Annotated in this window: 55 protein-coding genes (2 of these 55 cut by a window edge); 38 read left to right on the forward strand and 17 right to left on the reverse strand. The window is 33.7% G+C overall.

The genetic code is table 11. The features are described 5' to 3' along the window. The 5 genes from IEV84_RS06305 to IEV84_RS06325 all read left to right on the forward strand — a co-directional run. Positions 1-684, forward strand: the 3' portion of a protein-coding gene (locus IEV84_RS06305; protein WP_188493444.1) for an isopenicillin N synthase family dioxygenase. Its footprint begins 267 nt before the window's first position; 684 of the gene's 951 nt are visible here — the last part of the coding sequence; its start codon lies beyond the left edge, outside the window; the stop codon is at positions 682-684. A gap of 100 nt (positions 685-784) precedes the next feature. Next, positions 785-1,117, forward strand: coding sequence for a translation initiation factor (locus IEV84_RS06310; protein WP_188493445.1), 333 nt, complete (start codon positions 785-787; stop codon positions 1,115-1,117). A gap of 114 nt (positions 1,118-1,231) precedes the next feature. Next, entirely contained in the window at positions 1,232-2,098 is an 867-nt protein-coding gene (locus tag IEV84_RS06315; protein ID WP_188493446.1) for a nucleoside phosphorylase, read from the forward strand. Positions 2,099-2,190: 92 nt separating this feature from the next. Beyond that, entirely contained in the window at positions 2,191-3,042 is an 852-nt protein-coding gene (locus IEV84_RS06320) for a substrate-binding domain-containing protein (RefSeq protein WP_188493447.1), read from the forward strand. Positions 3,043-3,062: 20 nt separating this feature from the next. Then, complete coding sequence (locus IEV84_RS06325; protein WP_188493448.1) at positions 3,063-3,995, forward strand: transglutaminase-like domain-containing protein; 933 nt, start codon at positions 3,063-3,065, stop codon at positions 3,993-3,995. Between the two features lie 38 nt (positions 3,996-4,033). Here the strand turns inward: IEV84_RS06325 and IEV84_RS06330 are convergent, their stop codons facing one another. Then, positions 4,034-5,209 (reverse strand): proline dehydrogenase family protein, encoded by a 1,176-nt coding sequence (locus IEV84_RS06330; protein WP_188493449.1) that lies wholly within the window; start codon positions 5,207-5,209, stop codon positions 4,034-4,036. 91 nt (positions 5,210-5,300) lie between these two features. Between IEV84_RS06330 and aroB the strand changes: the two genes are divergently transcribed. The 6 genes from aroB (at position 5,301) to IEV84_RS06360 (ending at position 12,213) form a co-directional block, all read left to right on the forward strand. Then, positions 5,301-6,368, forward strand: a complete 1,068-nt coding sequence (gene aroB / locus IEV84_RS06335) for a 3-dehydroquinate synthase (protein ID WP_188493450.1) — start codon at positions 5,301-5,303, stop codon at positions 6,366-6,368. Between the two features lie 293 nt (positions 6,369-6,661). Beyond that, positions 6,662-8,056, forward strand: a complete 1,395-nt coding sequence (locus IEV84_RS06340; protein WP_188493451.1) for a type III PLP-dependent enzyme domain-containing protein — start codon at positions 6,662-6,664, stop codon at positions 8,054-8,056. Between the two features lie 106 nt (positions 8,057-8,162). Then, the gene (locus tag IEV84_RS06345) at positions 8,163-9,134 is read left to right on the forward strand and encodes a deoxyhypusine synthase family protein (protein ID WP_071185726.1); all 972 of its coding nucleotides are present in this window, start codon (positions 8,163-8,165) and stop codon (positions 9,132-9,134) included. A gap of 10 nt (positions 9,135-9,144) precedes the next feature. Beyond that, complete coding sequence (locus IEV84_RS06350) at positions 9,145-9,546, forward strand: DNA primase (RefSeq protein WP_188493452.1); 402 nt, start codon at positions 9,145-9,147, stop codon at positions 9,544-9,546. 69 nt (positions 9,547-9,615) lie between these two features. Then, complete coding sequence (gene recQ / locus IEV84_RS06355) at positions 9,616-11,730, forward strand: DNA helicase RecQ (RefSeq protein WP_188493453.1); 2,115 nt, start codon at positions 9,616-9,618, stop codon at positions 11,728-11,730. Between the two features lie 102 nt (positions 11,731-11,832). Beyond that, the gene (locus tag IEV84_RS06360; RefSeq protein ID WP_229732626.1) at positions 11,833-12,213 is read left to right on the forward strand and encodes a DNA-deoxyinosine glycosylase; all 381 of its coding nucleotides are present in this window, start codon (positions 11,833-11,835) and stop codon (positions 12,211-12,213) included. Positions 12,214-12,309: 96 nt separating this feature from the next. Here IEV84_RS06360 and IEV84_RS06365 read toward each other — a convergent pair whose 3' ends face one another. The 4 genes from IEV84_RS06365 to IEV84_RS06380 all read right to left on the reverse strand — a co-directional run bounded on the left by IEV84_RS06365 (position 12,310) and on the right by IEV84_RS06380 (position 17,233). After that, complete coding sequence (locus IEV84_RS06365; protein ID WP_188493454.1) at positions 12,310-12,825, reverse strand: DinB family protein; 516 nt, start codon at positions 12,823-12,825, stop codon at positions 12,310-12,312. Between the two features lie 8 nt (positions 12,826-12,833). Beyond that, a complete protein-coding gene (locus tag IEV84_RS06370) occupies positions 12,834-15,416 on the reverse strand; it encodes a phosphoenolpyruvate carboxylase (RefSeq protein ID WP_188493455.1) in 2,583 nt (860 codons plus the stop codon). A gap of 106 nt (positions 15,417-15,522) precedes the next feature. Further along, complete coding sequence (locus IEV84_RS06375; RefSeq protein WP_007139244.1) at positions 15,523-16,002, reverse strand: Lrp/AsnC family transcriptional regulator; 480 nt, start codon at positions 16,000-16,002, stop codon at positions 15,523-15,525. A gap of 76 nt (positions 16,003-16,078) precedes the next feature. Further along, the gene (locus IEV84_RS06380; RefSeq protein WP_188493456.1) at positions 16,079-17,233 is read right to left on the reverse strand and encodes a M14 family metallopeptidase; all 1,155 of its coding nucleotides are present in this window, start codon (positions 17,231-17,233) and stop codon (positions 16,079-16,081) included. A gap of 314 nt (positions 17,234-17,547) precedes the next feature. Here IEV84_RS06380 and IEV84_RS06385 point away from each other — a divergent pair, with 314 nt between their 5' ends. Continuing rightward, positions 17,548-18,012: a helix-turn-helix domain-containing protein gene (locus IEV84_RS06385; RefSeq protein WP_188493457.1), complete on the forward strand. Its 465-nt coding sequence runs from the start codon at positions 17,548-17,550 to the stop codon at positions 18,010-18,012. A 63-nt stretch (positions 18,013-18,075) separates the two neighbouring features. Here the strand turns inward: IEV84_RS06385 and IEV84_RS06390 are convergent, their stop codons facing one another. Continuing rightward, entirely contained in the window at positions 18,076-19,077 is a 1,002-nt protein-coding gene (locus IEV84_RS06390) for a hypothetical protein (RefSeq protein WP_188493458.1), read from the reverse strand. Between the two features lie 156 nt (positions 19,078-19,233). On the opposite strand from IEV84_RS06390, the gene IEV84_RS06395 reads away from it, so the two are divergent. Then, entirely contained in the window at positions 19,234-19,899 is a 666-nt protein-coding gene (locus IEV84_RS06395; RefSeq protein ID WP_188493459.1) for a spermidine synthase, read from the forward strand. 154 nt (positions 19,900-20,053) lie between these two features. Here the strand turns inward: IEV84_RS06395 and kdsB are convergent, their stop codons facing one another. The 5 genes from kdsB to IEV84_RS06420 form a co-directional block, all read right to left on the reverse strand. Next, positions 20,054-20,779, reverse strand: coding sequence for a 3-deoxy-manno-octulosonate cytidylyltransferase (gene kdsB / locus IEV84_RS06400; RefSeq protein ID WP_188493460.1), 726 nt, complete (start codon positions 20,777-20,779; stop codon positions 20,054-20,056). A gap of 68 nt (positions 20,780-20,847) precedes the next feature. Continuing rightward, the gene (locus IEV84_RS06405; RefSeq protein ID WP_188493461.1) at positions 20,848-21,774 is read right to left on the reverse strand and encodes a restriction endonuclease; all 927 of its coding nucleotides are present in this window, start codon (positions 21,772-21,774) and stop codon (positions 20,848-20,850) included. Between the two features lie 157 nt (positions 21,775-21,931). Next, complete coding sequence (gene cydB / locus IEV84_RS06410; protein WP_188493462.1) at positions 21,932-23,008, reverse strand: cytochrome d ubiquinol oxidase subunit II; 1,077 nt, start codon at positions 23,006-23,008, stop codon at positions 21,932-21,934. Between the two features lie 3 nt (positions 23,009-23,011). After that, positions 23,012-24,343: a cytochrome ubiquinol oxidase subunit I gene (locus IEV84_RS06415; RefSeq protein ID WP_188493463.1), complete on the reverse strand. Its 1,332-nt coding sequence runs from the start codon at positions 24,341-24,343 to the stop codon at positions 23,012-23,014. 129 nt (positions 24,344-24,472) lie between these two features. Further along, the gene (locus IEV84_RS06420) at positions 24,473-25,066 is read right to left on the reverse strand and encodes an HD domain-containing protein (protein ID WP_188493464.1); all 594 of its coding nucleotides are present in this window, start codon (positions 25,064-25,066) and stop codon (positions 24,473-24,475) included. A gap of 207 nt (positions 25,067-25,273) precedes the next feature. Here IEV84_RS06420 and IEV84_RS06425 point away from each other — a divergent pair, with 207 nt between their 5' ends. The 13 genes from IEV84_RS06425 to IEV84_RS06485 all read left to right on the forward strand — a co-directional run bounded on the left by IEV84_RS06425 (position 25,274) and on the right by IEV84_RS06485 (position 35,426). Further along, positions 25,274-26,692, forward strand: a complete 1,419-nt coding sequence (locus IEV84_RS06425) for an MBL fold metallo-hydrolase (RefSeq protein ID WP_188493465.1) — start codon at positions 25,274-25,276, stop codon at positions 26,690-26,692. 80 nt (positions 26,693-26,772) lie between these two features. Beyond that, positions 26,773-26,991 carry a YgaP family membrane protein gene (locus IEV84_RS06430; protein WP_188493466.1) on the forward strand — a complete coding sequence of 73 codons (219 nt, stop codon included), beginning with the start codon at positions 26,773-26,775 and terminating at the stop codon, positions 26,989-26,991. 108 nt (positions 26,992-27,099) lie between these two features. Then, on the forward strand, positions 27,100-27,936 hold the full coding sequence (locus IEV84_RS06435; protein ID WP_188493467.1) for a methyltransferase domain-containing protein: 837 nt from the start codon (positions 27,100-27,102) through the stop codon (positions 27,934-27,936). Next, complete coding sequence (locus IEV84_RS06440) at positions 27,933-28,139, forward strand: hypothetical protein (RefSeq protein WP_188493468.1); 207 nt, start codon at positions 27,933-27,935, stop codon at positions 28,137-28,139. Before IEV84_RS06435 ends, IEV84_RS06440 begins: the two co-directional genes overlap by 4 nt. Beyond that, positions 28,129-28,434, forward strand: a complete 306-nt coding sequence (gene trxA / locus IEV84_RS06445) for a thioredoxin (RefSeq protein ID WP_066324348.1) — start codon at positions 28,129-28,131, stop codon at positions 28,432-28,434. The genes IEV84_RS06440 and trxA overlap by 11 nt, the downstream gene beginning before the upstream one ends. After that, a complete protein-coding gene (locus IEV84_RS06450; RefSeq protein WP_188493469.1) occupies positions 28,431-28,625 on the forward strand; it encodes a DUF6132 family protein in 195 nt (64 codons plus the stop codon). Before trxA ends, IEV84_RS06450 begins: the two co-directional genes overlap by 4 nt. 58 nt (positions 28,626-28,683) lie before the next feature. Beyond that, on the forward strand, positions 28,684-29,277 hold the full coding sequence (locus IEV84_RS06455) for a TetR/AcrR family transcriptional regulator (RefSeq protein WP_188493470.1): 594 nt from the start codon (positions 28,684-28,686) through the stop codon (positions 29,275-29,277). After that, positions 29,274-30,533, forward strand: a complete 1,260-nt coding sequence (locus IEV84_RS06460) for a TolC family protein (protein WP_188493471.1) — start codon at positions 29,274-29,276, stop codon at positions 30,531-30,533. The genes IEV84_RS06455 and IEV84_RS06460 overlap by 4 nt, the downstream gene beginning before the upstream one ends. A 7-nt stretch (positions 30,534-30,540) precedes the next feature. Continuing rightward, entirely contained in the window at positions 30,541-31,416 is an 876-nt protein-coding gene (locus IEV84_RS06465) for an HlyD family secretion protein (protein ID WP_188493472.1), read from the forward strand. Between the two features lie 59 nt (positions 31,417-31,475). Further along, the gene (locus IEV84_RS06470) at positions 31,476-32,387 is read left to right on the forward strand and encodes an ABC transporter ATP-binding protein (protein WP_188493473.1); all 912 of its coding nucleotides are present in this window, start codon (positions 31,476-31,478) and stop codon (positions 32,385-32,387) included. Positions 32,388-32,391: 4 nt separating this feature from the next. Continuing rightward, a complete protein-coding gene (locus IEV84_RS06475) occupies positions 32,392-33,126 on the forward strand; it encodes an ABC transporter ATP-binding protein (protein WP_188493474.1) in 735 nt (244 codons plus the stop codon). Positions 33,127-33,138: 12 nt separating this feature from the next. After that, on the forward strand, positions 33,139-34,245 hold the full coding sequence (locus IEV84_RS06480; RefSeq protein ID WP_188493475.1) for an ABC transporter permease: 1,107 nt from the start codon (positions 33,139-33,141) through the stop codon (positions 34,243-34,245). Between the two features lie 56 nt (positions 34,246-34,301). Beyond that, on the forward strand, positions 34,302-35,426 hold the full coding sequence (locus IEV84_RS06485) for an ABC transporter permease (protein WP_188493476.1): 1,125 nt from the start codon (positions 34,302-34,304) through the stop codon (positions 35,424-35,426). Here the strand turns inward: IEV84_RS06485 and IEV84_RS06490 are convergent. Further along, on the reverse strand, positions 35,423-38,356 hold the full coding sequence (locus tag IEV84_RS06490) for a PAS domain S-box protein (RefSeq protein ID WP_188493477.1): 2,934 nt from the start codon (positions 38,354-38,356) through the stop codon (positions 35,423-35,425). The two genes, IEV84_RS06485 and IEV84_RS06490, sit on opposite strands and share 4 nt — an antisense overlap. 152 nt (positions 38,357-38,508) lie before the next feature. Here IEV84_RS06490 and IEV84_RS06495 point away from each other — a divergent pair, with 152 nt between their 5' ends. The 4 genes from IEV84_RS06495 to IEV84_RS06510 all read left to right on the forward strand — a co-directional run bounded on the left by IEV84_RS06495 (position 38,509) and on the right by IEV84_RS06510 (position 42,577). Further along, positions 38,509-39,084: a Crp/Fnr family transcriptional regulator gene (locus IEV84_RS06495; RefSeq protein ID WP_188493478.1), complete on the forward strand. Its 576-nt coding sequence runs from the start codon at positions 38,509-38,511 to the stop codon at positions 39,082-39,084. Between the two features lie 69 nt (positions 39,085-39,153). Next, entirely contained in the window at positions 39,154-39,594 is a 441-nt protein-coding gene (locus IEV84_RS06500; protein ID WP_188493479.1) for a carboxymuconolactone decarboxylase family protein, read from the forward strand. A gap of 173 nt (positions 39,595-39,767) precedes the next feature. Then, the gene (locus IEV84_RS06505) at positions 39,768-41,138 is read left to right on the forward strand and encodes a glycoside hydrolase family 28 protein (RefSeq protein WP_188493480.1); all 1,371 of its coding nucleotides are present in this window, start codon (positions 39,768-39,770) and stop codon (positions 41,136-41,138) included. 14 nt (positions 41,139-41,152) lie between these two features. After that, positions 41,153-42,577, forward strand: coding sequence for a family 43 glycosylhydrolase (locus IEV84_RS06510; protein WP_188493481.1), 1,425 nt, complete (start codon positions 41,153-41,155; stop codon positions 42,575-42,577). A 53-nt stretch (positions 42,578-42,630) separates the two neighbouring features. On the opposite strand, the gene yaaA is transcribed toward IEV84_RS06510, so the two are convergent. Beyond that, positions 42,631-43,389 carry a peroxide stress protein YaaA gene (gene yaaA, locus IEV84_RS06515; RefSeq protein ID WP_188493482.1) on the reverse strand — a complete coding sequence of 253 codons (759 nt, stop codon included), beginning with the start codon at positions 43,387-43,389 and terminating at the stop codon, positions 42,631-42,633. 375 nt (positions 43,390-43,764) lie between these two features. Here yaaA and nhaA point away from each other — a divergent pair, with 375 nt between their 5' ends. The 5 genes from nhaA to hemN all read left to right on the forward strand — a co-directional run bounded on the left by nhaA (position 43,765) and on the right by hemN (position 50,640). Then, the gene (gene nhaA, locus IEV84_RS06520; protein ID WP_188493483.1) at positions 43,765-44,922 is read left to right on the forward strand and encodes a Na+/H+ antiporter NhaA; all 1,158 of its coding nucleotides are present in this window, start codon (positions 43,765-43,767) and stop codon (positions 44,920-44,922) included. Continuing rightward, entirely contained in the window at positions 44,922-46,232 is a 1,311-nt protein-coding gene (locus tag IEV84_RS06525; RefSeq protein WP_188493484.1) for a TIGR00341 family protein, read from the forward strand. Before nhaA ends, IEV84_RS06525 begins: the two co-directional genes overlap by 1 nt. A gap of 30 nt (positions 46,233-46,262) precedes the next feature. Further along, positions 46,263-46,871 (forward strand): alpha-ketoglutarate-dependent dioxygenase AlkB family protein, encoded by a 609-nt coding sequence (locus IEV84_RS06530; protein WP_188493485.1) that lies wholly within the window; start codon positions 46,263-46,265, stop codon positions 46,869-46,871. A gap of 185 nt (positions 46,872-47,056) precedes the next feature. Then, complete coding sequence (locus IEV84_RS06535; protein ID WP_188493486.1) at positions 47,057-49,033, forward strand: DUF349 domain-containing protein; 1,977 nt, start codon at positions 47,057-47,059, stop codon at positions 49,031-49,033. Positions 49,034-49,275: 242 nt separating this feature from the next. Beyond that, positions 49,276-50,640: an oxygen-independent coproporphyrinogen III oxidase gene (gene hemN / locus IEV84_RS06540; RefSeq protein WP_188493487.1), complete on the forward strand. Its 1,365-nt coding sequence runs from the start codon at positions 49,276-49,278 to the stop codon at positions 50,638-50,640. Between the two features lie 136 nt (positions 50,641-50,776). On the opposite strand, the gene IEV84_RS06545 is transcribed toward hemN, so the two are convergent. Beyond that, a complete protein-coding gene (locus IEV84_RS06545) occupies positions 50,777-51,253 on the reverse strand; it encodes a hypothetical protein (RefSeq protein ID WP_188493488.1) in 477 nt (158 codons plus the stop codon). 198 nt (positions 51,254-51,451) lie between these two features. Here IEV84_RS06545 and IEV84_RS06550 point away from each other — a divergent pair, with 198 nt between their 5' ends. Beyond that, positions 51,452-52,048, forward strand: a complete 597-nt coding sequence (locus tag IEV84_RS06550) for a hypothetical protein (RefSeq protein WP_188493489.1) — start codon at positions 51,452-51,454, stop codon at positions 52,046-52,048. A gap of 2 nt (positions 52,049-52,050) precedes the next feature. Here IEV84_RS06550 and IEV84_RS06555 read toward each other — a convergent pair whose 3' ends face one another. Then, positions 52,051-53,175: a cysteine desulfurase family protein gene (locus IEV84_RS06555; RefSeq protein WP_188493490.1), complete on the reverse strand. Its 1,125-nt coding sequence runs from the start codon at positions 53,173-53,175 to the stop codon at positions 52,051-52,053. 82 nt (positions 53,176-53,257) lie between these two features. Between IEV84_RS06555 and IEV84_RS06560 the strand changes: the two genes are divergently transcribed. Next, positions 53,258-54,226, forward strand: a complete 969-nt coding sequence (locus IEV84_RS06560; protein WP_188493491.1) for a hypothetical protein — start codon at positions 53,258-53,260, stop codon at positions 54,224-54,226. Positions 54,227-54,267: 41 nt separating this feature from the next. On the opposite strand, the gene cmk is transcribed toward IEV84_RS06560, so the two are convergent. Beyond that, positions 54,268-54,960, reverse strand: a complete 693-nt coding sequence (gene cmk / locus IEV84_RS06565; RefSeq protein WP_188493492.1) for a (d)CMP kinase — start codon at positions 54,958-54,960, stop codon at positions 54,268-54,270. Between the two features lie 147 nt (positions 54,961-55,107). Then, on the reverse strand, positions 55,108-57,360 hold the full coding sequence (locus tag IEV84_RS06570; protein ID WP_188493493.1) for a M1 family metallopeptidase: 2,253 nt from the start codon (positions 57,358-57,360) through the stop codon (positions 55,108-55,110). A gap of 125 nt (positions 57,361-57,485) precedes the next feature. On the opposite strand from IEV84_RS06570, the gene IEV84_RS06575 reads away from it, so the two are divergent. Next, positions 57,486-57,671 carry the 5' end (the start) of an aldose 1-epimerase family protein gene (locus tag IEV84_RS06575; RefSeq protein ID WP_188493494.1) on the forward strand. It continues 669 nt past the right edge of the window, so only the first 186 of its 855 coding nucleotides appear in the window; its start codon is at positions 57,486-57,488; the stop codon falls past the right edge of the window.

The raw sequence follows: 57,671 nt of genomic DNA on the forward strand, positions 1-57,671 counted from the left end.
AAAGGTAGAAAAGAAGGCGATTTAAAAGAGTTTTGGCATTTTGGACAATATGTATCCGCAGATTCAAAATACGCCTCAGAATATCCTGAAAACGTCACCGTAAAAGAATTGCCTCGTTTTAATGAAATTGGGAAGCAAGCGTATCAAATGCTTGAAAAAACAGGAATCTATGTTTTGCGGGCATTAGCTTTGCGTTTAGGACTGGACGAATTTTATTTTGATAACTATGCCAAAGAAGGAAATTCCATCTTGCGTCCGATACACTACCCTCCCATCACATCTGAACCGGAAAATGCGATTCGTGCAGCCGCTCACGGAGACATCAACCTGATAACACTTTTAATGGGTGCTCAGGGCAAAGGACTTCAGGTTCAAAATCACAACGGCGAATGGATTGATGCCATTGCCGAACCGGATGAATTGGTAATTAATGTTGGTGATATGTTATCGCGCCACACCAATAACCGATTAAAATCAACCATTCATCAGGTGGTTAATCCACCAAGAGAATTGTGGGGAACTTCACGTTATTCGATTCCCTTTTTCATGCATCCGGTGAGTGATATGCCGCTAAATTGTTTAGAAAATTGTATCGATAGCGAAAACCCAAAACAATTTGAAGATATTACAGCAGGAGATTTTCTATATGAACGATTAGTGGATTTAGGATTGATTAAAAAATAACCCAAAATAAATTCCAAAATTAAAATTCCAAATTCCAATCATTCGTTTTTGGAATTTGGAATTTAAAAAAATTGATTTTTATTTTTTAGCATAAAAATTTATGGACTTACAAGACCAATTAAAAAACTTATTTCCAGACCACGTTCCCAGCAACGAACCGGAAGAAACCGAAGAAACAGCCCACGAATTATTCGTTCAAAAAGAACCTATGATTTGTAAATTCGAAAAAAGAAAAGGAAAAGTAACTACTATCATCGAAGGTTACGAAGGTAATGATGAGGATTTTAAAATTCTCGCCAAAGAAATCAAAACAAAATTAAGTGTGGGCGGAAGTTTCAAAGACGGAGCCATTATTATCCAAGGAGATTATCGTGACAAAATCATGAAAATTTTACAGGAAAAAGGCTTTAAGACCAAGCGTGTTGGAGGTTAAGAAAATTCAATCCCGATAGCTATCGGGAAAATTCCAAATTCCAATTTTAGCTTTGGAATTTGGAATTTCAAAAAATTGGAATTTATTTTTTACAAATCTTACCTACTTAAAAGAATGATAGCAGCATCAGAATTAATTCTCAATCCCGACGGAAGTATTTATCACCTGAATTTAAAACCCGAACATATAGCCCGGGACATCATTTTTGTGGGAGACCAGGATCGGGTTGAAAAAGTAACGGCTTATTTTGATTCCATCGAATGTACCATTCAAAAAAGAGAATTCAAAACCCAAACCGGAACTTACAAAGGCAAAAGAATTACCGTGATTTCTACCGGAATTGGTCCTGATAATATTGATATTGTTTTGAATGAACTGGATGCTTTGGTAAATATCGATTTCGAAACCAGAAAAATCAAAGAAAAACTCACTTCTTTAAATATTATTCGAATAGGAACTTCCGGTTCGCTTCAAGCCAATATTCCGGTTGACAGTTTTGTTATGAGTCAGTATGCTATTGGTTTAGATAATATGCTTCGCTCCTATTGCATTGATTCCGTCTCAAATCCTAAAATAGAAACTGCTTTTATCGAGCAAACCAATTGGGATTTGCAAAAAGGAAAACCTTATGTGGTTCGCTCTGGTGAAACTTTAGAAAAACAATTCAATTCAACAGCAATTCATAAAGGATTTACCGCTACAGCCGGAGGTTTTTATGGTCCTCAAGGGAGAATTTTACGTTTGAATATTCAGGATACTGATTTGAATCGAAAAATGGATCAGTTTGAATATAAAGGCCTCCAAATAACTAATCTCGAAATGGAAACGGCTGCTATTTATGGACTTTCAGCACTTTTAGGTCATCAAGCCATTTCGCTAAACGCTATTATTGCCAATCGTGCCAATGGAACATTTAGTAAAAATCCTTATCAAACGATTGATAATTTAATTCGTTATACTTTGCAGAAATTGTGTTTATAATTAACATCAAGAAGGAACACAGATTTAAGAAATTAGAAAAATTTAAGTAATTTCATAGATTTCTTAAATCTGTGTCAAAAAACAAATAAATTATGAAAACAATACAAATAGCAGGAGTACCGGAGCACTTTAATTTACCTTGGTATTTAAGCCTTGAAAATAAAGAGTTTGAAACACAGAATATCGATTTGCAATGGACTGATGTTCCGGAAGGAACCGGCAAAATGTGCCAGATGCTGCGTGATGATAAAACCGATATCGCTGTTATTCTATCTGAAGGTATTGTAAAAGATATTGTTGCCGGAAATCCATCAAAAATTGTTCAGGTTTATGTAGAATCTCCTTTAATATGGGGAATTCACGTAGCGTCAAAATCCAATTATAAATCTTTAGCTGATATTGAAAACACTAAGGCTGCTATTTCCCGTTTGGGTTCAGGTTCACAATTAATGGCTTATGTAAATGCGAATAATCAGGGTTGGAAAACTGACAATCTTCAATTTGAAATTGTAAATACCATCGATGGTGCTGTTGAAGCTTTAACCAATGGTTCAGCCGATTATTTTATGTGGGAACGCTTTATGACTAAACCACTTGTTGACAATGGTACTTTTAGAAAAATTGCTGACTGCCCCACTCCCTGGCCTTGTTTTGTAATTGCTGTACGGGATGAAATCATAGAAAAAGAACCGGAAATCATTTCAGAAATCTTAAAAATCATCAATACAAAGACCGCTTCATTTAAAACAATTCCTAATATTGACACTGTTTTAGCCCAAAGATACCATCAAAAAACAGAAGATATACAAGAATGGCTGTCATTAACCGAGTGGTCACAACAACAATTAAGTAAGGAAATGTTAAACAATATTCAAAATCAGTTATTGGAACTTAAAATTATTGATAAAATAGGTACTTTTGATGAAATAGTTAAAACAGTATAGTTTTTCCTTTTTTGCCCGGCATGATAGACTTTAAAAATCTTACTCTTCAAAACATAAAGCAAAAACTTCAGCTCAAGAAACCCTGGGATGAAGTTATTATTTTTGTTTTGAATATTTTGATTAGTATTCCGGCTTTTATAATTGCGCATCAAAACTTAATTGAACTAAACTGGATACTAAACTTAGACCGCATTATATTGTTTCTTTTTATTTTAATAGCTACTCAGTTGATTTTAAGACTGCTTAGAACTATTATTATTATTTGTATCATTCTTTATCTTATGGTACTTTTTTACGGAACGGTATCAGGAAATTATGGTTTTCAAAGTGTTTACGAAGATTATGATTCCATGATATATACTATGTCCGACAATCCCAATCCACAGGATATTATTATTTCAAAACTGTTGCCTTTTCCAAATAAATCTAAAATTCTTAGTGCTATTGAATACCAAAATCCAAAGGTTCGAAATTTTGCTGTTATGGCAATTAATAAAAATTTCAAAAACCTAAAAGGCTATACTGATTATCGCACCCTTATCCAATGTTTTGCTGTATTCAAAGAAATCAACAGCCGCTGGAATTATGTCAGCGATCCTAAAGACGGGGATTATATTGCCACAGCCAGTGAATCTCTGAATTATTTATCCGGCGATTGCGACGATCATTCTGTTTTAATGGCTGCCTGTGTGCGGGCTATTGGCGGAACTCCAAGATTAATCCACACCAAAGGACATATTTATCCCGAAATTCTTATTGGAAGCATGAAAGATTTGGAAACAGCCAATTATTTAATAAAAAACATTTTGTTTCCAAAGGAAAGTTACGGTAAACAACTCCACTATCACATTGACGAGCGCAACCAAATCTGGCTCAATCTCGATTATACAGCTAAATACCCGGGAGGGCCATTTATGTCTGAAGAAATTCTGGGAGCTCTTACTTTAAATTAGAAACGAATTGGAGGATGTATTTCTTCCGGAACTCAATATCAACGATGTGATTTCTTTCTGCGTTGTCGTTCTTCTATAATCATTTCCAGTTCGCGACTGGTTTGTCCTGTAACCGCCGTATTCTCCTGAGCACGCCGAATTAAATAAGGAACCACTTCTTTTACCGGTCCAAAAGGAACGTATTTTGCAACATTATAGCCATTAGCAGCTAAATTGAAACTCATCGTATCACTCATGCCGTACAACTGTCCAAACCAAATTTTGGGATTATTATTAGTAATCTTTTTTTGTTGCATTAATTCCATTAAATAATAAGCACTCGTTTCGTTATGCGTTCCCGCAAAAAGCAAAAAAGTATCTAAATTATCGGTAATATATTGTAATGCGGCATCGTAATTTTTATCCGTTTCCTGCTTACTGGCGCAAATAGGCGATGGATAACCATTTTCTTCAGCTCGCTCATTTTCCTTTTCCATATAAGCACCGCGAACTAATTTGATTCCAATAAAAAAACCTTCCGATTGGGCTTTTTGATGGATTTCTTTCAAATAATTCATTCGGTCCCGGCGGTACATTTGCAAAGTATTACAAACAATTATTTTTTCTTTATTGTATTTCTGCATCATTTCAAAAATCAAATTATCAGCAGCAGTTTGCATCCAGCTCTCTTCGGCATCTATCATTACCGTTACATTTTTTTGATGTGCTATTTGGCAAACTTTATCAAAACGAGCCACAATATCAGCCCATTCTTTTTGTTCCTCAGCATTTATAGCTTGCTGTTTTTCTATTTTTTCATACAAATCAATACGTCCAAAACTGGATGGTTTGAAAACGGCGAAAGGAATTGCTTGACGTTCTTTAGCAAATTCAATGATTTTGAGTGTTTTTTGAAGTGCATTTTCAAATTCAGTTTCAACAGCTTTTCCTTCAACAGCATAATCCAAAACAGTAGAAACTCCTTTGGCAAAAATAGTATCAACTACTTTAAGACAATCTTCTTCGTTGATTCCCCCACAAAACTGATCAAAGATGGTTTTCCGAATTAAATTTTCTACCGGAAGATGCAATTTCAAAGCCAGATTGATAAATCCGGTTCCAATTTTCACCAATGGTTTAAAATTCATCATTTTAAAAAGCAAATAAGATGTATTTAAATCGGTGTTACTTTTTAAAGCAAAAGCAATTTCTGTGTCATCGAATATTTTTTTCATTTTTTTCGCTATTTAAAACAAATATAGCCAGAGTTATGAATATTAATTACTAGAAATTACCTTATTTTGCATTTCAAATTAATAAATACAGATGCAAACAATTCAAGCCAATAGCTACCCAATCTATTTTAACGAAAAAGGATACGAAGCTTTAAATCTTCATCTAAGCCAAAATAAATATTCTAATATATTCATTCTTGTAGATAGTAACACCAATGAGTTTTGTTTACCTAAATTATTGCCTTATATCGAAACCGATTTGAATGTTGAAATTGTAGAATTTGAAGCCGGCGAAGAAAACAAAAACATCGAAACCTGCGTTGAAATTTGGAAAGTACTTACTGAGCTTGGAGGCGACAGAAAAAGTCTTGTAATCAATCTTGGCGGTGGTGTAGTTACTGATCTTGGTGGTTTTGTAGCTTCAACTTTCAAAAGAGGTGTTGATTTTATCCATATCCCAACTACGTTGCTTTCTATGGTAGATGCTTCTGTAGGCGGAAAAAACGGTGTGGATTTAGGAAATTTAAAAAACCAAATTGGTGTTATCAATGTGCCAAATATGGTTCTTATTGACACAAAATATTTAGAAACAGTTCCTCAAAACGAAATGCGTTCCGGTCTTGCCGAAATGTTGAAACATGGTCTAATCTACGATAAAAAATACTGGGAAGAATTTCTGGATATTTCAACTATTGATTTTGATGCTCTTGACCAATTGATTTACAGATCAGTGGAGATCAAGAACGAAATTGTGAAACAGGATCCTACGGAGAAAAACATTAGAAAAGCGCTGAATTTCGGACATACTCTTGGGCATGCCATTGAAGGTTATTTTCTTGAAAGCGAAACTAAAACTACTTTACTTCACGGTGAGGCCATTGCTGTGGGAATGATTCTTGAAAGCTATATTTCTTTAAAGAAAGGATTAATTTCACAGGAAGAATACATCCAAATTAAAGCGGTATTAAAATCTATTTATGAAGATATTCTTTTTGAAGAAGCAGATATAGAACCTATTTTAGAACTATTAATTCATGACAAAAAGAATGAATACGGAAGCATCCAATTTGCATTAATTGAAGGCATCGGAAAGATTAAAATCAATCAAGCTGTTGAGAATGAATTAATTCTTGAAGCCTTTGAAGACTACAAATCTTAACTATTTTTTTTATAAAAAAGGATTGCATCACTTATATTTTATTTTTTACATTTGCCGCAATGAAAAAAGATCAAAAACAAAGAAATTACAACTCAAATCAGAGCGTTAACAATAGTTCTTTATTAGGAATATTGAAACGTTTTAATTTAGTGATTAGTCCATTTAGTTTTGACCTTTTTCAATACTTAAAAGTTGAGAACGAAAAGTTGCAAATTATATATGCAAACATTAGAGTTTGAATTACAGTTTAATTTCTATCATTAATCTGTAAAACAACAAAACTCTAAAAAGCAATGAATACAAAATATTCTGATCTAATCAATCAAACCTATTATTTCCCTCAGGAAGAATTCAAACTCAACAAAGACAACCTTTTATTTCACAATATCGATTTGATGAAATTGGTTGAAAAATATGGTACTCCGTTAAAATTTACTTATTTACCTCAAATTTCAAACAACATCAGCAAAGCCAAAAGCTGGTTTCGTAAAGCGATGGAAAAAAATAAGTATGAGGGAAAATACTATTACTGTTATTGTACAAAAAGTTCTCATTTTGAGTTTGTTATGAACGAAGCTTTCAAAAACAATATTCATGTTGAAACTTCTTCTGCATTTGACATTAATATTGTTGAGAATCTTTTAGAAAACGGTAAAATCAACAAAAGCACTTATATTCTTTGTAATGGTTTCAAAAGAGACCAATACATTACCAATATTGCCCGATTAATTAATAACGGACACAAAAACACCATTCCAATTATTGATAACTACGAAGAATTAGACTTACTTCAGTCAGAAATCAAAGGGAAATTCAAAATTGGAATCCGTATTGCCGCTGAGGAAGAACCTAAATTCGAATTCTATACGTCAAGACTGGGAATTGGTTACAAAAACATTGTTTCTTTTTACAAAAAACAAATCCAGGAAAACGATAAATTAGAGTTGAAAATGCTTCACTTCTTTATCAATACCGGGATCAACGATACCGCTTATTACTGGAACGAATTGGTAAAATGTATCAAAGTATATATTGCTCTTAAAAAAGAATGTCCTACTTTGGACGGTTTGAATATCGGAGGAGGATTCCCTATAAAAAACTCTTTGGCTTTTGAATACGATTACCAATATATGATTGACGAAATCATAAATCAAATCAAAATTGCCTGTGATGAAGCTGAAGTGGATGTTCCTCATATTTTTACCGAATTTGGATCTTTTACGGTAGGTGAAAGCGGAGGAGCGATTTATCAGGTTCTTTATCAAAAGCAACAAAACGACAGGGAAAAATGGAATATGATTGACTCATCTTTCATCACTACATTACCTGATACCTGGGCAATAAACAAGCGTTTTATCATGTTAGCCGTAAACCGCTGGAACGACACCTACGAAAGAGTTCTTTTAGGAGGTTTAACTTGTGATAGTGATGACTATTACAACTCTGAGCAAAACATGAACGCCATTTATTTACCAAAATACAACAAAGAAAAACCACTTTATATTGGATTTTTTAATACAGGTGCCTATCAGGAAACCATTGGTGGATACGGCGGATTACACCACTGTTTAATACCACAACCTAAGCATATTCTGATTGACAGAGATGAAAATGGTATTTTAGCTACAGAAGTATTTTCGGAGCAGCAAACCTCTGAAGACGTATTGAAAATATTAGGCTACAAATAAAAAATAATTAACAAAACACACAATTAGTAAATTTATAATTTCATTATATTTGAGCCAATTTAGATTCAGATACACCTAAATTTACAAAATATTTAAACCCCTTAAAATGAGTAAAGGACCAATCAGTCAGTTTATTGAAAAGCATTATTTACATTTCAATTCTGCTTCTTTAGTTGATGCCGCAAAAGCTTACGAACAACAATTAGCCAATGGCGCTAAAATGATGGTAAGTATGGCCGGAGCAATGAGTACCGCAGAAATTGGAAAAATCTTCGCCGAAATTATACGCCAGGACAAAGTTCAGATTATTTCTTGCACAGGAGCAAATCTTGAAGAAGACATCATGAACCTAGTGGCTCATTCTCACTACGAAAGAGTTCCTAACTACCGTGATTTAACACCTGAAGACGAATGGGCTTTATTAGAAAGAGGACTAAACCGTGTAACTGATACTTGTATTCCTGAACACGAAGCTTTCCGTAGATTACAAAAACATATCTACAAAATCTGGAAGGATGCAGATGATAAAGGCGAGCGTTATTTTCCACATGAATTCATGTATAAAATGTTACTTTCTGGTGTTCTTGAAGAATATTACGAAATTGACTTAAAAGATAGCTGGATGTATGCTGCAGCTGAGAAAAATTTACCTATTATTGTTCCTGGATGGGAAGACAGTACTATGGGGAATATTTTTGCTTCTTACGTTATTAAAGGAGAATTGAAAGCATCTACTATGAAATCAGGTATTGAATACATGACTTTCTTAGCGGATTGGTATCCAAAAAATAGTGAAAATGGTATTGGATTTTTCCAAATTGGTGGTGGTATCGCAGGAGACTTCCCTATTTGTGTAGTTCCAATGTTGTACCAGGATATGGAAATGCACAACATTCCGTTCTGGAGTTATTTCTGCCAAATATCTGATTCTACAACCAGTTATGGTTCGTATTCAGGAGCAGTTCCAAACGAGAAAATTACCTGGGGTAAGTTAGATATTACCACTCCTAAGTTTATTATTGAATCAGATGCTACCATTGTAGCACCATTAATTTTTGCTTATTTATTAGATTTATAATACCATTTTTATGAGAAGAATTATTGTTGAGTACGCTAAACTGACAAACGAAATTTTGAACTTATTAGTTGAGAAATTTCCTGATGGATATGACGACGAAGATATTATTCGTTTCAAAAATGCTAAAAACGAATTGATAGAAGCTGTTGAAGTTCGCACTGAAGATACTATCTATTTAGTAAAAGTAAGTACTAAACTTGCAGACAGAATCGAAAATTTTGACGAAGATGATGATATCGACGATGATATCGAACCAATTGCGCCAATGAAAGGTTTGGATTTGGATGACGACATGAGTGATGACGATGACGAAGATGACAATGTTGATAAACCTGAATTAGACGACGATGATGAAGATGGTGACGACAAAGACATTGCCGATGATGACGATGACGAAGACGATGAAGATTAATTCTTAAAAACATAAAAAAGGAACTCAGAAAAAGAGTTCCTTTTTTTAATTTAAACCAATACCTCAAAAATGATTCCTTCTCAAATATTGCACAATACACTTAAAGAAAATTTTGGTTTTGAAAAATTCAGAAGTAATCAGGAAGAAATTATTAATACCATATTAAAAGGCAATGATACTTTAGCCATTATGCCTACAGGTGGCGGAAAATCTATTTGTTTTCAATTACCTGCCCTGTTGCTGCCGGGAATTACTATAGTGATTTCTCCGTTAATCGCCTTAATGAAAGATCAGGTAGATAGTTTAAAAGCTAACGGAATTACAGCCTGTTTTATCAATAGTACTCAAACAGAAATCGAACAGCAACAACATATTGAAAACTTAAAAAACAATAAAACAAAACTGGTTTACATAGCTCCGGAAAGTTTATCTTACTTAGACAATGCTTTTAGCATACTCAATATAAGTTTAATTGCTATTGATGAAGCCCATTGTATTTCGTCATGGGGGCATGACTTTAGACCTGCTTACACCAATTTAGGTTATCTCAAAAACCGCTTCCCTTCTACTCCAGTTTTAGCTTTAACTGCCACTGCCGATAAAGCTACACGTCAGGATATTAGCAATCAGTTAAACTTAAGAAATCCGTCTGTTTTCATTTCTTCTTTTGATCGAAAAAACCTGAGTTTAGAAGTTCGTCCCGCTTTAGACAGAGTGAAACAAATCATTGATTTTATCGAATCAAAACCTAACGATTCCGGTATTATTTATTGCCTGAGCCGAAAAACCACCGAAGAACTTGCTGAAAAACTTCACAAAGCCGGAATCGCGGCTAAAGCTTATCATGCTGGTTTAGATGCCGAACTTCGTTCTAAAACTCAGGATGAATTTATAAATGACGAATGCCAAGTGGTTTGTGCGACAATTGCATTCGGAATGGGAATTGATAAATCCAATGTTCGCTGGGTAATTCATTACAATTTACCCAAAAACATCGAAGGCTATTATCAGGAAATTGGTCGTGCCGGCCGTGACGGATTGACTTCTGAAACAATTTTGTTCGAAAGTTATGGCGATTTGATTCAGTTGCAAAAATTTGCTTCTCAGGGACAAAATGCCGAAATACAATTGTCGAAACTCGAACGAATGAAACAATATGCCGATGCGCTAAGTTGCCGCAGAAAAATATTGCTTTCTTACTTTGGCGAAATTGTAACCGAGAATTGTGGCAATTGCGATATTTGCAAAAATCCTCCCGCCTTTTTTGACGGCACCATAATTGCACAAAAAGCACTTTCGGCAATTATCCGCCTGAAAGAATCTGAACCGTTGCCTGTAATTGTTGATTTTTTACGTGGTTCTAAAAATGCTTATATCTATGAAAAAGAATATCAAAATTTAAAAACCTATGGTGTAGGTATCGAAACTTCCTGGCAAGACTGGAATCAATACCTTATTCAATTAATCAATTTGGGGTATTGCGAAATTGCTTTTCACCAACAAAACAAAATCAAACTTACGCCTCTGGCGAAAAAAGTTTTATTTGAAGGCGAAAAAGTCCAACTTAATACTATTCAAAAAGCGAATACCGATAAAACAGTCAGTAAAGAAATTAAAGAAAAAGTAGTTAGTAATTCACTTTTTGAAAGTTTACGAAAATTGCGTTATGAAATTGCAAAACAGGAGGAAGTTCCAGCTTATGTCATTTTTAGTGATGCCGCTTTACGCCAAATGGAAATCAATCGACCTATGAGCGAAGAAGAGCTGATTGCAATTGATGGTGTTGGAAAAGTCAAATTAGAAAAATACGGCGATGCTTTTATCAAAGCTATTATTGCTTTTCAAAAAGACAAAAAAGTCAAGACAAAAAAAGAATCCAGCACTTATAAAGAAACTTTAGCTTTGTATCAGGAAGGCTTAACCGCTGATGAAATTGCTGAAAAAAGAAAATTAGGACTTAGTACGATACTATCTCATTTTGCCAAATTATATTTAGACGGAGCTTCAATTGATTTATATCAATTTGTTTCAAATAAAGAAGTTACACAAATTAAAGAAGCCAAAATTAAATTAAAGAAACCAACAGCTTTGAAACCGTATTTTGATTATTTTGGAGAAAAAATGGCTTACGAAAAAATCAGACTGGCTTTAGCGATTATCGAAAAAGAAGAAAATAATAATTAATATTGTTTGTCAAATCGAGCGTAGTCGAGATTCTTTATTAACATAAAACAGGTTTCGACTGCGCTCAACCAGACTATCAAAAATGTTCTAACTTTAAAATCTATGATTTATTCTTTTCCTCCTTTTGTCAACGCCAAAACCGAAATCCTAATTCTGGGTACCATGCCTGGAATTGCTTCATTGGAAAAACAGGAATATTATGCGCATCCACGCAATCATTTCTGGAAAATCATTTATACTTTATTTGATGAATTACCGGTTGCTACTGTTTTCGAAGAAAAAATAAAAGTATTACAAGAAAATAAAATTGGAATTTGGGATGTTCTTGAAAATTGCGAACGAAAAGGAAGTTTAGACATTCATATTAAAAATCATAAACCTAATGATTTTGAAAGCTTATTGAAACAATTTCCAAATATTAAAAAATTCTATTCAACGGAAAAGAAAGCCATCGTTATTTCATTAAAAATTTCGGACAAATAAAAGGCATTACTTATTATGTAATGCCTTCTACCAGTCCTGCTAATACAATGTCTTTTGAAAACAAGCTGAAAATCTGGTCAGCTGCTTTCTGGTAATTTATAAATATCTTTCCTGAAAAACCTTTTGATGGTGTTTTTGGTGTCCAATGATAATAAAACCAATGGCTCGTACTGAAATTTCATTATTTGAAGCTATACCAATTCTTTTTAATTGTTCTTCTGAAAAACTCTTAAAAAGCGCCAAAGTACTTTGACGAACAATTGACAATTCAGTCAACAAGCTTTGTAAATGTCTGTCATTAGCATTGGTATTCGCTACATAATCATTTTCATCAAATCCCGGTAATGGCGTTTTATCATTTCTTGAAATTCGCAAAGCGCGATAAGCAAAAACACGTTCCGTATCAATGATATGCTGAATAATTTCTTTGATTGTCCATTTGCCTTCGGCATAGCGATAATCAAATTTATCCATTGGAATATCCTGAACAAAACGAATAAAATCATGAAGACTTATTTCTAAGTCTTCATATAAATCTCCGTCTTCTGCTGCTTTTATATAAGTAGCATTAAATAAGGAATATTCGTTATCCGGGATTTCAGTTGCTTTCATAAAAACAATTAAGCTGAATTTCTACTTGCATTAGTGTTACCAAACAAAGAACGCATTACGATTTTCTCATATACTTTGATTAGCTTTTCATCCGGATTAGCTTCTTTGTTCAATTCGTTAATTCGTAACAAAGCATATTGTTGAATAGTCAATAATGGCAACACAATACGCTCTCTAACCTGAATGGAAGCCATTCCGTCAGGATAGTTTTCCATCAATTCTTTATGACCTGCGATTTTCAATAATAAGCGTTTTGTTTCTAAAAACTCATCGTAGATATTTTGCCAGAATTCTCCAAATTCAGGATCGTTTTTCATATAAGCTGTTAATGGGAAAAACGACTTAGCCAATGACATCATACTGTTTTCTAATAATGTTTTGAAAAACAACGAACTATCATACAGTCCCTGAACTTTTTCCCACTGATTGGTATCCTCAAAATGTTTCAAAGCAGCTCCAACTCCGTAAAAACCAGGAACGTTTTGTTTTAATTGGCTCCATGATCCAACAAATGGAATTGCTCTTAAATCTTTAAAATCTAATTTTTCAGATTTACTTCTTTTAGAAGGACGACTTCCAATATTCGTTTTTGCATAATATTTCAACGTACTCATTTTTTCTAAGTACGGAATAAATTTATCATGATTTTTAAAGCTCAAATATTTTTCATATCCTAATTCTGACAATTGTGTCATCACTTCTTTATCCTCATCAGATAATTTATTTAAGTCTTTATTAAACACCTGGTTAGTAACACCCGCACTTAATAAGTTTTCTAAATTATAACGACAGGAATCTAAAGTTCCAAAATTAGAACTGATAGTTTGTCCCTGAACTGTAACCTGAATTTCTTTGTTTTCAATATTTGGACCTAAAGAAGCATAGAATTTATGTGTTTTTCCTCCTCCACGAGCCGGTGGTCCACCACGTCCATCAAAGAAAATAACTTTAATTCCATATTTTCTGGACATGGCCGTAAGCTGTTCTTTAGCCTGATAAATACTCCAGTTGGCCATTAAATAACCACCATCTTTTGTACCATCAGAGAATCCAAGCATGATAGTTTGTTTCATTCCTCTGCTTGCAACATGCGCAGCATAAACCGGATTGGTATATAATTGCTCCATCACATTATGTGCATTTTGCAAATCATCAACTGATTCAAATAAAGGCACAATATCCACTGAAGGGAATTCCCAGTTGTTTAATCTGAACAAAGCAAATGCTTCTAAAACATTTACTGCATTTTCATTATTACTGATGATATAACGGTTAGCTCCTAACTCGCCATTACAATCCTGAATTTGTCGGATGGCACGAATAGACTCCAGAGTCGATTTGGTCATTTCATTTTTAAAGTCCTCCGGATTCAAATCGCCTTTTGCATTGGCAAGAACATCAATTTTTTCTGTCTCCGATAATTCGTAGTAATTTTTAGGAAAAACGTCTTTACCTTCGGCTAAATAAAAATCAAATACATCTTTAAATACAGCATCGTGAATCTTACTGTTTTGACGAATATCTAAAGTTGCAAAATGGAATCCAAACAGGTTTATTTTGATAAGCAACGCCTCTAATTCATCCAAATACAGTGATTGATGTTGCTCAACAATAATTGTTTTAATCTTAATTAACTGCGCTTTAAATTCCTCTAAGGTAATATAGATTTCACCTCTGGAATAAAAAACTGAACGGTACAGTTTATTTTCAAGTTCAGCAACTAAAACATCAACACCTGGGAACGTTAACTTTCTTTTTAAGTCTCTCATTTCAAAATAATAACATTTTAAAATAGAAGTTCTTAAACGATCAGCCACTTTCAGGGTAATATCTGTAGTTACGAACGGGTTACCATCTCGGTCACCTCCCGGCCAGAATCCAAGTTGGATAATAGGATTTTTAATTCCTTCTGGAGAAATATTAGTTTCCAAATAATGCATCATATCACCGGCGGTGTTATAAAATACATTTTCTAAGTACCAAATCAAACTTACTGCTTCGTCAAAAGGATTTGGTTTTTCATTTTTGATAAACGGAGTTTTTCCTAACTGAGCTAAAAGCTGTTTGATTTGAAGCAGGTTGTTATCACGAATTGCCTGAGTCAAATCGTTTATAATTCCTAATACAGCACCAGGATAAAACTGTGTAGGATGCGCTGTTAAAACAGGTCTTACATTAAAATTTTCCAGAAATTCAACTAATTCTTCATTTTTCCCTCTGGCATCGGCTTTTTCTTTAATATCTCTTAAAGAACCACGTCCCTCCATATTATTTACAATAGGAAATGCAGCGTCTTCTATAGCATCAAACAATACAATTTGACGTTCAATGTACTGGATAAAACGAAACATTAAATCGATTTTATCAGCTTCTACGTCAGTATGTAAATATTTTTTAGAGAAAAACTCAAATATTTCCTTTGGTGTTTCCATTTTTCTAAAACCTGTTTCACAAACTTCTGTGAACAAAGGCAGTAAAGCACCTGTATTGTCTATAGAATCAAAAGGTAAAGTAATGAAAACGCTGTTGTAAATATTATATTTAGAAAGAACATTTTGTTTAAAACGTTCAATTTTAGGGAGCGTGTACATAAATTATTGTTGAATTATTTAGTTAATTTTATCGTTGTTTTTGAAAAAAAATAACCCCAAGAATCAACTTGAGGTATTATTTTAAAATAACATTCAAGTTCTTAGATTACATATTTTTGAAGATAGTGTGCATCAAACGCTTCTTGTCGTTGATACTTTCTTCAAGAGAAATCATAGTCTCAGTTCTGTAAACACCATCAATATCGTCAATCATAAAGATCACATCCTTAGCATGTTTAGTGTCTTTAGCTCTGATTTTACAGAAAATATTAAATTTTCCTGTAGTCACAGAAGCAACAGTTACGAATGGAATTTCATTAATGCGTTGTAAAACAAACTTAGTTTGAGAAGTGTTATTTAAAAACACACCTACGTAAGCAATAAATGAATAACCCAACTTGTCATAATCAAGAACCAATGAGGATCCCATTATAATACCTGCGTCTTCCATCTTTTTAACTCTAACGTGGACTGTTCCTGCAGAAATCAATAATTTTTTAGCGATATCTGTAAACGGAACTCTCGTATTGTCTATCAACATGTCTAATATCTGATGATCTACTTCATCTAAACGGAACTTACTCATATTTCTTTAATTATATTATTAATTATCATTTTAAAGCATAAAAATATACATTAAATTGATAAACTCGCACAAAAAATTACTTTTTTATCAATCCATTAACAAAATTAAGTTTTTTATCCAAACAAAAATTTGCTTTTTGATCTAATTTAGGAACATTTTCACCACCATCTTCATAAAGAGCCTCCTGAGCATCATACACTTCATGACCAAAAAATCCATCTAAATCATCAATCTTAGCTACATAAGTGTTAAATTGAATTTTCCCATCAATCAACTCTTCCTTATACTGTGCAGCAAAATTCGTTATTTTTTCAATACCGTCATAATTTATTTTAACCTTTTTGTATATAAAATCATAAAAAACGACTTTATTTTGAGGAATATTCAAATAATCCTCTGTTCTATTAATTTCTATAACGTTTTCGTTAAGCATTGTGAAACTTGAAACTAAAGCCATAAAAATATATTTTCGGGTAATTTCTCTCTGATAATCGCCCGGAAAATGACCTGCTTCAAATAGAATTGTTGGCACTCCTAAATACTGAAAAGTATCTCCTATGCAATTGATATTAAACGAATCATCGAATCTACCGATTTGCCCCGGAATAAATTGCTGTAAAACAGCATTCATTCCGGCGATTAAATTAATTGCTTTTTGTCTTGAATCATTGATTTCTCTTTCTTCATTATAAGAAGGCGCTAAAAACGATACTGTTGCTGGTTTTCCGGTATCAGACACGCCAAAAATAGTACGCTGATCATGAAGATTATAACAAAAATCAGGTTTGAACTCCTCAAAAACAGCTCTTAAAATCCTGCTTTCCGGCTGAGTTAAATCCTGAGAATCTCTATTCAAATCAATTTCATTCGCATTAGCACGAGTATATAAAGTAGCTCCGTCAGGATTCAACATTGGCAAACAACAAAAAGTAAAACTTTCCAGAAAACGTTTCGCCAAATCAGAACCACTATGCAACAGATTTAAAAAATCAAACAAGGCCTTTGTAGTTGTACTTTCGTTTCCGTGCATTTGAGACCAAAGATAAATTTTAGTCTTTCCGGTACCAATAACATATTTATAAATTGGCCTTCCCTGAACTGATTCGCCAACAATGGAAAGTTGATTATCAGTATTCATTCTTTTTAATATCGGTTCAATTGACTCTAAAGTCAAATACCTGCCTTCAATCGTTTTTTCCTTACTGTCAAGAAACAACTGCTCTAAATTCATAATCTAAAAATATTTGATTTACAAAAGTAAACATCTTTATTTTTACATTTGTAAACAACAAAGATGACAGTATTTTTAATATTGTAAACAATCACTAATACTCTTTCAATTCTGATTTACTTTCGAAAGTTAACAAATGTCATCTATATTTAATTAAATATTTAACAGCTTTGTTTTTCAGTGTTTTAAATATTGTAATATAAAGTTTTATTTCACACAAATAACGCTAAAAAGTATTGTTTACAGCTGTAAATTTGCTGTTTTAGTTACTTTTATTTACATTTGTAATACTTTGTTTTAAATTATAATTTACAATGGTAAACACTGATGATTTTATTAAAAGACTTGAAATGATACTGGATTATTACGGCATCAATGCTTCAGCATTTGCCGATAAAATTGGCGTGCAACGTTCCAGTTTGTCTCACCTGCTTTCAGGGAGAAACAAACCCAGTTTGGATTTTATCCTCAAAATTATGGACGTTTATCCAGATGTTGATTTGTATTGGATTTTAAATGGAAAAGGCACTTTTCCTAAAAATAACGCAATAACAACTGATTCAGAACCAAAAATTGCCACCGCTCCTATTCTAGCTCCGACGAACCCAAATCCAGTAATCCCTGAAGACTTATTTTCGGTCAATATTACAGAAGAAAAAAAAGCAACTTCTATGCAGCATTCTCCGGGTGAAATAATAAATAACAACCATGAAAAAGATATTGAAAAAATAGTATTTTTCTATAAAGACGGAACTTTTAAAACCTTCAAGCCAAATTAAAAAAATAGCCCTAAATGCTTTTTAATTACATTTAGAGCTATTAAAAACAAGTAAAACCTACTCTTACTTTCTTATAACAAATATTGAGGTAACTCCTGCTTCTGTTCTTACAGTCAATGGAGTAGCATCTCCTGAAATTGTAGCTCTGGCAAAACTCAAAACCTTTCCTCCTCCATTCAACCGTTCCGCAACATAAGCTATGTCTGTAGCGTAGTCATAAGCTACATCTACAGGGTTTCCTAATTGTGAATTAGGCCCATAAATACGTATTTGATTACTCGTACTAATAGTTCCCATATTAGCTGTTGAGGCAAAAACACTCATAAAATTTTTGATAAAAATCAATCCTCCATCAGAGTCAGAAGCAGCAGCCCCAACATCCGTAAGTACCATTACATTATCTTTAGCCGAATAACTAATTCCATGTGTTCTTACGAGTCCCTCAATGGTAACGCGTTTAGTAGCGGTAATTGCTCCCGATGCGTTACTCATAATATTCTTAAACTGTACAATATCACCCGTTAGATCAACTACTGCGTACAAATCATTTCCTTCCATGTGTATTCCCCACAATTTGAAATTAACGGTATAAGAATTTAAAAGCATAAAACCAGTGGCAGTTTTTTTGTAAACCAATAATTTATTTACCAATCCATTTGAAGCCGATTCGTCCTGAGCAACAATAATTTTATCTCCAGAAACTGCTGTTTCTCTTGCATTGGTAAAATCTAAATTAGAACCATTCAAAGACAGACTTAAGGATACCGAACCCGATGCTGCTGCAGCTTTAACACCTGAATAAGCTTCCAGCCTGTTATTAGTACGTGAAGCTACAATAAGAGTATCCGTCTTAGGATTATACGAAACACCTTCTGCATCTAAAGAAGAAATAGTAAACGATTTTACCATTGCATTTGGCTCTAATAAATTAACATAAGTTACTTTTCCTGAAGTATTACTTGATGTTACTAATGTCAATTCGGGATTACTTACAGGAGCATCATCATTATCACAGGAAACAAATGCCATTGCTACAACAGCACAAGAGAAGAATAGATTTTTCATAACTATAATTTTAAAGTTTATTCCATTTACGAAAAAAACAATTTCCCGGTTTTAAAAAAATCTATTTTTTTTATAAAAAAAATCCGTTCTCTTTTTTAATAATAAAAGCTATAATTTAAAAATATAAAAAGCTATTTTTGAGAAAAAACCTATTTCATGCTCAAACGATTACTCAGCTATTTCTACCCTATAAAAATTCACACCCAAAAATCGACTTTAAGTCAGTCTCTGGAAATAACCTGGGCCAACGGTAATTTAGTTATGGATTCGGAAAACACGAATTATTCGTATGGGAGTTTACAGCGGATTTTAAAATTGGGCTTGAAAAATATTGGCTTTGCCAAAATAAAAAAAATGGAATCCATCTTGGTGCTTGGCGTTGCCGGAGGAAGCGTTATCAAAACGCTGGTTGATGAAATCCAATTTAAGGGAAATATTACAGGAGTTGAAATTGATGCCGAAATTATCAAAATGGCTAATCAGTATTTCAAACTGGATGAAATGAAACAGCTTCAAATTGTAATAGACGACGCTTTTGAATTTGTTTTGAAAACCAAAGAAAAATACAATCTCATCATTATTGATGTTTTTCAGGATACCAAAATGCCAAATTTTCTTTTTGAATCTTTCTTTATCAATCGCGTTTGTTTTTTGCTGAAAAGCAAAGGATTTATTCTTTTTAACACCATGCTTTTAAATAATGCGGAGAATCTTCGCAATCAAAAGTTGATTGACGAATTTAAATCCGAAAATTTTTCAATTAAAACCATTCCCAGAGTTGAAAAACACAACGAACTGATTGTCATTGAAAAATTGACTTAAAAAATTAGCCACGAATTCACTAATTTAATTTTTTTCAATTCTTTTTTAATTTCACAAATTCTACTTTTAGCTATTAGTGAAATAGCAATCTGACTTTTGTTAAATTCAGATTTAATGTAAAAAATCGTGAATTCGTGGCTAAAAAATTTGAGTATTAAACAATCTTTCTTGCTTTTTCCAAGTCTTCTTTCGTGTCAATACCAATTCCGGCATGAGTGGTTTCGACCATTTTAATTTGTTTTCCAAATTCCAAATAACGTAATTGTTCCAGTTTTTCAGAAGCTTCTAAAGATTTCATTGGCAAATGATAAAAATCCAATAAAGCCTGTTTTCTAAAAGCATAAACTCCGATGTGTTTCATATAACGAACACCTACATTTTGCTCTCTTGGATACGGAATTACCGAACGTGAAAAATACAACGCAAAATTATTTTGGTTCACCACCACTTTCACATTATTCGGATTGTTTATTTCTTCCTCTTCTTTGATTTCATACATCAACGAAGCCAAATCAACTTTTTTATCCACGTCATTTTTAAAAACTTCAATAACCTCTTTCAAAGGTTCGGCATTGATGAAAGGTTCGTCTCCTTGTACATTGATGACAATATCAACATCAAGACTTTCCACCGCTTCAGCAATTCGGTCACTCCCCGATTCATGTTCTTTGATACTCATAATGGCTTTTCCGCCATGAGCTGTAATTTCATCAAAAATTAAGTTCGAATCCGTTACCACAAAAACATCGTCAAATAAATTAGTATTTACTGCGGCTTGATAGGTTCTTAAAATGACTGTTTTTCCTCCCAAATCCTGCATTAATTTAGCGTGAAATCTGGTTGAGGCGTAACGTGCGGGAATGACTGCTATTATTTTCATTTGATATTTATTTTGCCAAAGGCAGAAAGTGGCAAAGATATATTTTTTAAGTAATTAACAATATGATTCTATTCGTCTTTCATCGAATCCCAAAAATCAGCATCAAGTTTTTTAATTTCGATTGTTTGCTCTATTTGCATTCCGAGACCATAATCGTATATATATTCTGCTAATTCCTTTCCATCAATTAAAACTATTGTGGTTGAACCATTCAAGCTATTAACGTAATCAATTGCTCCTTTCGAATAATATGATGTGGTAATGAAAACTCCTTTGTTAGATTGAGCAACAGCTAAAGCTCCAACAAACTTTTGGATTTCTTCTCTTCCAATACAATTTTCTACTTTATATCTTTTGGCTTGAATGTGTATTCTTCCAAACCCAAGTACATCTTCTTTTATAATACCATCAATTCCTCCATCATTTGACAATTTTGTAACCAAACCCGAATTTTCAATTTCTCCACCATAACCCATTTTTTGAAGAAGCATCACTACTAATTTCTCAAATGAAACCGGTGTTTTCAATAAAATAGTATCAATAATATCGGAATACACAGAATCTCGAATATTTGCGAAAGAAGAATATAAAATTTCTTGAGGTGTAAGTTCTGAAGTTGTTTCTACAACGCTAACTAAATTACCAATATTTTTTTTCTTTTGTTTATTAGGCTCTCTTATTTCTAATTGCTTTTCTATATAAGAATTTATTTTACTAGGTGTACTAAGTAAATTTATTCCTATTTGATTTATTTTATATATTCCTCTTTTAGGCTTATCCAAAAGACCTCCCATATTTAAATAACTCAAAGCCCAAGATATACGATCATAAAAAATATAACCATTTCCAGACGGATATATTTCATTAATTTCTTGTTCAGAAAGATTAAAATATTTAGACAATGGCTCAACAAAATCTCGAAGTCTCATTGTTTCGTTTTTCAATAATAATTGCATTGCAGGAATCCTAATTTCATCATGCTTCGGTATAGCCATTTATTTATTTCAAGATTTATAGATTAGTTTCTGAATATTTTCAGAATTATTTTTCAAATATATGATTTTTTACTAAAAATCTTATACAATATCACTCGAAGTCATACTCCCCAAAAAAACATTTTTTCATTAAACAAATACTGTAAGACTAGCAAAATCAATGTTCCCCATAACCTACATCGTCCATTTTACCATTAAACACTTTGTATTGAATGATAAAATAACCAATAACCAAAGCCAAAGCAATAGCGAACCAATACACCCCTACTGACAAAGCATAATCTTCATTAGCAACATTATAAATTGTTAAAGATGGATTTATTTTGTTTATTGAAGGCAAGACTTCCGGGAAAATGGAAGCAGTTGTCGAAGTAAATCCGCCCACGAGGAAAAGACTCGAAAACAGAAATCCTGTTCCGTCTTTTTTAAACGTTCTGACTTTAAATAATCCAAACAAACCTATGAAACAGATTAAAGGAAAAATAAAAAGTAACGGATTATCCAGAAAATTATGAAAAGGTTCTTTCTCGATAATATGCCAAACAGAAAGGGAAACAATTACGAGTGCCAACAGCACAAAATTTAATTTATAAACCACCTCCTTTAATTGGGCATTTAAAGATGAATTTGTTTTAAAAATAATCCAATTGGCGCCATGAATCATCAAAGCCACCACACTCACCACACCCAGAAAAAGTGTAAACCAGTCAATAATTCCGAGTTCGGTGGCTTCCGGACTGAATGTAGGATTCCATAATGGAAGGAAGAAAAAATGCGGTTCCTGAGTAGCAACTCCATTAGTTACCATACCGAGATTAACCCCACGAACGACATTCCCTAAAGCCATCCCGAAAAACAAAGCCAATAACAAACTGGCTATTCCAAAGGCTTTATCCCAAACTGCTTCCCACATGTGATTGTGAATTTGTCCGCGCAATTCTAAGCCAACAGCCCTAAAAATCAACAACCACAAAATCATCATCAACGGCAGATAAAATCCACTAAACGAAGCCGCATACAAGGTTGGAAAAGCATAAAACAAAATACCTCCTGCGGCAATCAGCCATACTTCATTGGCATCCCAAAAGGGTCCAATCGCATTCGTAATTGCTTTTTTATCTTTTTCAGTTTTAGCAAAAAACAAGTGAATGATTCCCGCTCCAAAATCGTAACCATCCAGCACCAAATAAGTAGCCAAAATGCCTATTAACACAACATACCAAAAGAATTCCATAGTTTATTTTTTTACTGGTTCCGGACCATGATAAATAATTTTTCCAACTAAAATCGCAAACAACATTCCTAACAACGCATACAAACCAACAAATCCCATTAGCGTAAATAAGGTATTTCCTGAAGAAACTGTTGGTGAAGCCCCATCGGCAGTGCGCAATAAATCATACACTAACCAAGGTTGTCGTCCTAATTCTGCGGTGTACCAACCTGTAATATTAGCGATATATGGAAATGGCATTAAGAACATAAAAGCACACAAAAGCCATTTGGTTTGAAATAATTTATTTCGAGTCAATTGAAAAGCTGCCAATAACATCACACCTATAAAAAGCGTTCCTAAGCCCACCATAATGTGATAGGCATAATACAAACCGGAAATATTGGTAGGATGCTTGTCTATCGCAAACTGATCCAATCCTTTCACTTCGGTATCCCAATTTCCATAAGTTAGAAAACTCAACACATTAGGCACAGCAATCTTATTATCCAGTTTTTTGTCTTTTACATCGGGTTGTCCTATCAATACAATTTCGGCTCCTTTTTTCTCAGTATGAAAAATTCCTTCCATCGCTGCAAATGTTACCGGCTGGTGTTTCACCACGTTTTTAGCCAATAAATCGCCTGTAGGCATGGCAACAATAATACTCGAAATCAATCCGAAAACCACTCCGGTTTTCAAAAACAATTTTCCGTAAGACACATTTTTGTTCAATAAAATATAAAAAGCGCCTATTCCTGCTACTACAAAAGAACTGGTAACCATAGACGCCATTTGATTGTGTAAATATGAAGGCCACAACCACTCATTAGTAAACAAAGCCGAGAAATTAGTCAATACAAATTTCCCGTTAGCCAACATCTCATACCCCACAGGATGCTGCATCCAGGAATGAGTAGCAATAATTAGAAATCCGCTCGCCCATGAGCCCAGACAAATCAGCAATCCGGTTACAAAATGCCATCGGTGACCGAGGATTTTTTCACCAAATAAAAACATTCCTAAAAAAGAAGATTCTAAAAAGAAAGAGAACATCCCTTCCATAGCCAGAGTTTGCCCAATAATCCCGCCTGTCAATTCAGAAAATTTAGCCCAATTGGTTCCAAACTGAAATTCCATTGGGATTCCCGTAACCACACCCATAGCAAAATTGAGTGCAAAAATACGCATCCAGAAATGCGTTGCCTTGTTATAATGTGGGTCATTGGTTTTTAAAAATTTCCATTTGAAATAAACAATGATTAACGAAAGTCCCATTGTTAGTTGCGGAAATAAATAGTGAAAAGTAATGGTGAACGCAAATTGCATTCGGTCATAAAAGAGCATTTCTTCCATAAGTGGTAGTTTGTTTATGAAGTCCCACAAAATTACCCATTATAACCCGAATTGACATCCTTTTAAAAGAAATTATCCCCGGATATTTATTAAACTTTTCAACAATTCTAAAATTTTACATCAGAACTATTATTCGTCTTTTAAAATTCCTTTCGCTACACTTTCGTTAATCAATCCTTCCGCATAATTCCACAAGCTTTTTGAACCTTCTTTTATAACACTCTTTTTTTCGTAAACTTTTTTATACCCCACTCCAAACTCTTTCCAGGTTCCTCCATTGTTTGAAGTATTTTGTAACAAAGGTTCTAATCTGTCCATGGCTTTGGCAAACTTGGCTTCGTTAGTTTCACCTGCCTCAAATTCTTCCCAAACAGCAATCAATTCCTCAGCTTGTTCCTTTGGCAATAAGCCAAAAATACGATTCGCTGCCAATCGTTCTTCATCAGTATTCGAATGATTTTTTTGTGAATCGTAAATAAAAGTATCTCCGGCGTCAATCTCAACTATATCGTGTATCAAAACCATTTTTAACACTTTCAAAACATCAATGGGTTCATCAGAATGTTGGGCTAATACAATCGCCATTAAAGCCAAATGCCAGCTGTGTTCAGCATCGTTTTCATTGCGGTCACTGTTAAATAACTTCGTTTTTCGCTGAATGTATTTTACTTTATCAATTTCTTTTATAAAAGCAATTTGATTCAATAAGTCTGCTGAATTCATATTATAGATGGTTTTAGTAAAACTGTAAAATTACAAAATGCTTTTTCCTTAATCAAATTACACTTTTCGTCTTTGATTTAGTATTCTAATCCCTATTTCTTTTTAAAATATTCCTTTCTAAAAAAAGCTATTTTCTGTAACTTTAGTCACTATATCCCGCTCAGGCAAACTTTATCTTTGCTATATCAAATTAAAAAAATCATTTTTATGAAAATCGAACAAATATATACCGGATGTCTGGCTCAGGGAGCTTATTATATTACTTCTAATGGTGAAGCAGCAATTATTGACCCACTACGTGAAGTACAACCTTACTTAGAGCGTTTAGAGCGTGACAATGTAAAACTAAAATACATTTTTGAAACTCATTTCCATGCTGATTTCGTTTCGGGACATGTGGATTTGAGTAAAGCAACAGCTGCTCCAATTGTTTACGGACCAACTGCCCAGCCTGAATTTGACGCTATAATTGCTACTGATGGTCAGGAATTTGCAATAGGAACTATTAAAATAAAAGTTTTGCACACACCGGGACATACGATGGAAAGTACTACTTATTTATTAGTTGACGAAAATGGAAATCAACATGCCATTTTCTCCGGAGACACTTTGTTTATTGGTGATGTTGGTCGTCCTGATTTGGCTCAAAAAGCCGCTCACATGACTCAGGAACAATTAGCAGCTACATTATACCATTCGTTAAGAGACAAAATCATGACTCTGCCGGATGATGTAATTGTATATCCTGCGCATGGTGCCGGAAGTGCCTGTGGTAAAAATATGAGTAAAGAAACCGTTTCAACTATTGGTAACCAAAAAGTAACTAATTATGCTTTGAGAGCTAACATGACCGAAGCTGAATTTATCAAAGAAGTAACCGACGGATTATTGCCTCCACCTGCTTATTTTGGAATGAATGTAGCAATGAACAAACAAGGCTACGAAAGTTTTGAATCGGTTTTAAACCACGGAATGAAAGCTATTCCTGCAAAAGATTTTGAAGCTGTTGCCGAAGATTCAGGAGCATTAATTTTAGACACCCGTAAAAACTCGGAGTTTGCCAAAGGTTTTATTCCGCAATCTATCAATATTGGGATTGAAGGCGATTTTGCTCCATGGGTTGGTGCTTTAATTGCCGACGTAAAACAGCCTATTATTTTAGTTACCGAAATCGATCAGGAAGAAGAAACAGTAACCCGCCTGAGTCGTGTAGGTTTTGACAACATCATTGGTCATCTTGAAGGCGGTTTTAAAGCCTGGCAGGAAGCAGGATTTGAAATTGACAGTATCAACAGAATTTCTGCAGAACAATTTTCACGTGAAGTAAAAATTGGCGAAAGCAAAATTATCGATGTCCGTAAAGAAAGTGAATATGCCGCTGAACATGTTGAAGAAGCTTTTTCAAAACCTTTGGCTTATATCAACGATTGGATAAAAGACATTAATCCTCAGGAAAATTTTTACCTTCATTGTGCCGGCGGATACCGAAGCATGATTGCTGCATCCATTTTGCAGGCCAGAGGTTTTAGAAATTTTACTGAAATTGAGGGTGGTTTTAATGCCATTGCAAAAACCTCAATTCCTAAAACTGATTTTGTGTGCCAAAGCAAAACATTAAACAATTAATTTATTGATTTTTAGCCAATTAATCCTTAAATTTATAGTATGATTTGCATGTGTTTTTAACCTTTTAAATTCTAGAAATCATGAAACATAATATAGGAAAAACCGACAAAACAATCCGTGTAATTATTGCTGTAGCTATAATGACATTGTATTTTACAGGCAATGTTGCCGGAAATTTAGGAATTGCATTAATGGCCTTTGCTGTAATTTTATTAATTACTGTAGGAATCAATTTTTGCCCGTTCTACACACCCTGGGGAATTGATACTTACAAAAAGAACAAAGAAAAATTAAGCTAATTCAATGCTTGAATCAAAAAGATAAACTAAGACAGGTTTTGAGCTACAAAAAATAGTTTTTATAGCTCTGTATAATTATGTCTTTGAATATCATAAAAAAAAATATTTATGAATACCGAACAATGCTGTACCACATTTTGCGACAATCCCTTAGATCAAAAGTACTGGGATGCACAATACAAAGCCCGGGCAACAGGATGGGATTTGGGCGCAATTGCCCCTCCTATTAAAAACTTTATCGACTCATTATCGAATAAAAAATCCCGCATTTTAATTCCGGGATGCGGCAATACTTATGAAGCAGAATATCTTTTAGAAAAAGGATTTACCAATATTACAGTGATTGATATTGCACCAACATTAGTGTCTTTACTACAACAAAAATTTACAGACAATCAAAATATAAAAATTGTTTTAGGCGATTTTTTTGAACACAAAGGAGAATATGATATCATTATTGAACAAACTTTTTTCTGCGCATTACCTCCTTTTTTACGTCAAAAATACGTTTGGAAAATGCACCAGCTTATAGCTGACAAAGGAATTCTTGCCGGCTTATTATTCAATCGGACTTTTGAAGTGAGTCCTCCTTTTGGCGGAAGCCAAACCGAATACGAACTGCTTTTTAAAAAGGCTTTTGATTTTATAAAATTGGAAATGGCTAAAAACTCGGCTGAACCAAGAAAGGATTCAGAGTTGTATTTCGAGTTTAGAAAGAATAATTCAGTTAAGGTTCAGCTTTATACCTTTGAAGGTATTACTTGCAGCGGCTGCATGGAAACCGTATCTGCAAAGTTTCAGGCTATTGATGGCGTTTTAAATGCAAGCATGAGTACTGATTTTTCTGAAGTGTTAATTGTTAGTAAAGAAGAAATTCCGTTACAGGAACTACAAAAAGTAGTTTCTTATGATAAAAAATATAAAATAGTAGCAATACAATCATGAAACAACTCCTTTTTGCAAACTGGCATATCATGCGATGGATTCGCTTACTATTCGGATTATTTTCCCTGCAGCAAGCCTTTCAATATGGTGAAATACTTTTCGGTCTAATGGCTGCATTTTTCCTGTTTCAGGCTATTTTTAATACAGGATGTAGTTTAAACGGATGTACAATACCTAAAAAAACAAATAAAGATGAACAGTAATTTTGACCAATTAATACAATCTGAAAAACCTATTTTAGTTGACTTCTTTGCTACCTGGTGCGGACCATGCAAAATGTTAAGTCCCATTTTAAAAGAAGTAAAAGACCAATTAGGAGAACAAATTTCGATAATAAAAATTGATGTGGACAAAAATCAACAAATTGCCGCACAGTATCAGGTACGCGGTGTTCCTACGATGATTTTATTCCAAAACGGAAAACAATTATGGAGACAATCAGGCGTAGTAGATAAAAACACCATTGTAAATATTATTTTGGAAAAAAGAATGAAATGAACAAAAAAGCTTTAATAATAACACTCACCGGAATAATCCTTGGTGCCATCGGCGGTTATTTGTATTACAAATATGTGGGATGCATCACAGGCACTTGCGTAATCACTTCCAGACCTTTAAACGCAACACTTTACGGTGCTTTAATAGGAGGATTATTAGTCAACTCTCTAATAAAAAAAGAAAAAAAGTAATTCAATTGCTTTTTTTTATACCTTTATTAACCAAAAGGTTAAACCAAACAGTTAAACAATGTCCACCGAAGAAAAAATATTCAATGCAGCCCGGATTGTCTTCCAAAAAAAAGGATTCGCCGGAGCACGTATGCAGGAAATAGCAGATGAGGCAGGAATCAATAAAGCCATGCTGCATTATTGTTTTAAAAACAAACAGCAACTCTTCGAAGCCGTTTTCATGAAAGCTTTCAGTCAGCTGGCACCTCAAATCAATACTATTTTTAATTCGGAAAAATCGGTTTTTGAAAAAATAACTCAGTTTACCCATGATTATATTTCGTTTGTAATTGAAAATCCTTTTTTGCCCCAATTTGTCATTCAGGAAATGAACAACAATCCTGAGTTTGTCATGTCCTTTCTTAATCATGCAAACAGACCCAATCCTACTTTACTTATTGCACAAATTGAAAAAGAAATCCAAACAGGAATTATAAAACCAATCCAACCCAAACAACTCCTATTGGATATTTTTTCGATGACCGTTTTCCCTTTTGCCGCTCAAATTATGGTAAAAGGAATACTTCATTTATCTGATACCGAATTCAAACAAATGATGGAAGAACGAAAAACGATTATAGCACAGGAAATCATTAATTCGATAAAAAAATGAGACCAATCAACTTCATATTATTGCTATTCTTAGTCCCTTTTTTAGCATTGGCACAGCAAAAAATATCCTTAGAGGATTGCTATGATTTAGCCAATAAAAACTACCCTTTGGCCAAACAAAATCAATTCTTATCCCAAAAAAAAGATTTGGAATTACAAACACTTTCAAAAGATTATCTTCCTAAAATCGATTTGAATGCACAAGCTACCTATCAATCGGATGTTACGCAAGTGCCTGTAAAAATTCCAAATTCGACTATAAATCCATTGAATAAAGACCAATACCGAGCAACGCTGGACATCAATCAAATTATCTACAATGGCGGCTTGCAAGAAGTCAACAATACAATTAAAGAAACACAAACAAAAGTACAGCAACAACAACTTAGTGTTAATTTGTACCAACTTAAAAGCAGAATTAACCAACTCTATTTTTCGATATTTCTTTTACAGGAACGTACTGCTATTTTATTCGCCAAACGCGAACAATTACAATCTAAAATTGCCGAAGTAAAAACGGGAGTTAAATTTGGAGCATTACTACCTGCATCCGAAAAAGTTTTAGAAGCCGAAGAGTTAAAAATCCAACAACAACTTAGCGAAATCAAATTTGACAAAAAAAGAGCATTAGAAAATCTTTCAATACTTACCGCTTCACCATTGGACGAAAACACTACTCTACTTAAACCCACGCTAAACTTAGATATAAATTCTAAAAACAACAGACCGGAATTGCAATTATTTGATTTACAAAACGAGCAAATTGAAATTTCTAAAACAGCAATCAGTAAAAATAATTTACCCAAATTAAAAGCTTTTGGTCAGGCGGGCTACGGAAATCCGGGATTAAACATGCTCGACAATTCCTTTCAGACTTTTTATATGGTAGGCTTGAAAGCCAATTGGAATGTATTTGATTGGAATAAATCAAAAACAGATAAAGAAATACTTTCTGTTTCTGAAAATATTATTGCTGCCGAAAAAGAAACTTTTTTACTAAACAACAACATACAATTGCAGGAAATGAACAATGAAATTCAAAAACTCGAAGAAATTATCAGTTCTGATTTAGAAATCATTGCGTTGAGAGAAACCGTTTTAAAATCATCGGACGCCCAACTTAAAAATGGAGTCATCACCGCATCAGACTATATTGTGGAATTCACCAATTTGTATGAGGCCAAAACCAATTATAAGTTACATGAAATCCAATTGCTTTTAGCAAAAGCCAATTATAACATCACAAAAGGAAACTAAAACTATCATGAAAAGAGCAATTATACTACTGATTTTTAGCAGCTTGATTTCTTGTAATAAAGAAAATGAAAAAGCCGATGGTTACGGCAATTTTGAAGCTACCGAAGTCACAATTTCGGCTGAAGCCAATGGGAAAATACTATCGTTTGCTGTCGAAGAAGGTATTATTTTAGAACCCAACACCCAGGTGGGATTGATTGACACAACCCAGTTATACCTGAACAAACAGCAATTAATAGCTACTAAAAACACCATTTTTTCGAAATCAAAAAATGTGTTGTCACAAAACAGCGTGCTACAGGAACAGCTCAAAACTACTTTGATTGAGCAAAAAAGAATCAAAAACATGTTTGCCGAAAATGCCGCAACCCTGCGACAAATAGACGAAATCAATGGAAAAGTCAATGTACTGAAAGAACAGATAAAAAGTGTAGGAACCCAGAATGCTCCTATTACCAATGAAGCCCGATCGATTGATGCTCAAATTGAAAAAATCAATGACCAAATTCAGAAATCCAACATTATCAATCCGATAAAAGGAACGGTCTTAGCCAAATATGCTGAACCAAATGAGGTAACTGTTTTTGGAAAACCATTGTATAAAATTGCCGATATTTCTGAAATGACATTGCGCGTTTATGTAAGCGAAACCCAATTGCCACAACTAAAAATAGCCCAAAAAGTCAATGTGAAAATAGATGCTGAAAAAGAAATGAAAAGCTATCAAGGAACGATTTCATGGATTTCTCCTTCGGCAGAATTCACTCCAAAAGTAATTCAAACCAAAGAAGAACGCGTGAATCTGGTGTATGCTGTAAAAATAAAAGTAAAAAACGATGGCAGCCTGAAAATAGGAATGCCGGCCGAAATGTGGATTCATTAGGTTGATTGTTTGCTGTTGATAGTTTATAGTTTCCATTGTTATTGAAATTGCCATTAATTATGAGTATCCGGGTCCAAAATATTTCTAAATCCTACAAAAATACTGTAGCTGTTTCTAATATTTCTTTTGATGTAAAAGAAGGAGAATTATTTGGACTCATTGGCCCTGATGGAGCCGGAAAAACGACTCTTTTTAGAATTCTGACCACTGTTTTACTGGCTAACGAAGGAACGGCAAACGTTGCCGGCTTTGATGTAATAAAAGATTATAAGGCAATTCGAAATCATATTGGCTATATGCCCGGAAAATTTTCTTTGTATCAGGATTTGACTGTGGCAGAAAACCTCGATTTTTTTGCTACTATTTTCGGAACAACACTCGAAGAAAACTACGAATTAATTCAGGAGATTTACATCCAGATTGAACCTTTTAAAGACCGAAAAGCAGGCGCCCTTTCGGGTGGAATGAAACAAAAATTAGCACTTTGCTGCGCCTTAATTCATAAACCTAAAGTTTTATTTCTGGACGAACCCACCACGGGCGTTGACCCGGTTTCAAGAAAAGAATTTTGGGAAATGTTGAAACGCTTACAGCAAAAAGGAATCAGCATTTTGGTTTCGACACCATACATGGACGAAGCCGCCTTATGCGACCGGATCGCACTGATTCAAAAAGGTCGTATTTTAAAAATTGATTCTCCGGAGAATATTATTTCGAAATACAACAAAACCATTTATAATATTCGAACAAAAAACACACATCAATTAATTCAGGATTTAAAAAAGTATCCCAGTCAATACAGCATTTATGCTTTTGGAGAATTCATTCATTATATCGACCAAAACAAGGATTTCGATGCAAATAAATTGGAAAATTATCTAAAAGAACGCGGTCATACTGAAATAAGCATTAGCATTTCTAAAACATCTATCGAAGATGTTTTCATGGATTTAACTACCTTAAACCAATAACATTGTGAGTCAGGAAAAAATCATAGCGGTAAAAAACCTCAGCAAGAAATTTGGCAATTTCATAGCTGTTAATGACATTTCTTTTGACGTTTACAAGGGAGAAATTTTCGGTTTCCTTGGAGCCAATGGTGCCGGAAAAACAACCGCTATGAAAATGCTCATTGGGATTTCCAAACCAACTTCGGGCGAAGCCGTAGTGGCTGATTTTGATGTGAATTTCCAAGCCGAAATGGTCAAGAAAAACATTGGCTACATGAGTCAGAAATTTTCCATGTATGATGATTTAACCATCAAAGAAAACATTACTTTTTTTGGCGGAATCTACGGTTTAAGCCGAAATCAGATTAAAGAAAAAACAGCCCAATTAATTAGTGATTTAGGACTTGAAAATGAATTAAACAAACTCGTTGGCGATTTGCCCTTAGGCTGGAAACAAAAACTTTCTTTTTCGGTTGCCTTGTTGCACGAACCCAAGATTGTTTTTCTGGATGAACCCACTGGCGGAGTTGATCCTATCACGAGAAGACAATTCTGGGAAATGATTTATGCCGAAGCCCACAAAGGAACTACCATTTTTGTCACCACACATTATATGGATGAAGCCGAATACTGTGACCGTGTTTCCATTATGGTCGAAGGAAAAATTGAAGCTTTGGAATCTCCCAAAAATTTAAAACAGCAATACAAGGTAACTTCCATGAACGAAGTATTTTTAAAATTAGCCCGAAATGTTGAATAAAAACAAAATAGTATGAAACGCTTTCTTGGCTTTATAAAAAAAGAATTTTACCACATCTTTAGAGACAAACGCTCGATGTTTATTCTCTTTGGGATGCCTATTGCCCAGATTATGTTGTTTGGTTTTGCCATTACTAATGAAATCAACAATGTAAACATTGCCATTTTGGATAAATCCAAAGACAGCGAAACTCAAAAAATCATCAATAAAATCAGTGCTTCGAAGTATTTTCATATTGAAGAAACCATCAACAGCGAATCGCAAATACAATCCATATTCGAAAAAGGGAAAGTCAAAGCAGTCGTTATTTTCGAGAATCATTTCAGCAAAAACCTGCAAACTTCAAAACAAGGAAAAGTACAAATCATCACTGATGCCACCGACCCGAATATTGCCAATACAATCACCAATTACACCAATGCCATATTGCTAAATTACATTCAGGAAGTCAATAAAACGAATATTCCAACCTATTCTATTGACACCCAAACTCAATTGTATTACAATCCTGAATTAAAAGGGGTTTTTACCTTTGTTCCCGGAGTAATGACGGTAATTTTGATGTTAGTTTCAGCGATGATGACTTCCATATCCATTACCAGAGAAAAAGAACTGGGAACGATGGAAGTATTACTTGTTTCACCACTAAATCCATTACAGGTTATCTTAGGAAAAGTATTCCCCTATGTTTTTCTTTCAATAATCAATGCCACTGTGATTGTCATTTTAGGCGTATTTGTCTTTGGAATGCCCATTCAGGGAAGTTTGTTTTTATTGGCCGCCGAAAGTATCCTTTTCATCATAACAGCACTTTCATTGGGAATCCTAATTTCGAATATTGCCCAGACACAACAAACCGCAATGATGATGTCCTTAATGGGATTAATGCTTCCTGTAATTATCTTATCCGGATTTATTTTTCCTATTTCGAGTATGCCGCTCCCTTTGCAAATTATCAGCAATATTATCCCGGCCAAATGGTTTATCATCATCATCAAAGCCATCATGCTCAAAGGAGCCACTATTGATATTATTTGGAAAGAAACCCTGATTCTTATAGGAATGACTTTGTTTTTCATTCTGCTAAGTATCAAAAAATATAAAATCAGACTGGAATAAACAAAGAAGAAAGAGAAAAGATTATAGAAAATAGATTGACTTTAAAACCTACGATTTTGAAAACCATATTATTCATCATACAAAAAGAGTTCCGCCAAATCTTTAGAAATAAAGCGATGTTGCCTATTCTCTTTGTATTGCCTTTTGTCCAATTACTGATTTTATCCAATGCGGCCAGTTTTGAAGTAAAAAACATTCGCTTTTCTTATATTGACCAGGACCATTCCAAAGCTTCAAGAGAATTAATCAGTAAGTTTCAAGCCTCTGATTATTTCAACATTGTTGAAAATTTTGCTTCTAAAAAAGAAGCCAACCTTCAAATGCAAAAAGGGAAAGTCGATGTTATTCTCGAAATCCCAAATCATTTTGAACGCAATCTTTTAACCGATAAAAAAACAAATTTATCCGTAAGTATTAACGCCATTGACGGTGCTGCTGCCGGAATTGAAAATGTGTACATCAGCCAAATCATCAATAGTTTCAATCAAAAAATAAGAAGCCAGCTTTATCAATACAACGATGCTTCTTACATTCAGCCACAAAGCATTATCAGTATTCCTTCTTTTTGGTACAACAACACCTTAAATTACAAAACACTGATGGTTCCCGGAATTTTAGTTTTACTGGTTACTATGATTTCCTTGTTTTTATCGGCTATGAATATTGTCAGGGAAAAAGAAATTGGAACATTGGAACAAATTAATGTAACACCTATCCGAAAACACCAATTCATCATTGGTAAATTATTTCCGTTCTGGGTATTGGGATTGGTAATTCTGACCGTTGGATTGCTTATTGCCAAACTGGTTTTTAATATTCCTATCCTAGGGAATATTGGTCTTATTTACCTTTTTACTTCTATTTATTTATTGGTAGTTCTGGGCATTGGCTTATTAGTTTCAAATTATACTGAAACTCAACAACAAGCTATGTTTATCGCCTGGTTTTTCATGGTGATTTTTATTTTGATGAGCGGATTATTCACTCCTATAGAAAGTATGCCCGACTGGGCACAACAAATCACTTTGTTTAATCCTATTCGTTATTTTGTGGAAATCATCCGGATGGTGATGCTAAAAGGAGCTACTTTTTCTGATATTACTAAACCTTTTTCTATTATTGTTTTTTATGCTATTATTATCAATAGCTTAGCGGTTTGGAGCTATAAAAAAAACAATTAATCCATTAACCATTTGTTGAGTACAATTTCTAAATCGGATGGGATAATGGGTTTGGTAATATAATCATTCATCCCTGATTTTAAGCATTCTTCTTTTTCCTCGATAAATATTCCGGCTGTCAGAGCAACAATGGGTGTAAAGGTGTTTTCTTCTATTTTTCTAATTTCATAAGTAGCTTCGAAGCCATTTTTATTTGGCATTTGGATATCCATCAAAATAATATCAGGCTGCTGGATTTTGTATTGTTCAATAGCCTGTTCTCCGTCAAAAGCCTCTAGAATAGAACAATCAGGAATAATTTTCTGAATCAGTGTTTTAGCCAAAAACATATTAATTTTATTATCTTCAACAATTAACACTTTTTTGCTTCCTGGAATAGGCTTTACTTGCATCATATTTTTTGATTTTGCTTGGAGTTGATTTTTAGAATTCGATTTTCTTAAAACAATACAAAAATAGAAATTACTTCCTTCTCCGGGTATACTTTCTAATTCCAATTTTGAATCCATCAACTCTAACAGTTGATTCGAAATTGCTAATCCCAGTCCGGTTCCCCCAAACTGGCGACTTGTTGAATTGTCTTCCTGTACAAAAGAGTGAAAAATTTTGTCACGGTTTTTTGGATTAATACCTATCCCCGTATCTTTTACCGAAAAACGAAGATGAACAAAATCGGTTTCTACGGGCAATACTACTTCAATATCCAATTGGATTTTGCCTTTTTGAGTAAACTTTATCGCATTGCCCAGTAAATTGACCATTATCTGTTTTAGTCGCAAAATATCAACAAAAACAAACTCAGGAACATTCGAATCGATATTCAAAATCAAATCAATTTGTTTTTGTGTGGCCTGATATTTAAACAATGCAATCACCTGATTAGCCAATGCCAACAAATTGATTTCCTCAATTTTAAGTTCTAATTTCCCTGCCTCAATTTTAGAAAAATCCAAAATATCGTTCACAATATCCATTAAAGTTGTAGCCGATTCATTGGTTGTTAACATGTATTTTTGTTGCTTTTCATCTAATTTTGTTTCCATTAACAACGAAGTAAAACCTATAATTCCATTGAGCGGTGTACGAATTTCATGACTCATATTAGCTAAGAAATCCGTTTTATATTTATTTGCGGCCTCGGCTTGTTCTTTGGCATTTTTAATTTCAAAATCCATCAGTTTTTGCTCGGTAATATCTATAAAACTAATTACTGCTTCTTCAATATTTCCTTTTTCATCCAAAATTGGAAATCCGTTAACTAATACCCAAACAACATTGTTATTATCCGAATGTAAAATGCCCAGAGTAACATTTTTAATAGGTTTTTTAGATTTTATAATCTGACTTATGGGGAAATCCTGAGTTACCATAAGCGAATTATCCTCGTTTATAAATCTTAATTCAAAATTACTAACATCACTCTGCAATAAATTATCAATTCCTCTTCCTAATAATTCAGATGCTTTTTGATTACACATAATTATTGAAGAATCAGGTGCATGAACCACAATCCCTGCACCTAAATTATCCAATAAACCACTATATCTTTCCTGACTTTTCAGCAACGCTTCATCTGCCAATTTAGCATCGGTAATATCTCTGGAGATAACTATAAAATGTTGCTCTTTTCCTTCATCCTCTCTCATGGGAGCTAATGATAGTTCAAACCAAAAAACGCCGCCATTTAACACCAGCGAATATTGTTTCCCTCTGGAAAAACCTTTTTCATGAGCTTCTTTTAAAGCCGAAAAACAAACCGAGGCAGCATCCTCAGGTAAAACATCTTTTACATTTTTTCCAATAAATAATGTGGGAGGCATTAACAGCATTTCATTATTAGGAGAATGGTAATTGAAAATTTTTCCTTCCAGATTGATTTCAAACATCATATCCGGAATTGCTTCAATTATTGCTTCCATCTTTTTGCTGGTCGTAATAAATCTGTTTTCCGCTTGTTTGCGCTCAGTTATATCAGTAATAGTCCCGATAAATCCTATAATTTGATTATCAGCATCCGTCTCGGGAGTGGCCTGACCTATTACCCAAACAATTGTTCCGTCAGGCTTAATAAACCGGTATTCCAACAATGATTTTTCTCTGTCCTTAACTACTTTTTTCCATTCAACATACAATTTGACCTGATCATCCGGATGAATAGCTAAATACCAGCCGCTCCCCATGGATTGCTCAAAACTTATTCCTACAATTTGCGACCAACGCTGGTTGACATAAGTAGTAGCTCCCGTTAAGTCGGTTCTGTAAATCCCCACCGGAGATACTTCGGTAAGAGTATGAAATCTTTTTTCGCTTTGAGCAACTGCTTCTTCAGCACGTTTTCGCATTTTTTCTTTTTCAAAAAACTCTAAAGCAAAAGTGACATCGGAAGCTGCGTTGTCTAACAATTGAATTTCTTCATCGTCAAAAAAATTTTTCTCTGCTGCATAGATTACAAAAACACCTATAACAGTTTCAAACATTTTAATAGGTATAGCCATAACTGACAAAAAGCCCTTTTTTAATGCTTCATTTCGCCAGGGTTGCATAACAGGATCATCTTCAATTGCATTGCACACCTGATATTTTGCTGTTCGCATGGCTATTCCCGCAGGTCCGTTACCTCCTTTTTGCACCGGACTAAGTGAAATACTTTTAATGATTGACAAATAATCCTGATGGTCACCTCCCACACTCACAGGAAGCACCTCTTTAGTTTCTGGATTAATTAAACCAATCCAGGCCATTTTAAACTTTCCAACTTCGATAGCAACATCACAAACTTCCTGAAACAACTGCTTTCTATCCTGGATACGAACAATTAACTGATTGATTCTACTAACAAAAAGATACAAGCGTTTAGCTTTATTCATCTTTTGTTCCTGATTTTTTATCTTAATTAATAATTCGTCATGAGTAGTTTTTTTTTCTTTCATACAATCAAGTATAAGTCAAGGTATTTACTGATAAATATACTCATTTGGAATTAAAAAAAGTCGCGGACATTAACAAAAAATATAGCGCTAAAACTATTTTTTATACGTAAATTTGGGAATCTACTGTTGTAAAAACACTTTTTTTAAAACTAATGTTCGAAATTTTTAGACTTCACCTGCAAAAGTTTATTCAAATCAACGAAGATGAATTTACTGCCATCACTCCTTTTTTTAAAATTATTCAGGTGCGAAAAAAAGAAAATTTATTGATTGAAGGTGCTATTTGCAAATCGCATTATTTTGTGCTTGAAGGTTGTTTGAGGAAATTTTTCATCAACGATAAGGGTGTTGAACAAACCACCGAATTCGCCATCGAAAACTGGTGGATTACTGATAATATTGCTTACGAACGTGGATTGCCAACAACTTTTTACATTCAGGCAGTAGAAAACGCTAAAATATTGGTCATTAACCGTGATGAACAAGAGAAATTATTAGAGCAATTTCCTAAAATGGAACGCTATTTTAGATTTATTTACCAAAGGGCTTATGCTGCTTCGCAAATGAGAATAAAATATTTATATGATTTTACTAAAGAAGAATTCTACGAACAGCTTTGTAAAAGCCAACCCGAATTTGTTCAGCGCATTCCACAATACCTCGTTGCTTCTTTTCTGGGATTCTCTCCGGAATATTTAAGCGAAATCAGGAAAAAAAAGCGTTCTTAAACCAGTTTAAGTTTTTACTGTTTTCTATTGCAGAAATTTGTTCTATTAAAAATTATAAAAATTAAAAATATGAACACAAGAGTAAACATCAACGAAACAGAACCTCAGGCTTTTAAAGCCATGTATGCTTTAGAAAACTATTTAGCATCTACCCAATTATCTAAAAATCAGAAAGAATTAATTAAAATTAGAGCTTCACAAATTAATGGCTGCGCTTTTTGTATCGATATGCACACCAAAGACGCTCTAAAATACGGCGAAACAACGCAACGCATTTTTCTGTTAAATGCCTGGCACGAAACCCAATTGTTTACAGAAGAAGAAAAAGTAATTTTGGCTATTACCGAAGAAATCACTTTGATTACTAACAAAGGATTATCTGATGTGACTTATGCAAAAGCAGAACAGTTTTTTAACAGAAATCAAATTGCCCAAATTATTATGGCAGTTGTTACCATCAATGCCTGGAACAGAATTGCTGTAAGTACGCAATTGGAACCGGCTCAGTAAAAAGTTAATTACTATAAAAAAAACAGCTCGATTAAAGAAATTTAATCGAGCTGTCTGCTTTTAAATCAGGACACTTGTGCAAGTAGCATTATATATATTTGCTTATTCTGTGAATACAGTTGGAATACTTTTGCTATTTCATCGCTTTTTATAATTAACCAAATAACCAATAAATGAAAAATTTAATTCTGTGTGCCTCTTTAATTCTTTCACTTTCTGTTCATGCTTTTAAAATTGACCCTCCGAAAGTCGCTCAAAAAGAAACTAAAGTCAAAGCACCTTTTGGAACCACTAAAATTAAAACACCCGATTTTAGCCAATGTGCCACATTCCTAATCACCGATTTTGGTGCCGTAAAAGGAGATCAGGACAAAACCAGCCAGGCCATTGCCAAAGCTATTGATGCGGCAAACAAAGCCAGTGGAGGAACGGTTATTATTCCCGAAGGTGAATGGCTTACCGGAAAAATTCATTTTAAGAGTAATGTCAATTTGCATTTAAACAAAGGCGCTTTATTACTTTTCTCTGATAATCCGAAAGATTATTTACCTGCGGTACATTCTACTTGGGAAGGGCTGGAATGCTATAATTATTCGCCATTAATTTATGCGTATCAATGTAAAAACATTGCCATTACCGGAGAAGGCGGAATCAAAGCTAAGATGGATTTTTGGAAAAAATGGGCCGGTCGTCCTAAAGGTCACATGGAAAGTTTGAAAAGATTATATAATCTTTCAGGTCAGAATGTTCCTGTTGAACAACGTATAATGGTGAATGATACGGCAAATCTTCGTCCACAGTTTATTCAGTTTAACCGAAGCGAAAATATTTTATTAGATGGGATTTCAATCACAAATAGTCCGTTTTGGACCGTTCACACCTATCTTTCTAAGGATATTATTATTCGAAATCTAAACATCTACGCACATGGTCACAACAACGACGGCTTTGACCCTGAAATGAGTCAGAATATTTTAGTCGAAAACGTCACTTTTGATCAGGGAGATGACGCTATTGCTGCAAAATCAGGCAGAAATCCGGAAGGATGGCGTTCTAAAACTCCAACGAAAAACTTAATTATTCGCAACTGTACCATAAAAAACGGACATCAATTATTAGCCGTAGGAAGTGAATTATCGGGCGGAATTGAAAATGTTTTTATCGATAACTGCGAAGTTTTAGACGGAGCAAAAATGTTTAATCTGGTGTTCATTAAAACCAACGAACGTATGGGCGGTTATGTTAAAAACATTCATGTTCAAAACATTAAAGGAAGTAAAATGGATTTTGGAGTACTGGGCATCGAAACGGATGTTTTGTACCAATGGAAGAATTTAGTCCCAACAATTGAACGTCGCCTGACTCCTATTTCAAATGTTTACCTAACTAATGTAAGTGCTAAAAACGTACAGTTCATTTCCAGAATTAAAGGAGAAAAAGAATTACCAATCAAAAATATTTACCTTAAAAATGTTACTGCAGAGAGTATTCAGGGAAGCGAAAAGCATATTAATGAGAATTTGATAAATTTTAAAATAAAGTAATCCAAACGTATTCCATGTTTCAAAAAAACTATAAAAACACCATTCTAAGAGTAGCTTTTTTTATCATTTCTTCTTTGGCTACGGCTCAAAAAAGTAATGTTGATGCCATTTATTCCGGAATTCCCTGGTTTGACCAGAATAAAAATACAGTAAGTGCCCGTGGAGCTAACATTGTAAAAGAGAACGGTAAATATTATTTATTTGGTGAATACAAGAGTGATTCTATCATTGATTTTACAGGTTTCAGTTGTTACTCTTCTGATGATTTATACAACTGGAAATTTGAAAACATAGTCCTTCCAGTTCAGGAATCAGGAAAAATAGGACCGGGTCGCATTGGCGAAAGACCTAAAGTAATGAAATGTCCTAAAACCGGCGAATACATCATGTATATGCACACCGATGATTTAAAATACAAAGATCAATGTGTGGGCTATGCCACCTCAAAAACAATCAATGGTATATATACTTTCCAAGGTCCCATTTTGTTTAATGGTCAACCAATTAAAAAATGGGACATGGGGACTTTTCAGGATACTGACGGCAGTGGTTACATTATTACTCATTCCGGTAATCTGTACAAACTAAGTGATGATTATAAAAGCGTAACCGAACAAATTGTAAAAGACATGACCGGACAATGTGAAGCTCCGGTTATCTTTAAACATGATAACACCTATTTTTGGTTAGGTTCCAGTTTAACTTCCTGGGAACGCAATGATAATTATTATTTTACAGCCACTTCATTAAAAGGACCATGGAAATCACAAGGATTTTTTGCTCCAAAAGATTCGCTTACCTGGAATTCACAAACCACATTTGTACTTCCTGTCACAGGTTCAAAAGAAACTACTTATTTGTTTATGGGTGATCGTTGGGCTTTTCCACATCAAAAATCAGCTGCAACTTATGTCTGGCAGCCTTTAACGGTTAAAAACGATTCTATTTATTTACCCGATTACAAGGAAAATTGGCAAATTAACCTGAAAACCGGAGAATGGTCCACTCTAAAATTAAAAGGACAGATTATACCAAATTCAGATACAAAAAAAATAAAGTATTCTTCTAATTGGAAAACACAAGCATCAGTAAAAGATGCTTTTTCTGATAGTAGTTCTAATGTAAAAGGAGCTTCTTTTTCGGTAAATTTTAAAGGTTCACAAATTGGTTTATATGGAGTAGCCCGACCAAACGGCGGTTATGCCCGGGTTGAAATTCAAAATGCTAATGGAAAAACAATTCAATCAAATCTTATCGAAATGTATTGTAAATACCCGGAATCATCCTTAAAATACCTAAGTCCAATTTTGAAAAAAGGCAATTACAAACTAATTGTAACCGTATTAGGAAAACATGGCAACTGGTATAAAAAAGACGGAACAGAATTTGGAAGCACCGGAAATTTTGTTTCGCTTGACAAAATAGTTGTTAAAAATTAGATTATAATTACAAAAAACATCCCCAAATCTGTTGAAAGTTTTGGGGATGTTTTTTATCGTGTAAAAACCAGATGATTTCCTTTGGATAAATTGGAATCAAATTGATAGCCTTCATAATTAAAGCCTTTTAAATCCTCAATGGTTTCCGCTTGTGTATCGATAATGTATCGCACCATCATTCCTCTTGCTTTCTTGGCAAAAAAACTAATCATTTTTAATTTTCCATCTTTATAATCCTTAAAGTCAGGAGTAATTACAGGCACTTTTAAAGCTTTGGTATCAATTGCCGAAAAATATTCGTTGCTGGCTAAATTGATAAACAATTCGTCTTTTTTTAATTCTTTATTTAATGCGTTAGTCAAAGTTGTTTTCCAAAATTCGTAAAGATTCTTTTTGTCATCAATAGGCAATTTGGTTCCCATTTCCAATCGGTAAGCCTGCATTAAATCCAAAGGTTTTAAAATCCCATACAAACCCGATAAAATTCTTAATTTATCCTGCAGCAATTCGAGTTTTTCAACAGGAATGGAATATGCATCTAAACCGGTATAAACATCTCCATCAAAAGTATAAACGGCAGGTCGGGCATTTTCGGGAGTAAAAGGTGTTTTCCACTCTTTATTGCGCTGCCAGTTTAAATCAGCCAGTTTATCTGAAATAGACATCAATTCTGATAAATCTTTAGGCGATTGTTGTTTCAATACTTTATGAACCTGTCTGGATTCTTTTAAAAATGAAGGCTGCGTAAACTGGGCTGTGGGTAATTCTTTTTCAAAATTTAGCGATTTAGCGGGTGATATTACTATTTTCATCTATATGCAATTTGCTGGAGTTATTTTATTCTATTCAAAAATACTAATTGAAAACAAATTAATGAACCTGAATTAAAATTGTTTTAAGAAAAGCAGGCATTAGCAACGAAAAAAAATCATAACAAACTTATTATAAACAAATTAAAATCCCCATGATTATTACACACAATTTTACACAAAAAATATTAACACAAGATTGATGAAAAGCAGATATATTATTTACTGTTTTCTATTTTAAAAAAGTAAAAGAAATGTGATTTCTATAACAAGTCTTTACTTTTAATTTTGTTATTTTTGCTTATTCCTACATTTTTACTAATTATACTAGTAAAAAAAGTCTCTTTTTTACCTAAATGACAATTAATCTAAATACGAATGAGAATATCAATTAAACGCCTTTACAAAACAGAACTTTTTAAAGATTTTTTTGAAAATGAAAAATCCAGCGGACTTATTTTAATAGGTTGTACTCTGATTTCATTATTACTAGCCAACTCTTTTTTATCAGACCAATATTTACATATCTGGCACATGAAAATAGGAACTGAAAGTCTTGAATATTGGATTAACGATGGTTTAATGACTATTTTCTTTTTATTAATTGGATTAGAACTGGAACGCGAAATTTACATTGGCGAATTATCTAATATTAAAGAAGCTTTATTACCTATTTTTGCTGCCTTAGGTGGTATGCTGATTCCCGCCGGAATTTATCTGATTTTTAATTACGGAACAGCTACACAATCAGGCGCAGGAATCCCAATGGCAACTGACATTGCTTTTGCTTTGGGTGTTCTTTCATTATTAGGCAATCGGGTGCCTTTATCGCTGAAAATCTTTTTAACGGCACTGGCTGTTATTGACGATTTAGGAGCAATTTTAGTAATCGCATTCTTTTATACCAGTACTATTTTTTGGACTAATTTAGCTGTTGCTTTAGGTATTTTATTGTTTTTATTTATCTTAAATCGCCTGAAAGTTCATAACCTAATTCCTTATCTTATAGGAGGAATTGTTATGTGGTATTTTATGCTACATTCAGGAATCCATGCCACTATTACCGGCGTATTATTAGCATTTGTAATTCCTTTTGGAGATGGAACGAAAAATACCATTTCGTATAGATTACAGCATTTTTTACACAAACCGGTTGGTTTTATAATCCTTCCTTTATTTGCTTTGGCTAATACTGCTATTGTTCTGAGTTCTGATATTGTAGATGCTCTAAATTTAGATTACAGTAAAGGAATTATATTAGGTTTAGCAATTGGAAAACCAATAGGAATTACTTTGTTTAGCTTTTTGGCTGTTGCAATTGGTTTTTGTAAATTGCCTGAAGATTTGAATTGGAAAACCATTATTAGTGTAGGTTTTCTGGGCGGAATAGGTTTTACCATGTCCATTTTTGTGACTTTACTGGCATTTACAGACCATCACATTATTAACAACGCTAAATTTATCATTCTGATTTCGTCATTAATTGCAGGTTTGGTTGGCTTTACATTACTAAAACTGAATTTAAAGAAAAAATAATGAGTCACTTAATAAACAAAATTATAGCCTACATTAATCTAAATAAGGGAGAAGAAGATAAATCCAAAGTTTTAGATAATGTCAAAGCAAATATATCATTCAGAGGTTCAAATCTATGGATTTTAGCCTGTGCTATCGTAGTAGCCTCTGTAGGTTTGAATGTCAATTCTACGGCTGTAATTATTGGTGCAATGCTTATTTCTCCTTTAATGGGACCTATTGTTGGAGCAGGATTTGGACTTGGAATATATGATTTTGGATTATTAAAAAGATCTCTAAAAAACCTCTTAATAGCTACTATTGTAAGTTTATTAGTTTCTGCTATTTATTTTTATATCAGTCCGTTTAAAGAGACCCAACCCGAACTTTTATCCAGAACATCTCCTAATATTTATGATATTCTTATTGCTTTCTTTGGTGGTTTAGTTGGCGCAATTGCCATCACCAGAGTAGAAAAAGGAAATCCTATCCCCGGAGTTGCTATTGCTACGGCTTTAATGCCTCCTTTATGTACAGCAGGCTACGGACTGGCAACTGCAAATTATAAATTCTTTTTGGGAGCATTGTACCTCTACTCGATTAACTGTATATTCATCTGTATTTCTACATTTTTCATTGTCAAATTTTTAGATTATCCTATAAAAAAACAATTGGATGAGAAAAATCAAAAAAAAGTAAAATATTCTATTACTTTCCTGCTAATCATTTTTATTATTCCCAGTATTTATTTTGCCTATCAGTTATTTGAAGAAAAAAAATACAAACAACAAATTACTCTTTTTACCGAAAATGAATTTACCAACAAAGGTATCACTATAGTTTACCAAAAAACAAAATTCAATAAAAATCCTAAAACTCTGGAATTAGGTTTTCTTTCTAAACGTTTTACGGCCGAAGAAATCAGGGAACTCAATAACAATTTGAAAAATTACGAATTATACAATACCAAACTCATCATAAAACAAGACACGACTGATTTAAAGAATGATATTTTAAATGAAATTAATTCTAATAAGTCAGCTTTAAGTCAAAAAGATATTACTATCCTAAATTTGAGGAAACAAATTGAGGCTAACCGATACGAAAACAAAGCATTATTAGCCGAAATAAAGATTTTATTTCCTACTATCGAAAATGTATCTGTTTCCAATCATCGTTTTAATGAAAATACCGATAGTCTAAAAGTTATTCCGGTACTTATTTATGAAAGTAAAAAAGAGATTTCGACATCTGACAAAACAAAATTAATACTCTGGCTGCAAAAACGATTATCTAAAAAACAATTCGAAATTTACCGCCAAAACGAATAAAACGCTTGGTATTTAAAAACTTTAATAATCATGGATCTGTTTCATCCTGAATTTAACCCAAATATTAATCTATTGCCCAAAGACGGGACTGTATTGTACTATGGGAAAATCATGAATAATACTCAAGCAGATTACTTTTTTAATCGATTATTAGAAAATATCGAATGGAAAAATGACGAAGCGATTATTTTTGGGCAACTCATTACTACCAAACGAAAAGTAGCCTGGTATGGCGATACTAATTTTAAATACAGCTATTCTAAAATCACTAAAGAAGCGCTCTTTTGGACTTCGGAACTGAAAGAATTAAAAGCTTTGGTAGAAGAAAAAACCGGCGAAACTTATAATTCCTGTTTACTTAATCTCTACCATGATGGCAGCGAAGGTATGGCCTGGCACAGCGATGGCGAAAAAGATTTGAAGAAAAACGGAGCGATTGCTTCATTGAGCTTTGGTGCTCAGAGAAAATTTGCTTTCAAGCACAAAACCACCAAAGAAAATGTTTCACTAATCTTAGAACACGGAAGTCTTTTGGTCATGAAAAACCAAACGCAAACCCACTGGCTGCACCACCTTCCTCCTACTACAAAAATCAACAAACCCAGAATTAACCTGACTTTTAGAACCATCGTTTCATAATAAATTGTAATTTTTAAGAAGAGCTAAACCTTATTCAAATAAAAACCTACAAAAAACACTTAAAAACAATCCCTTGTTTAAGGAAAACAACTAATAAACAACGCTTTTATTTTGTTTTTCAACAGACCTTTAGTATCTTTCCAATCGATTTAACCAATTTAAACAACCCTTAAACATTTAAAAAAATGTTAGAAGAAATGAATGATAACCTGCCTCAATCACCGAATGAAGCAGACGGAGGAAACTTAGCCACTGATGTTCAATCGAATAATCAGGCTACAACTGATCCTGAAATGGATACTAATTCAGCCATAAAAGAGGCGGATGAAATAACGGAAATTTGTGAGAAGCAACAAGCTTTAAACGAAATTGAGGCTTCAAATGCCGAAGAGCATGAAGATGAAACCTTAAAAGCACGCCATGAAATTCCAATGCTTGATTACGATACTTTATCGATGGAAGCATTAGTGAATGAATTGCAAAAACTCGTTTCGAATGAAAAAGTCATGTCGATACGTGATCATGTTGAAGAAATTAAAAAAGCTTTTTTCTCAAAATACAATCATTTTATTGAAGAGAAAAAAGAAGAATTCCATGCCGAAAATCCGGATTCAACGGAGGAATTTCAATATCATTTTCCATTAAAATCTAAATTTGACCAACTTTATAATTTATATAAGGATAATAAAAACACCCATTTTAAAAGTTTACAAAACAATCTAAAAACCAATTTAGAAACCCGTTTAGCTATTGTTGAAGAACTAAAAGAGCTGATTAATCCCAACGAAAACATCAAGGATACCCTAAAACATTTTAACGAATTAAGAGAACGTTGGAAAAATGCCGGAGCAATCCCAAAAGACAAATACAACCACGTTTGGAACAATTACCACTTTCATGTTGAAAATTTTTATGATTATTTACACTTAGATCGCGAAGCCCGGGATTTAGATTTCAAACACAATTTGGAACAAAAACAAAAAATTATTGCGCGTGTAGAAGAATTACTTCATGAACAGGACATTAATAAAGCTTTTAGAGAATTGCAGGATTTACACCGAATTTGGAAAGAAGAAATTGGTCCTGTATCCAGAGAACATCGTGATATAATTTGGAATCAATTTAGTGATTTGACTAAAAAAATGCACGATAAACGTGAAATTTTATTTGAAAAAATAAGAGGAACCGAACAGGAAAATCTGGAGAAAAAGAAAGCTATTATAGCCCAAATTGAAGAATTGGCTACCATAAAAGTAAATGCACATCCGCAATGGCTGGTACAGATAGAAAAGGTGGAAGCACTGAGAGAAAGTTTTTTCTCTACCGGAAAAGTACCCGCAGATGTAAATGAAGCCACCTGGGCGGCTTTTAAAACTGCTGTTAAAAATTTTAATACTTTTAAAAATTCATTTTACAAAGACATTAAAAAGGAACAAAACGAGAATCTTACTAAAAAAAATGCTCTTGTTGCCAAAGCAAATGAGTTAAAAGACAACGACGATTTTGCAGCCACTACTCCAATCATGAAACAAATTCAGGAAGATTGGAAAAAAATAGGTCATGTTCCAAGAAAATATTCTGACAAAGTCTGGGCTGAGTTTAAAGAAGCCTGTAACCACTATTTTGACAGATTAAAAGAACAAAAAAGTGAAGAAAACGCCGGAGAAATGGAAGCTTTTGATAAAAAGAAAGCTTATCTGGAAACCTTAAAAGAATTCCAACTTATTGGCGAACACAAAACCGATTTAGATGCCATAAAACAGCATATTGAAAATTGGAAATCTTTTGGGAAAGTACCTTTTACAAGAAGACACATCGAAGGAAAATTCAATAAAATACTGGATGCACTTTTTGACAAATTAAGTTTGAGCAAAAAGGATTCAGACATGATGCGTTTTGCAAACAAATTAGAAAATCTTTCCGAAGGTGGTGATAACCGAAAACTGGAAAACGAAAAGATTTTTATCATCCGTAAAATTGAAGAAGTACAGAACGAAATTTTCCAATTGGAAAATAACATTCAGTTTTTCACCAATACCAAGAACGCTAAAAAAGAAAACTCAATTGTTTTAGAAGTCCGCAAAAACATTGCTATCCACAAAGAAAGCCTGGATATCTGGAAAGAAAAACTAAAACAACTTAGAAACCTGAATCAGGAATAGATTTATATTTCAGAAGGCAGATTTTAGATTTTAGACTTATAACAAGAAAGCGATTTTCAGTTTGAAAATCGCTTTTTTTATTCATGCTATTTACAAAAACAACTGCCTTCTACATAATGAACACTACCTTCAAACTTCTCCCGATGGCAATCGGGGCTCCTAACTTAATTTCATAACCATGATAATTGTCATTTTAATTCGTTCCAAATCAAACTACTTTTGGTCTATTAAAAAGATGTATCATGAAAAATTCTTTGATTCAAAAATACAATGTACCAGGTCCCCGATACACTAGTTATCCTACGGTTCCTTACTGGAATGAAGTCGATTTCACCTATCAGGATTGGGTTTCATCTTTAAAAAAAGCATTCATAGAAAGCAATACTACAGAAGGAATTAGTTTATACATCCATCTTCCTTTTTGCGAAAGCCTCTGTACTTTTTGCGGTTGTAACAAACGAATTACGAAAAATCATAATGTAGAATCACCTTACATTCAAGCTGTTTTAAAAGAGTGGAATTTGTATTGCGAACTGCTTGATGAAAAACCGATTATCAAAGAAATCCATTTAGGAGGCGGAACGCCTACCTTTTTTTCGACTGAAAATCTCGAAGATTTAATCAACGGAATTTTTACTAAAGCCGTTAGAGCCAAAAATTACGAATTTAGTTTTGAAGGTCACCCTAACAACACTACTCATGCACACTTAAAAAAACTCTATGATTTAGGTTTTAGAAGAGTGAGCTTTGGCGTTCAGGATTATTCTGAAAAAGTACAAAAAGCCATTCATCGCGAGCAGCCTTTCCATAATGTAGCCAAAGTAACTTTTTGGGCAAGAGAAATTGGTTATACTTCTATTGGTCACGACATCATTTTTGGATTACCTTTCCAAAGAATAGAAGATGTAGTGGACACCATTGAAAAAACGAAATCTCTCCAACCTGACCGACTCGCATTTTACAGCTATGCTCATGTGCCTTGGATAAAAGGAAACGGACAGCGTGGATTTAAAGACGAAGATATTCCTAAAGATGAGGAAAAAAGAATTTTATACCAGATAGGCAAAGAATTATTGCAAAAAAATGGCTATCACGAAATTGGTATGGATCATTTTGCACTGGAAACCGATAGTTTGTATCAATCATTCCAAAACGGTCAATTACACCGTAATTTCATGGGGTACAGCTCTTCAAAAACCCAACTAATGATTGGGCTGGGCGTTTCATCAATTAGTGACAGTTGGTATAGTTTTGCCCAAAACGAAAAAAATCTGGAAGATTATTATAAAGTTTTAGCAAAAAATAAACTCCCTATTTTCAGAGGGCATTTACTAACAGAAGAAGATCTTATCATTAGAAAACACATTCTGAATTTAATGTGCCAATTTGAAACCAGTTGGGATAAAAAGGACACTTATTTCAAAGAAATTCCGGAAGTTTTAGAACAATTAAAAGAAATGGAAAAAGACAAAATTTTGATTATCAAAGAAAATGGCATCCAGGTAACAGATAAAGGCAAAGCCTATGTTAGAAACATCTGTATGGCTTTTGATTTACATTTAAAACGAAAAGCCCCTGAGACCGCCTTGTTTTCGATGACGATATAATCTAAAACTTAAAATTTTCTTTCGTCAAGATAACAATACCTCTAAAACTACACTGCCACACAAAAAGAAATTTTACAAAGTCAATCTTTTAGTGTGGCAGTTTTATTAAAATGTACAATAAGAAACTATTTGTATCTTATTTATCGACACAGTCAACAGTTAAAAATTTGTATTTCACACGGTCAAAATCTATCGGTGCTCCCTTAGCAAAATAGGAACGTCCCAAATAGGTTTCTATTTTTCCATTTCCTAAAATCAGCGTGTCGCCTCTCTTTAGTATTGCCAGCGGATTTTTGAATGTGGCGTTTTCATTTTTCCCCTGTATAAAGCTATAATCGGCAAATAAAGTATCTCCGCGGAATTCCCCTTCAATATCCCCTGTTTTTTCGGACATTGCATACATTTTCATTACCATACTTCCGCTTATTTTACCATCTTTTAAAGTGTTTATTTTTAAATCAATGGTGTCTTTATCATACAATGCCTGGTAGCAGTTTACACTAATTGGTTTTTCAGCCTTAGTGGCTTCTTTAGTATCGTTTGCTTTTTCATTTTTACAGCTTTGGAAACCAATGGAAACCAACAACAAACAACTTAAACCCAGATTTTTCATAGCATTACTATTTTAGTTATATAATTATAAGAATTGTAGTTACTAATTTACACATAAATTAGACATTCTAACGATTGCTTTAGATTTTCTATCAAAAAAAAACACAGCAAATCTAAGATTTAGCTTCAATTTACTAAACTATTATTTCGTATTTTTAATGCTATGATTCCTTTTAAAACAATCAATCATCTTCTATTTATGGAACTTTTAGAACAAATCGCAAAAAAGGGATTAATAATTGCCCGGGCAAATGGTCTTTTTGACCTGCCGGAAAATTATCACATTCCTAATGAAGATAACATACTAAAAGAATTCCTGAAAAATCAGTTATTCAATCTTTGCAAATTCTACACATTAGAACACTTTTTTAGTCAGGAGAATTTATTTATTCGGGCCTTTGTTTATACCTATGGCAAAGGATTTGAATATACTATTGCCCATATAATTGGTAAACCATTAGAGAGAATCACATATAATTTTGACGATTGTATGACTGCTAACGGACTCAAAACGCTACCCAATGCTATCAGAAAAAATGCCGATGACAAAATTTATATTATCCGTGAAATGTTTACCGAAATGTTTGAAGCTTCACGGGAAAAAGAACGCCAACTTACTGCAGCCGGAATCTCATTTGAAGATTGTATGTTTCAAATTTTAAACACCGCTTTTTTTATCGGACAAAGAGTCGCTACTTCTGTAAAATTGGATTCCCAAACAACCATCACACTAAATTTTGACACCGAAGATTCTTTGTACGATTATGGAAACTACGACAAAAAATATTCTATATAAATTTATACTGTTTTCAAAGCTTCAATCAAACCGTCAATATCTTCTTTTGTATTATAATGACTGAGTGAAATTCGCAAACTGGGTTTTCTGATTAAATTGTCCGAAAGAATTTCAGCCAGTACATGAGACGGTCTGATACTCCCGCTCTGACAGGCACTACCGCGAGAAACGGCGATCCCCCGTATATCCAGATGGAACAAAATCATTGCTGTTTTTTCCTCTGAAAAAGGCAATAGTACATTTACAATATTGTAAAACCCATTGCTGTCTCCATTAATTGCAAAACCCGAAAAGTTTTTCTCCAGTTGTTCAATCAGATAGTTCTTAATTGAACTAATCTGTTCTTTTTCTTGTTCTAAATTGGCATAAGAAATCTCCAAAGCCTTTGCCATACCGGCAATTTGATGAACTGCTTCGGTTCCTGCACGCAAGCCTTTTTCTTGTTCACCTCCATAAAATAAGGGTTGCAAAGCCGAATTTTTTCTAACAAATGCAAACCCAACCCCTTTAGGTCCATGAAATTTATGTGCACTAGCCAGGATAAAATCAACTGTTGTTGCCTGCAAATCGATTTTCATTTTTCCCATCGATTGTACGGTATCAGAATGAAAAAGGGCGTTGTACTGCCTGCATATCAATCCCACCCGTTCCAGATCTAAAATGGTTCCTATCTCGTTATTAACGTGCATTAAACTCACTAATGTTTTTACTTCCTGCGAAAGTAAATCTGACAAATGAGTCAAATCGATTCCTCCATTTGGTAACAGATTTACATAATCTACCTGAATCGAAAATTCTTTTTTCAAAGCTTCAATGGTAAGCAAAACAGCATGATGTTCAATTTTACTGCTAATAATTCGTTTTACTTTCAAATCCTGAACAGCCGAACGCAAAATCCAGTTATTCGCTTCTGTTCCTCCGGAAGTAAAAATAATTTCCTGAGCACTTACATTGAGTTGTTTAGCAATGGACTTTCGGGAAAGTTCGAGTATGTTTTTAGCATTACGACCAAAACTGTGAGTAGAAGAAGGGTTTCCATAATCCTCCGTCATCACTTTAGTTATTTCCTGAATAACTTCTGGTCGTATTGCGGTGGTAGATGCGTTATCGAGGTATATTTTTTTCATTGCTGCAAAGTTATAAAATATCAATTATCAAAAGCCTCATAAAATTTGTCATTTTTTGCCTATTTTTGTCAAAATTTTTAAAATGAAAAAAGTCCTAAGCCTATTGGTTTTATTAGTATTAACAAATTCCTGTGATGACGGAAACTTAACACAAGAAGATATCAGCTTTGAAGATGTAAATACTCAGAGTTGCAGTGCAAATAACATTATCTATAAAATAAAAGAAAAAGAAGCCTTATTGCTAGAAATTCCAAAGACTACTTTTACCAGTGAACCTACTCCCGTAGGAGAACCTATTGAACTAAATATCAACACTTCATCTAACAGAGTCGTGTATCGCTTTTATAACGGAACGGTAGCTGCTAATAATATTTGTGAAACTATTGCACCAGCAACACCTGTTATTACTGACCAATGGACTGCTACCAGCGGTACAATCCAAATTGTAACTACTGCCGTCAAAACAACTAACGAAACAACTAATGCTACCCGAATTTCAGGTTACAATCATAACATTGTATTGAAAAACGTAACTTTTGCTAAAGCCAATGGAACTCAGGTTTACGAAACTTTCCCTTTTGGTGACTACACCACTTCGGCAACTAACTTAGCGTTTAACTTTGATCAAACCTTAGAAAAATGCAGTGCTTCAAATGAAGTTTATAATTTTAATACCAGTGAAGCTTTCATTTTAAATATTGATCCTAATTTAATTCTAAACGAAGCCACAGCACTTAATACTCCAAGAACAGGGCTTATAGGGAGCAGTACAAATGCTCTTACTTATCGCTTATTAACAGGAGGGATAGTGACTGCCGATTATTTTTGTAATGCAACAACTCCTACAACTCCGGCTATCAGTCAGCAATGGACAGGCGTAGCTGGTGTAAGCGGTGTAAGTGGTATTATCGAAGTAACCACTACTACAAACGGACCTAATAGTTTTAAACACACTATAGTTTTGAAAAAAGTTTCTTTACAAAAAGGAAATAGTGATTTTAGTCTTGGAGACAGTTATAGTTTAGGAGAATTATTTACTACAACTAATTAAAAATCAAATAACTCAATAAAAAAAACGCTCGCTTTGTCAATTCAAAGCGAGCGTTTTTTGTTAACCAAATCTAAAACCAAATCAAATTGTTCTTCTCTGTTAAGATTAGAATTATCAATCTCAATAGCATCTTTGGCTATTACTAATGGAGAATTGCTTCGATGTGTATCAATATAATCGCGTTCTTCTACATTTTTAAGTACTTCTTCAAATGTAACCGAATCGCCTTTTTGAATCAATTCATCAAAGCGTCTTTGTGCTCTGGTTTGTGCGCTGGCAGTCATAAATATTTTTAGTTCGGCATCAGGAAAAACAACAGTTCCTATGTCTCTGCCGTCCATCACTACAGCTTTATTTTTTCCCATTTCCTGTTGCTGCTGTACTAATTTTGTTCGAACTTCGGGAATTTCAGCCACTTTGCTCACAAAATTAGAAACTTCAATAGTTCTGATTTGTTTTTCTACATTTTCACCATTCAGATACATTTCGGCAAAACCTAAATCGGGATTGAATTTAAACTCTAAACGAATAGTTGAAAGATGATTAATCAAACCTTCTTTGTCAAAAAAATCAGTTTTTATCAAATTATTTTGCATCGAAAAAAAGGCAATTGCCCGATACATGGCTCCGGTATCGACATAAACATAACCCAATTGTTTTGCTAATTGTTTTGCCAAAGTACTTTTTCCTGTAGAAGAAAATCCATCAATTGCAATTGTAATCTTTTTATCCAAAATTTAATTATTCTAAGTTGATTGTAAAAAACAATAAAAGTACATTTTTTTGAACTTAGCACGAAAAGAATTTCTGAATATAATTTTAAACAAAAACGGCTATCAGAATTCCGATAGCCGTTTATAAATAAAAAACTTCTTCTTTATTTACTTATCTCTTGTAAAAGGAATCTTTCTTCCATCATTCAAAATCATTTCAAATCCTGTTAAATCAGCATTGTATTTGAATTTCAAACCGGCACGTTTGGATTCAAATTCGTCTTTTCCTGTAGTCTCTACTGAAAACACCGGATAATCGGTAATTTCAACATTCAGCAAAGTATTTTTTTCACTGATAATAACTTTAATAGGCATTCTTGAATTAGAAAAAGTACCTAAATAAGGATCATAAACAACATCTTTTTCAATCAAACCTTTATCGGCACTCCATACATTATTTGCTGTATTACTATCCGGAAAAACATGTTCCGGATCTATTGTAATACTTTCAATTTCTTCAGTTGACGGGTGTTTAAAAGTCCAACTTACGTTTTTTTGCCAAACTTCTACAGGCAATTTCACACGATCTGTTTTTCCGCTTTTCAATTTTACATCTAAAACAACCGGCATTGGCATTTTTTCGAAATTTTCAATGCTAATAAAAGCTCCTTTTTTAGGATCATTTTTTACATATTTAATCGAATTAACCCCCTGATCAAAACGCCAATTGTACTGAAACCAGCCTCTCCAAAACCAACCTAAATCCTCACCTGCTACATTTTCAATCGTTCTGAAGAAATCATCCGGAGTAGGATGTTTGTATGCCCAACGCGCTACATAAGTCTTTAAAGCCAAATCAAAACGCTCCGGTCCTAAAACTTGTTCTCGCAAAATAACTAATCCCGCACTTGGTTTTGAATAACACAATTGTCCTATATGTGCTTCTTTCATATTGTCTGGCGAAGTCATAATGGGTTCAAATTCCGGGTCAGTATATCTGCTTTCATGCAGGTTTTCTTTCTCATCTTTGTATTCACCATTATTAAAATCTACATCACTCAACGAATTGATAAAGGTATTAAAACCTTCGTCCATCCATGCAAACAAACGCTCATTAGACCCCACTACCATAGGGAACCAGTGGTGTCCAAATTCATGATCTGTAACTCCCCATAATCTTTTACCTTTAGATTTCCAACTACAAAAAACAATTCCGGGATATTCCATACCGCCTTCATTTCCGGCTACATTTGTGGCTGTCGGATAGTTGTATTCAAGCCATCTTTTTGAATAATTTTCTATCGAATGTTTTACATATTCAGTTGAACGTCCCCAGGCTTCATTACCGGCACTCTCTTCAGGATACGCTGATAAGGCTAATGATTTTTTTCCGCTGGGTAATTTAATTTGCGCACCGTCTAAAATAAAAGCCGGCGAAGATGCCCACGAAACATCACGGGAATTAATCATTTTATAACGCCAGGTCTTAGTAGTCGAATTTACATTGTTTTTAGCCGCTAAAACATCTTCCAAAGAATGAATCACAACCGTCTTATCGCTGTTTTTAGCCTCGTTAAAACGCTTAAATTCCTCAGCAGAATATACTTCTTTCGGATTCATTAACTCACCAGAACAAACCACAACATGGTTAGCCGGTGCTGTAATAGCAATATCAAAATCACCATATTCCAAATAAAACTCTGAAGCTCCTAAATAAGGTTGGGTATTCCATCCCCTGACATCATCATACACACACATGCGGGGATACCACTGCGCAATGGTAAATATTTTTCCGTTTTTAGTTTCTAAAACACCTGTCCTGTCCGAACCTTCATTAGGCGAGATGTATGAAAACTCAATTTTAAACTCCACTTTTCCTCCTTTTGATTTTAACTCTTCTGGAAGAAATAACTGCATGCGGGTATCACTGATGATGTATTTAGCTTCAACATCGGCAATTTTCCTGTTATCAATTTTAATAATTTTTACCGATTTTATTTTATGACCTCCGTCAAAAATTTGTCCCTGACGACCATTTCTACTTCCTGTAATTGGTACAATAGCTTCTCCCCGGGAATCTGACCTGAATAAATTTTGATCTAAGTTTATCCACAAAAACGACATCGTATCTGTACTGTTATTGGTATAAGTAATAACATCTGTACCCACAATTTCATTAGTTTTTTCATTTAAAACAGCCGTCAATTTATAATCTGCACGGTTCTGCCAATATTCCGCTCCGGGTTGACCACTAGCTGAACGTGTTGCTGTTCCGTTTTTAGTGTAAAAAAACGGTGCAAAAGCATCGTGATAATTATAATTGGAAGTTGGTTTGATAACCGAAGTTTCCTGAGCATTTAAAGCCGAAACTCCTAAGAATATTGCTATTTGAAAGATAGCTCCGAATCGAATGTTTTTCATGTTTTTTCAATTTGAAACAAATTAATAAAAAAAATCACTCACTTTTAATATATTACTTAGGCTTTAATTAAATTTTATGAAATATCTTTATCGAAATTAAATTTTTCTAAAAAAACAATCGCATTTTGACAACTATTATTTCCAACGCTTACCTTACAGCAACAATTAATTCTAAAGGAGCAGAATTAGTTTCTTTGCAAGCTAACGAGACTGAAACAGAATACATCTGGGATGGAAATCCGGAATTTTGGGGTAAACATTCTCCTGTTTTGTTTCCAATTGTGGGAACACTTAAAAACAACTCCTATTCT

This window comes from Flavobacterium palustre, assembly GCF_014639535.1.
Taxonomy (GTDB): Bacteria; Bacteroidota; Bacteroidia; order Flavobacteriales; family Flavobacteriaceae; genus Flavobacterium; species Flavobacterium palustre.

Excerpts from the sequence above, each read along its gene's own strand:
- IEV84_RS06310 (WP_188493445.1), top strand. The coding sequence starts at position 785 with ATGGACTTACAAGACCAATTAAAAAACTTATTTCCAGACCACGTTCCC.
- IEV84_RS06315 (WP_188493446.1), top strand. The coding sequence starts at position 1,232 with ATGATAGCAGCATCAGAATTAATTCTCAATCCCGACGGAAGTATTTAT.
- IEV84_RS06320 (WP_188493447.1), top strand. The coding sequence starts at position 2,191 with ATGAAAACAATACAAATAGCAGGAGTACCGGAGCACTTTAATTTACCT.
- IEV84_RS06325 (WP_188493448.1), top strand. The coding sequence starts at position 3,063 with ATGATAGACTTTAAAAATCTTACTCTTCAAAACATAAAGCAAAAACTT.
- IEV84_RS06330 (WP_188493449.1), bottom strand. The coding sequence starts at position 5,209 with ATGAAAAAAATATTCGATGACACAGAAATTGCTTTTGCTTTAAAAAGT.
- aroB (WP_188493450.1), top strand. The coding sequence starts at position 5,301 with ATGCAAACAATTCAAGCCAATAGCTACCCAATCTATTTTAACGAAAAA.
- IEV84_RS06340 (WP_188493451.1), top strand. The coding sequence starts at position 6,662 with ATGAATACAAAATATTCTGATCTAATCAATCAAACCTATTATTTCCCT.
- IEV84_RS06345 (WP_071185726.1), top strand. The coding sequence starts at position 8,163 with ATGAGTAAAGGACCAATCAGTCAGTTTATTGAAAAGCATTATTTACAT.
- IEV84_RS06350 (WP_188493452.1), top strand. The coding sequence starts at position 9,145 with ATGAGAAGAATTATTGTTGAGTACGCTAAACTGACAAACGAAATTTTG.
- recQ (WP_188493453.1), top strand. The coding sequence starts at position 9,616 with ATGATTCCTTCTCAAATATTGCACAATACACTTAAAGAAAATTTTGGT.
- IEV84_RS06360 (WP_229732626.1), top strand. The coding sequence starts at position 11,833 with ATGATTTATTCTTTTCCTCCTTTTGTCAACGCCAAAACCGAAATCCTA.
- IEV84_RS06365 (WP_188493454.1), bottom strand. The coding sequence starts at position 12,825 with ATGAAAGCAACTGAAATCCCGGATAACGAATATTCCTTATTTAATGCT.
- IEV84_RS06370 (WP_188493455.1), bottom strand. The coding sequence starts at position 15,416 with ATGTACACGCTCCCTAAAATTGAACGTTTTAAACAAAATGTTCTTTCT.
- IEV84_RS06375 (WP_007139244.1), bottom strand. The coding sequence starts at position 16,002 with ATGAGTAAGTTCCGTTTAGATGAAGTAGATCATCAGATATTAGACATG.
- IEV84_RS06380 (WP_188493456.1), bottom strand. The coding sequence starts at position 17,233 with ATGAATTTAGAGCAGTTGTTTCTTGACAGTAAGGAAAAAACGATTGAA.
- IEV84_RS06385 (WP_188493457.1), top strand. The coding sequence starts at position 17,548 with ATGGTAAACACTGATGATTTTATTAAAAGACTTGAAATGATACTGGAT.
- IEV84_RS06390 (WP_188493458.1), bottom strand. The coding sequence starts at position 19,077 with ATGAAAAATCTATTCTTCTCTTGTGCTGTTGTAGCAATGGCATTTGTT.
- IEV84_RS06395 (WP_188493459.1), top strand. The coding sequence starts at position 19,234 with ATGCTCAAACGATTACTCAGCTATTTCTACCCTATAAAAATTCACACC.
- kdsB (WP_188493460.1), bottom strand. The coding sequence starts at position 20,779 with ATGAAAATAATAGCAGTCATTCCCGCACGTTACGCCTCAACCAGATTT.
- IEV84_RS06405 (WP_188493461.1), bottom strand. The coding sequence starts at position 21,774 with ATGGCTATACCGAAGCATGATGAAATTAGGATTCCTGCAATGCAATTA.
- cydB (WP_188493462.1), bottom strand. The coding sequence starts at position 23,008 with ATGGAATTCTTTTGGTATGTTGTGTTAATAGGCATTTTGGCTACTTAT.
- IEV84_RS06415 (WP_188493463.1), bottom strand. The coding sequence starts at position 24,343 with ATGGAAGAAATGCTCTTTTATGACCGAATGCAATTTGCGTTCACCATT.
- IEV84_RS06420 (WP_188493464.1), bottom strand. The coding sequence starts at position 25,066 with ATGAATTCAGCAGACTTATTGAATCAAATTGCTTTTATAAAAGAAATT.
- IEV84_RS06425 (WP_188493465.1), top strand. The coding sequence starts at position 25,274 with ATGAAAATCGAACAAATATATACCGGATGTCTGGCTCAGGGAGCTTAT.
- IEV84_RS06430 (WP_188493466.1), top strand. The coding sequence starts at position 26,773 with ATGAAACATAATATAGGAAAAACCGACAAAACAATCCGTGTAATTATT.
- IEV84_RS06435 (WP_188493467.1), top strand. The coding sequence starts at position 27,100 with ATGAATACCGAACAATGCTGTACCACATTTTGCGACAATCCCTTAGAT.
- IEV84_RS06440 (WP_188493468.1), top strand. The coding sequence starts at position 27,933 with ATGAAACAACTCCTTTTTGCAAACTGGCATATCATGCGATGGATTCGC.
- trxA (WP_066324348.1), top strand. The coding sequence starts at position 28,129 with ATGAACAGTAATTTTGACCAATTAATACAATCTGAAAAACCTATTTTA.
- IEV84_RS06450 (WP_188493469.1), top strand. The coding sequence starts at position 28,431 with ATGAACAAAAAAGCTTTAATAATAACACTCACCGGAATAATCCTTGGT.
- IEV84_RS06455 (WP_188493470.1), top strand. The coding sequence starts at position 28,684 with ATGTCCACCGAAGAAAAAATATTCAATGCAGCCCGGATTGTCTTCCAA.
- IEV84_RS06460 (WP_188493471.1), top strand. The coding sequence starts at position 29,274 with ATGAGACCAATCAACTTCATATTATTGCTATTCTTAGTCCCTTTTTTA.
- IEV84_RS06465 (WP_188493472.1), top strand. The coding sequence starts at position 30,541 with ATGAAAAGAGCAATTATACTACTGATTTTTAGCAGCTTGATTTCTTGT.
- IEV84_RS06470 (WP_188493473.1), top strand. The coding sequence starts at position 31,476 with ATGAGTATCCGGGTCCAAAATATTTCTAAATCCTACAAAAATACTGTA.
- IEV84_RS06480 (WP_188493475.1), top strand. The coding sequence starts at position 33,139 with ATGAAACGCTTTCTTGGCTTTATAAAAAAAGAATTTTACCACATCTTT.
- IEV84_RS06490 (WP_188493477.1), bottom strand. The coding sequence starts at position 38,356 with ATGAAAGAAAAAAAAACTACTCATGACGAATTATTAATTAAGATAAAA.
- IEV84_RS06495 (WP_188493478.1), top strand. The coding sequence starts at position 38,509 with ATGTTCGAAATTTTTAGACTTCACCTGCAAAAGTTTATTCAAATCAAC.
- IEV84_RS06500 (WP_188493479.1), top strand. The coding sequence starts at position 39,154 with ATGAACACAAGAGTAAACATCAACGAAACAGAACCTCAGGCTTTTAAA.
- IEV84_RS06505 (WP_188493480.1), top strand. The coding sequence starts at position 39,768 with ATGAAAAATTTAATTCTGTGTGCCTCTTTAATTCTTTCACTTTCTGTT.
- IEV84_RS06510 (WP_188493481.1), top strand. The coding sequence starts at position 41,153 with ATGTTTCAAAAAAACTATAAAAACACCATTCTAAGAGTAGCTTTTTTT.
- yaaA (WP_188493482.1), bottom strand. The coding sequence starts at position 43,389 with ATGAAAATAGTAATATCACCCGCTAAATCGCTAAATTTTGAAAAAGAA.
- nhaA (WP_188493483.1), top strand. The coding sequence starts at position 43,765 with ATGAGAATATCAATTAAACGCCTTTACAAAACAGAACTTTTTAAAGAT.
- IEV84_RS06525 (WP_188493484.1), top strand. The coding sequence starts at position 44,922 with ATGAGTCACTTAATAAACAAAATTATAGCCTACATTAATCTAAATAAG.
- IEV84_RS06530 (WP_188493485.1), top strand. The coding sequence starts at position 46,263 with ATGGATCTGTTTCATCCTGAATTTAACCCAAATATTAATCTATTGCCC.
- IEV84_RS06535 (WP_188493486.1), top strand. The coding sequence starts at position 47,057 with ATGTTAGAAGAAATGAATGATAACCTGCCTCAATCACCGAATGAAGCA.
- hemN (WP_188493487.1), top strand. The coding sequence starts at position 49,276 with ATGAAAAATTCTTTGATTCAAAAATACAATGTACCAGGTCCCCGATAC.
- IEV84_RS06545 (WP_188493488.1), bottom strand. The coding sequence starts at position 51,253 with ATGAAAAATCTGGGTTTAAGTTGTTTGTTGTTGGTTTCCATTGGTTTC.
- IEV84_RS06550 (WP_188493489.1), top strand. The coding sequence starts at position 51,452 with ATGGAACTTTTAGAACAAATCGCAAAAAAGGGATTAATAATTGCCCGG.
- IEV84_RS06555 (WP_188493490.1), bottom strand. The coding sequence starts at position 53,175 with ATGAAAAAAATATACCTCGATAACGCATCTACCACCGCAATACGACCA.
- IEV84_RS06560 (WP_188493491.1), top strand. The coding sequence starts at position 53,258 with ATGAAAAAAGTCCTAAGCCTATTGGTTTTATTAGTATTAACAAATTCC.
- IEV84_RS06570 (WP_188493493.1), bottom strand. The coding sequence starts at position 57,360 with ATGAAAAACATTCGATTCGGAGCTATCTTTCAAATAGCAATATTCTTA.